Annotated in this window: 55 protein-coding genes (1 of these 55 running past the window's edge); 32 read left to right on the top strand and 23 right to left on the bottom strand. The window is 65.8% G+C overall.

Annotation, left to right across the window (positions count from 1 at the left end; translation table 11 throughout):
* The 5 genes from AC3WN8_RS21605 to trxB all read left to right on the top strand — a co-directional run.
* On the top strand, positions 1-47 hold the 3' portion of the coding sequence (locus AC3WN8_RS21605; RefSeq protein WP_492671554.1) for a ribonuclease R family protein. It extends 2,164 nt beyond the left edge of the window; the window shows 47 of its 2,211 coding nt (coding positions 2,165-2,211); its start codon lies beyond the left edge, outside the window; the stop codon is at positions 45-47.
* A 61-nt stretch (positions 48-108) separates the two neighbouring features.
* Positions 109-1,311, top strand: a complete 1,203-nt coding sequence (gene sorA / locus AC3WN8_RS21600) for a SorA family sulfite dehydrogenase catalytic subunit (RefSeq protein ID WP_492671553.1) — start codon at positions 109-111, stop codon at positions 1,309-1,311.
* On the top strand, positions 1,308-1,613 hold the full coding sequence (gene sorB, locus AC3WN8_RS21595; RefSeq protein ID WP_492671552.1) for a SorB family sulfite dehydrogenase c-type cytochrome subunit: 306 nt from the start codon (positions 1,308-1,310) through the stop codon (positions 1,611-1,613). The genes sorA and sorB overlap by 4 nt, the downstream gene beginning before the upstream one ends.
* 158 nt (positions 1,614-1,771) lie before the next feature.
* The gene (locus tag AC3WN8_RS21590; protein WP_492671551.1) at positions 1,772-3,841 is read left to right on the top strand and encodes a TonB-dependent receptor; all 2,070 of its coding nucleotides are present in this window, start codon (positions 1,772-1,774) and stop codon (positions 3,839-3,841) included.
* 257 nt (positions 3,842-4,098) lie between these two features.
* Positions 4,099-5,070 (top strand): thioredoxin-disulfide reductase, encoded by a 972-nt coding sequence (trxB, locus tag AC3WN8_RS21585; protein ID WP_492671550.1) that lies wholly within the window; start codon positions 4,099-4,101, stop codon positions 5,068-5,070.
* A gap of 91 nt (positions 5,071-5,161) precedes the next feature.
* Here the strand turns inward: trxB and AC3WN8_RS21580 are convergent, their stop codons facing one another.
* Genes AC3WN8_RS21580 through AC3WN8_RS21565 form a run of 4 tightly spaced genes read right to left on the bottom strand, consistent with a single transcriptional unit; the run spans position 5,162 to position 7,992 of the window.
* A complete protein-coding gene (locus AC3WN8_RS21580; protein ID WP_492671549.1) occupies positions 5,162-5,947 on the bottom strand; it encodes a hydrolase 1, exosortase A system-associated in 786 nt (261 codons plus the stop codon).
* Positions 5,932-6,651: an alpha/beta hydrolase family protein gene (locus AC3WN8_RS21575; RefSeq protein ID WP_492671548.1), complete on the bottom strand. Its 720-nt coding sequence runs from the start codon at positions 6,649-6,651 to the stop codon at positions 5,932-5,934. The genes AC3WN8_RS21580 and AC3WN8_RS21575 overlap by 16 nt, the downstream gene beginning before the upstream one ends.
* Positions 6,648-6,917 (bottom strand): acyl carrier protein, encoded by a 270-nt coding sequence (locus tag AC3WN8_RS21570; protein ID WP_492671547.1) that lies wholly within the window; start codon positions 6,915-6,917, stop codon positions 6,648-6,650. The genes AC3WN8_RS21575 and AC3WN8_RS21570 overlap by 4 nt, the downstream gene beginning before the upstream one ends.
* 34 nt (positions 6,918-6,951) lie before the next feature.
* Positions 6,952-7,992 (bottom strand): GNAT family N-acetyltransferase, encoded by a 1,041-nt coding sequence (locus AC3WN8_RS21565; RefSeq protein WP_492671546.1) that lies wholly within the window; start codon positions 7,990-7,992, stop codon positions 6,952-6,954.
* Between AC3WN8_RS21565 and AC3WN8_RS21560 the strand changes: the two genes are divergently transcribed.
* From AC3WN8_RS21560 to AC3WN8_RS21505, 12 genes are all read left to right on the top strand, one after another.
* Positions 7,992-9,536, top strand: coding sequence for an acyl-CoA ligase (AMP-forming), exosortase A system-associated (locus AC3WN8_RS21560; RefSeq protein WP_492671545.1), 1,545 nt, complete (start codon positions 7,992-7,994; stop codon positions 9,534-9,536). The genes AC3WN8_RS21565 and AC3WN8_RS21560 overlap by 1 nt on opposite strands.
* Positions 9,533-10,765, top strand: coding sequence for a pyridoxal-dependent decarboxylase, exosortase A system-associated (locus tag AC3WN8_RS21555; RefSeq protein WP_492671544.1), 1,233 nt, complete (start codon positions 9,533-9,535; stop codon positions 10,763-10,765). Before AC3WN8_RS21560 ends, AC3WN8_RS21555 begins: the two co-directional genes overlap by 4 nt.
* A 183-nt stretch (positions 10,766-10,948) precedes the next feature.
* Positions 10,949-11,554, top strand: a complete 606-nt coding sequence (locus AC3WN8_RS21550) for an XrtA/PEP-CTERM system exopolysaccharide export protein (protein WP_492671543.1) — start codon at positions 10,949-10,951, stop codon at positions 11,552-11,554.
* Between the two features lie 30 nt (positions 11,555-11,584).
* Positions 11,585-13,141, top strand: a complete 1,557-nt coding sequence (locus AC3WN8_RS21545) for an XrtA system polysaccharide chain length determinant (protein WP_492671542.1) — start codon at positions 11,585-11,587, stop codon at positions 13,139-13,141.
* Positions 13,142-13,148: 7 nt separating this feature from the next.
* Entirely contained in the window at positions 13,149-14,186 is a 1,038-nt protein-coding gene (locus AC3WN8_RS21540) for an AAA family ATPase (protein ID WP_492671541.1), read from the top strand.
* Positions 14,187-14,188: 2 nt separating this feature from the next.
* Positions 14,189-15,796: a porin family protein gene (locus AC3WN8_RS21535; protein WP_492671540.1), complete on the top strand. Its 1,608-nt coding sequence runs from the start codon at positions 14,189-14,191 to the stop codon at positions 15,794-15,796.
* Between the two features lie 19 nt (positions 15,797-15,815).
* Complete coding sequence (locus AC3WN8_RS21530) at positions 15,816-16,856, top strand: XrtA/PEP-CTERM system-associated ATPase (protein ID WP_492671539.1); 1,041 nt, start codon at positions 15,816-15,818, stop codon at positions 16,854-16,856.
* Between the two features lie 129 nt (positions 16,857-16,985).
* The gene (locus AC3WN8_RS21525) at positions 16,986-17,828 is read left to right on the top strand and encodes an XrtA system polysaccharide deacetylase (RefSeq protein ID WP_492671538.1); all 843 of its coding nucleotides are present in this window, start codon (positions 16,986-16,988) and stop codon (positions 17,826-17,828) included.
* The gene (locus AC3WN8_RS21520; protein WP_492671537.1) at positions 17,825-18,898 is read left to right on the top strand and encodes a FemAB family XrtA/PEP-CTERM system-associated protein; all 1,074 of its coding nucleotides are present in this window, start codon (positions 17,825-17,827) and stop codon (positions 18,896-18,898) included. The genes AC3WN8_RS21525 and AC3WN8_RS21520 overlap by 4 nt, the downstream gene beginning before the upstream one ends.
* The gene (locus AC3WN8_RS21515) at positions 18,895-20,118 is read left to right on the top strand and encodes a TIGR03087 family PEP-CTERM/XrtA system glycosyltransferase (RefSeq protein WP_492671536.1); all 1,224 of its coding nucleotides are present in this window, start codon (positions 18,895-18,897) and stop codon (positions 20,116-20,118) included. Before AC3WN8_RS21520 ends, AC3WN8_RS21515 begins: the two co-directional genes overlap by 4 nt.
* Positions 20,115-21,656, top strand: a complete 1,542-nt coding sequence (gene xrtA, locus AC3WN8_RS21510) for an exosortase A (protein ID WP_492671535.1) — start codon at positions 20,115-20,117, stop codon at positions 21,654-21,656. The genes AC3WN8_RS21515 and xrtA overlap by 4 nt, the downstream gene beginning before the upstream one ends.
* Before the next feature lie 11 nt (positions 21,657-21,667).
* A complete protein-coding gene (locus AC3WN8_RS21505) occupies positions 21,668-23,569 on the top strand; it encodes an XrtA/PEP-CTERM system amidotransferase (protein ID WP_492671534.1) in 1,902 nt (633 codons plus the stop codon).
* A 201-nt stretch (positions 23,570-23,770) separates the two neighbouring features.
* Here AC3WN8_RS21505 and truA read toward each other — a convergent pair whose 3' ends face one another.
* Positions 23,771-24,511 carry a tRNA pseudouridine(38-40) synthase TruA gene (gene truA / locus AC3WN8_RS21500; RefSeq protein WP_492671533.1) on the bottom strand — a complete coding sequence of 247 codons (741 nt, stop codon included), beginning with the start codon at positions 24,509-24,511 and terminating at the stop codon, positions 23,771-23,773.
* Positions 24,508-25,410, bottom strand: coding sequence for a methionyl-tRNA formyltransferase (gene fmt, locus AC3WN8_RS21495; protein WP_492671532.1), 903 nt, complete (start codon positions 25,408-25,410; stop codon positions 24,508-24,510). Before fmt ends, truA begins: the two co-directional genes overlap by 4 nt.
* 53 nt (positions 25,411-25,463) lie before the next feature.
* Here fmt and recR point away from each other — a divergent pair, with 53 nt between their 5' ends.
* Both recR and def read left to right on the top strand, forming a co-directional pair.
* A complete protein-coding gene (gene recR, locus AC3WN8_RS21490) occupies positions 25,464-26,060 on the top strand; it encodes a recombination mediator RecR (RefSeq protein ID WP_492671531.1) in 597 nt (198 codons plus the stop codon).
* 143 nt (positions 26,061-26,203) lie between these two features.
* Complete coding sequence (gene def / locus AC3WN8_RS21485) at positions 26,204-26,737, top strand: peptide deformylase (protein WP_492671530.1); 534 nt, start codon at positions 26,204-26,206, stop codon at positions 26,735-26,737.
* A gap of 143 nt (positions 26,738-26,880) precedes the next feature.
* Here the strand turns inward: def and AC3WN8_RS21480 are convergent, their stop codons facing one another.
* Complete coding sequence (locus tag AC3WN8_RS21480) at positions 26,881-27,345, bottom strand: hypothetical protein (RefSeq protein ID WP_492671529.1); 465 nt, start codon at positions 27,343-27,345, stop codon at positions 26,881-26,883.
* 134 nt (positions 27,346-27,479) lie between these two features.
* On the opposite strand from AC3WN8_RS21480, the gene AC3WN8_RS21475 reads away from it, so the two are divergent.
* Positions 27,480-28,859: a DNA recombination protein RmuC gene (locus tag AC3WN8_RS21475; protein ID WP_492671528.1), complete on the top strand. Its 1,380-nt coding sequence runs from the start codon at positions 27,480-27,482 to the stop codon at positions 28,857-28,859.
* 36 nt (positions 28,860-28,895) lie between these two features.
* Here AC3WN8_RS21475 and AC3WN8_RS21470 read toward each other — a convergent pair whose 3' ends face one another.
* From AC3WN8_RS21470 to AC3WN8_RS21435, 8 genes are read right to left on the bottom strand one after another with little or no spacing between them, the layout of a single operon-like run.
* Complete coding sequence (locus AC3WN8_RS21470; RefSeq protein ID WP_492671527.1) at positions 28,896-29,603, bottom strand: META domain-containing protein; 708 nt, start codon at positions 29,601-29,603, stop codon at positions 28,896-28,898.
* Between the two features lie 51 nt (positions 29,604-29,654).
* On the bottom strand, positions 29,655-30,458 hold the full coding sequence (locus tag AC3WN8_RS21465) for a TrmH family RNA methyltransferase (protein WP_492671526.1): 804 nt from the start codon (positions 30,456-30,458) through the stop codon (positions 29,655-29,657).
* Positions 30,459-30,469: 11 nt separating this feature from the next.
* Complete coding sequence (locus AC3WN8_RS21460) at positions 30,470-30,742, bottom strand: HPr family phosphocarrier protein (protein WP_492671525.1); 273 nt, start codon at positions 30,740-30,742, stop codon at positions 30,470-30,472.
* Positions 30,739-31,143, bottom strand: a complete 405-nt coding sequence (locus AC3WN8_RS21455; protein ID WP_492671524.1) for a PTS sugar transporter subunit IIA — start codon at positions 31,141-31,143, stop codon at positions 30,739-30,741. Before AC3WN8_RS21455 ends, AC3WN8_RS21460 begins: the two co-directional genes overlap by 4 nt.
* A 23-nt stretch (positions 31,144-31,166) precedes the next feature.
* Positions 31,167-32,093 (bottom strand): RNase adapter RapZ, encoded by a 927-nt coding sequence (gene rapZ, locus AC3WN8_RS21450; RefSeq protein ID WP_492671523.1) that lies wholly within the window; start codon positions 32,091-32,093, stop codon positions 31,167-31,169.
* A complete protein-coding gene (locus AC3WN8_RS21445) occupies positions 32,090-32,524 on the bottom strand; it encodes an HPr kinase/phosphorylase (RefSeq protein WP_492671522.1) in 435 nt (144 codons plus the stop codon). Before AC3WN8_RS21445 ends, rapZ begins: the two co-directional genes overlap by 4 nt.
* Positions 32,521-34,098: a sensor histidine kinase gene (locus tag AC3WN8_RS21440; RefSeq protein WP_492671521.1), complete on the bottom strand. Its 1,578-nt coding sequence runs from the start codon at positions 34,096-34,098 to the stop codon at positions 32,521-32,523. Before AC3WN8_RS21440 ends, AC3WN8_RS21445 begins: the two co-directional genes overlap by 4 nt.
* Positions 34,073-34,777 (bottom strand): response regulator transcription factor, encoded by a 705-nt coding sequence (locus AC3WN8_RS21435; RefSeq protein ID WP_492671520.1) that lies wholly within the window; start codon positions 34,775-34,777, stop codon positions 34,073-34,075. The genes AC3WN8_RS21440 and AC3WN8_RS21435 overlap by 26 nt, the downstream gene beginning before the upstream one ends.
* Before the next feature lie 204 nt (positions 34,778-34,981).
* Here AC3WN8_RS21435 and AC3WN8_RS21430 point away from each other — a divergent pair, with 204 nt between their 5' ends.
* The 5 genes from AC3WN8_RS21430 (at position 34,982) to AC3WN8_RS21410 (ending at position 39,134) form a co-directional block, all read left to right on the top strand.
* On the top strand, positions 34,982-36,592 hold the full coding sequence (locus tag AC3WN8_RS21430; protein ID WP_492671519.1) for a phosphoenolpyruvate carboxykinase: 1,611 nt from the start codon (positions 34,982-34,984) through the stop codon (positions 36,590-36,592).
* 44 nt (positions 36,593-36,636) lie between these two features.
* Positions 36,637-37,083, top strand: coding sequence for a hypothetical protein (locus tag AC3WN8_RS21425; protein WP_492671518.1), 447 nt, complete (start codon positions 36,637-36,639; stop codon positions 37,081-37,083).
* Between the two features lie 184 nt (positions 37,084-37,267).
* Complete coding sequence (locus tag AC3WN8_RS21420; protein WP_492671517.1) at positions 37,268-37,714, top strand: hypothetical protein; 447 nt, start codon at positions 37,268-37,270, stop codon at positions 37,712-37,714.
* Complete coding sequence (locus tag AC3WN8_RS21415; protein WP_492671516.1) at positions 37,711-38,520, top strand: ferredoxin--NADP reductase; 810 nt, start codon at positions 37,711-37,713, stop codon at positions 38,518-38,520. The genes AC3WN8_RS21420 and AC3WN8_RS21415 overlap by 4 nt, the downstream gene beginning before the upstream one ends.
* A gap of 260 nt (positions 38,521-38,780) precedes the next feature.
* Positions 38,781-39,134 carry a hypothetical protein gene (locus AC3WN8_RS21410; protein WP_492671515.1) on the top strand — a complete coding sequence of 118 codons (354 nt, stop codon included), beginning with the start codon at positions 38,781-38,783 and terminating at the stop codon, positions 39,132-39,134.
* A 16-nt stretch (positions 39,135-39,150) separates the two neighbouring features.
* Here AC3WN8_RS21410 and AC3WN8_RS21405 read toward each other — a convergent pair whose 3' ends face one another.
* From AC3WN8_RS21405 to AC3WN8_RS21390, 4 genes are all read right to left on the bottom strand, one after another.
* Positions 39,151-39,471 carry a hypothetical protein gene (locus AC3WN8_RS21405; RefSeq protein ID WP_492671514.1) on the bottom strand — a complete coding sequence of 107 codons (321 nt, stop codon included), beginning with the start codon at positions 39,469-39,471 and terminating at the stop codon, positions 39,151-39,153.
* Entirely contained in the window at positions 39,468-41,288 is a 1,821-nt protein-coding gene (locus AC3WN8_RS21400) for a DUF885 domain-containing protein (RefSeq protein ID WP_492671513.1), read from the bottom strand. Before AC3WN8_RS21400 ends, AC3WN8_RS21405 begins: the two co-directional genes overlap by 4 nt.
* 61 nt (positions 41,289-41,349) lie before the next feature.
* Positions 41,350-41,796, bottom strand: a complete 447-nt coding sequence (locus AC3WN8_RS21395) for an NfeD family protein (protein ID WP_492671512.1) — start codon at positions 41,794-41,796, stop codon at positions 41,350-41,352.
* A gap of 12 nt (positions 41,797-41,808) precedes the next feature.
* Entirely contained in the window at positions 41,809-42,795 is a 987-nt protein-coding gene (locus tag AC3WN8_RS21390) for an SPFH domain-containing protein (RefSeq protein WP_492671511.1), read from the bottom strand.
* 83 nt (positions 42,796-42,878) lie between these two features.
* Here AC3WN8_RS21390 and AC3WN8_RS21385 point away from each other — a divergent pair, with 83 nt between their 5' ends.
* The 4 genes from AC3WN8_RS21385 to AC3WN8_RS21370 all read left to right on the top strand — a co-directional run bounded on the left by AC3WN8_RS21385 (position 42,879) and on the right by AC3WN8_RS21370 (position 47,140).
* Positions 42,879-43,685 carry an HpcH/HpaI aldolase/citrate lyase family protein gene (locus tag AC3WN8_RS21385; RefSeq protein WP_492671510.1) on the top strand — a complete coding sequence of 269 codons (807 nt, stop codon included), beginning with the start codon at positions 42,879-42,881 and terminating at the stop codon, positions 43,683-43,685.
* Between the two features lie 231 nt (positions 43,686-43,916).
* The gene (gene guaB / locus AC3WN8_RS21380; protein ID WP_492671509.1) at positions 43,917-45,374 is read left to right on the top strand and encodes an IMP dehydrogenase; all 1,458 of its coding nucleotides are present in this window, start codon (positions 43,917-43,919) and stop codon (positions 45,372-45,374) included.
* A 48-nt stretch (positions 45,375-45,422) separates the two neighbouring features.
* Entirely contained in the window at positions 45,423-46,595 is a 1,173-nt protein-coding gene (locus AC3WN8_RS21375) for an RsmB/NOP family class I SAM-dependent RNA methyltransferase (protein WP_492671508.1), read from the top strand.
* 26 nt (positions 46,596-46,621) lie between these two features.
* A complete protein-coding gene (locus AC3WN8_RS21370) occupies positions 46,622-47,140 on the top strand; it encodes a tetratricopeptide repeat protein (protein WP_492671507.1) in 519 nt (172 codons plus the stop codon).
* A 333-nt stretch (positions 47,141-47,473) separates the two neighbouring features.
* Here AC3WN8_RS21370 and rsmA read toward each other — a convergent pair whose 3' ends face one another.
* From rsmA to AC3WN8_RS21350, 4 genes are all read right to left on the bottom strand, one after another.
* Positions 47,474-48,292: a 16S rRNA (adenine(1518)-N(6)/adenine(1519)-N(6))-dimethyltransferase RsmA gene (gene rsmA, locus AC3WN8_RS21365; RefSeq protein ID WP_492671506.1), complete on the bottom strand. Its 819-nt coding sequence runs from the start codon at positions 48,290-48,292 to the stop codon at positions 47,474-47,476.
* A gap of 10 nt (positions 48,293-48,302) precedes the next feature.
* On the bottom strand, positions 48,303-49,295 hold the full coding sequence (gene pdxA / locus AC3WN8_RS21360) for a 4-hydroxythreonine-4-phosphate dehydrogenase PdxA (RefSeq protein ID WP_492671505.1): 993 nt from the start codon (positions 49,293-49,295) through the stop codon (positions 48,303-48,305).
* Between the two features lie 13 nt (positions 49,296-49,308).
* Complete coding sequence (locus tag AC3WN8_RS21355; protein ID WP_492671504.1) at positions 49,309-50,670, bottom strand: peptidylprolyl isomerase; 1,362 nt, start codon at positions 50,668-50,670, stop codon at positions 49,309-49,311.
* A 61-nt stretch (positions 50,671-50,731) separates the two neighbouring features.
* Positions 50,732-52,972 (bottom strand): LPS-assembly protein LptD, encoded by a 2,241-nt coding sequence (locus tag AC3WN8_RS21350; protein ID WP_492671503.1) that lies wholly within the window; start codon positions 52,970-52,972, stop codon positions 50,732-50,734.
* A 167-nt stretch (positions 52,973-53,139) separates the two neighbouring features.
* Here AC3WN8_RS21350 and AC3WN8_RS21345 point away from each other — a divergent pair, with 167 nt between their 5' ends.
* The 3 genes from AC3WN8_RS21345 to ndk all read left to right on the top strand — a co-directional run bounded on the left by AC3WN8_RS21345 (position 53,140) and on the right by ndk (position 55,564).
* The gene (locus AC3WN8_RS21345) at positions 53,140-54,615 is read left to right on the top strand and encodes a leucyl aminopeptidase (RefSeq protein WP_492671502.1); all 1,476 of its coding nucleotides are present in this window, start codon (positions 53,140-53,142) and stop codon (positions 54,613-54,615) included.
* Entirely contained in the window at positions 54,615-55,055 is a 441-nt protein-coding gene (locus AC3WN8_RS21340; protein WP_492671501.1) for a DNA polymerase III subunit chi, read from the top strand. The genes AC3WN8_RS21345 and AC3WN8_RS21340 overlap by 1 nt, the downstream gene beginning before the upstream one ends.
* Before the next feature lie 86 nt (positions 55,056-55,141).
* On the top strand, positions 55,142-55,564 hold the full coding sequence (gene ndk / locus AC3WN8_RS21335) for a nucleoside-diphosphate kinase (protein ID WP_492671500.1): 423 nt from the start codon (positions 55,142-55,144) through the stop codon (positions 55,562-55,564).
* Positions 55,565-55,742 lie beyond the last annotated feature (178 nt).

Below are 55,742 nucleotides of genomic sequence, written 5' to 3'. Positions count from 1 at the left end.
GGCGCGGCCGGCCGGCGAATATCCGGCACCAGGGGAAGCGGCGCTGAAGCTAGCCCTGCCGGGCCGGGCGGGTTATTGATGCGCGCATGATCTCGACGGGAGCAATCCATGCAATTTGAGCGTCGACAACTGATATTGGGCGCAGCGGGCGCACTCGTCGCGGGATATGCGCGCAGCCCGTTATCGGCCGCCGATACGGTCGCATTGCCCTTCGCCAATGGCGAACGTCCGCTGGTCGCCTATCCCGGCAAGCGACCGCTGATCCGGCTGACCGCACGCCCGCCGCAGCTCGAAACGCCGTTCTCGGTGTTCGGCGAGGGTGCGATCACCCCCAACGACGCCTTTTTCGTGCGCTATCATCTCGCCGACATTCCACTCGAGATCGACGTCGATGCCTATCGGCTCGCCGTGGGCGGGCATGTCGAGCGCCCCTTGTCGCTGTCGCTGGCCGAGCTCAGGCGCATGGACACGGTCGAGCTCGTCGCGGTCAATCAATGTTCGGGCAACAGCCGCGGTTTCATGGAACCGCGCGTCGGCGGCGGCCAGCTCGGCAATGGCGCGATGGGGTGCGCGCGCTGGCGCGGCGTGCCGCTCAAGGCGGTGCTCGAACGGGCAGGGGTGAAGCCTGGCGCGCGCCAGGTGACGTTCAACGGGCTCGACAATCCGCTGACGCCCGAGACCGCCGATTTCGTCAAGGCGCTCGATGCCGATCACGCGCTCGATGGCGAAGTGATGCTTGCCTGGGCGATGAATGGCGCGGACCTGCCTTTCCTCAACGGGTTTCCGCTGCGGCTGGTCGTGCCGGGCCGCTTCGGCACCTATTGGGTCAAGCATCTCAGCGAGATCATGGTGCTCGATCAGCCGTTCGACGGCTATTGGATGAAGACCGCCTATCGCATCCCCGACAATGATTGCGCCTGCGTGCCGCCGGGCGGCAAGCCCGACGCGACCGTGCCGATCGGCCGCTTCAATGTCCGATCCTTCGTCACCAGCCATGCCGACGGTGCGGCGGTCGCGGCGGGGCGGTCCGTCGCGCTGAAGGGTATCGCGTTCGATGGCGGCAACGGGATCGCCGATGTCGCGATCTCCACCGATGGCGGACAGAGCTGGGCCGGGACGATGCTGGGCGAGGATCTCGGCCGCTATGCGTTTCGCGAATGGCGGGCGCGGGTGACGCTGGCTGCGGGCAGCCATATATTGATGGTGCGCGCGACCAGCCGGAGCGGGGAGGTCCAGCCGATGGAGCCACGATGGAATCCGCCCGGCTATATGCGCAACGTGGTCGAGCGTCTGACGGTGAAGGCGTCATGAGGCGAACCGTTCGGATCGCCGCGGCGCTCGCGCTGATGATCTCGGGCGCCGCCGCCGCAAAGGTCGTGACCTATGCGCTGCCCGACGAACCCGAAGTCGCGCTTCCGCCCGGTCCCGGCGCCGATCTGGTCGCGGCGCAATGCGCGGCGTGCCACTCGCTCGACTATATCCAGACCCAGCCCCGCGGAAAGGGCAAGCCGTTCTGGGACGCCGCGGTGACCAAGATGGTCAAGATCTACGGCGCGCCCGTCACGCCCGAGGATGGCGCCGCGATTTCCGCCTATCTCGCCGAGCATTATTGAGGGCGGGCCGCCGGTCGAGCCCGCCTGCGCCGGACCGCGGCCGAAACCGTTCGTCGATGGATGATGCCGTTTGGCCGAAACGCCCCCATATGCGCATTCTTTGCAGTTGACATGATATATAGTCACATTAGGAGGGCGGCGACTCCCCGGGAGACGTCATGAAAACCTCGCTTTCCTTCCTCGCCATCCTTCTCGCCACCACCTCGGTCTCGGCCCATGCCGCGGACGACGACCAGCAGCAGCATGGCGATCATAGTGACTCGCCCGACATCGTCATCACCGCGCTTCAGCGCAATCGCGACGACCTGCTTTCGGGCACCTCGGTGCTTTCCGGCAGCGATCTCGCCGCATCGCGCGCATCGAGCCTGGGTGAGACGCTCGCAAAGCTTCCCGGCGTCACCGCGACGTCGTTCGGCCCGGCGGCCTCGCGCCCGATCCTGCGCGGCCTTCAGGCCGATCGTATCCGCGTGCTCATCGACGGAATCGGCAGCTTCGATGCGTCGTCCTCGTCGGTCGACCATGCGGTCGCGATCAATCCGCTGACGGCGGAGCGGATCGAGGTGCTGCGCGGCCCCTCGGCACTGCTTTACGGATCTTCGGCGATCGGCGGCGTGGTGAGCGTCGTCGACAATCGCATCCCGCGCCGCGTGCCCGATGAAGCGATCCATCTCCATGTCGATGCCGATTATGCCAGCGCCGCCGAGGAGCGCCGCACGGCCGGGGCCGCCGATATTTCGCTGGGCGGCGGTTTCGTCGCGCATTTCGACGGAAGCTGGTCCAAGTCCGATGATCTGCGCACCGGCGGATATCTGCTGAGCCGCGCATTGCGTGAGGAGGCGGCTGCCTCGTCCAACGCGGAAATCCGCGAACTCGCCGATCTGAAGGGCAGGCTGCCCAACACCGCGACCAAATCGACCGAGGCCGCCGTCGGCATCGCCTATATCGGCAGCGGCGGCAATATCGGCATTTCGGCCTCGCGCCTCGACAATCGCTATGGCGTGCCGATCCGCTTCTCGCTCGATCCGGAGATCGAAGCCGAAGCACCGACGCTCGACGTTCGCCAATATCGCTTCGATCTGCGCGCAGAGATCACGCCGGCATCGGGTTTCCTCGACGCCATCCGCCTGCGCGCCGGTCATGGCGATTATCGCCATTTCGAAATCGAGGACACTGGCGAGATCGCCACCCGCTTCTTCAACAAGGGGATCGAGGGACGCCTGGAATTCTCGCAGCGGCGCCAGGGGGCCTGGAGCGGCGCGTTCGGCGCCCAGATCCTGACGCGCGATTTCCGCGTGGTTGGGGAGGAGGCATTCCTGCCGCCGACCAGCACCGAGCAGGGCGGCATCTTCACCGTGCAGAATTTCGATTTCGGCAAGTTCCGCGCCGAAATCGGCGGCCGCTACGAACATAGCAAGGTGCTGGCCAAGGCGAGCGATCAGCTCGGCACGCCCGAGGCGGAGCGCAGCTTCGACACCTTCACCGCATCGATCGGCGGCCTTTACGAGATCGTCGAGGGTGTCCGGCTGGGCGTCAACCTGACGCATAGCGAGCGCGCGCCGACCGCCGAGGAACTGTTCGCCAATGGTCCGCATCTGGCGACCCAGGCCTTCGAACTCGGCGATCCGAGCTTCGGAAAGGAGAAGAGCAACGGCGTCGAGGGCCTGATCCGTGCACGCTTCGGCGGCGCCAGCATCGAGATTTCGGCCTATTACAATGATTTCTCGAACTTCATCTACCAGACGCCGACCGGCGATGTGGAGGATGATCTTCCCGTCTATGCCTTCGCATCGGCGGGTGCGCGCCAATATGGCTTCGAGGCGGAAGCGAATGTGACGCTCGCGGATCTGGGCACGGGCAAGATCGTCGGCGATGCCGTGCTGGACTATGTCCGCGTCAAGATCGACGGGCAGGGGCCGGCCCCGTTCATTCCCCCATTCCGCGTGCTCGGCGGCCTCGAATATCAATCCGATCCGATCATTGGCCGGATCGAGGTCGAACGTGTCGCCAAGCAGGATCGCATCGCCGCGTTCGAGACGGTCACGCCGGGCTATACCATGACCAATGCGCGGATCGAATGGCGCCCCAAGGGGCCGGACGGTTTCCTGTCGCTGCGGCTGGCCGCCAACAACATCTTCGATGTCGAAGCGCGTCGCCACAGCTCGTTCCTGGCGGACTATGCGCCGCTGGCGGGCCGCGACATCCGCGTCGGCGCGAGCATCCGGTTCTGACCTTAGGCGGGCGCTTCCCTGGATGGTCTGATAATTTATAAATTACAGATACTTAGTTGTTGTCGTCATTCCGGCGAAAGCCGGAATCTCACTTCCTGTTCACCGTCCGCACAAAGAGAAGTGAGATCCCGGCTTTCGCCGGGATGACGGACAAGACAGAATGCGTGATTGCCCTCCCCTGGCTGGGGAGGGCTTATTGCGAGTCACCCTCTCAATCCCTATCTCCGGTCTCGTTCAATCGGGGATTCTCTGAAGATATGACCGCTACCCATTCCACCCGCATGCTGATCCTCGGCTCGGGACCCGCGGGGCTTTCCGCCGCGATCTACGGCGCGCGCGCCGGCCTTTCGCCGATCGTCGTGCAGGGCATGCAGCCGGGCGGCCAACTCACCATCACCACCGATGTCGAGAATTATCCGGGCTTCCGCGAGGTCATCCAGGGCCCGTGGCTGATGGATGAGATGCAGGCACAGGCCGAGCATGTCGGCACGCAGTTCGTCTACGACCAGATCGTCGATGTCGATCTGTCGGAACGGCCGTTCCGGCTCACCGGCGATGGCGGCAAGGTCTATATCGCCGATACTCTGGTGATCGCGACCGGCGCCCAGGCCAAATGGCTCGGCCTGGAAAGCGAGCATCTGCTCCAGGGCAAGGGCGTGTCCGCCTGCGCAACCTGTGACGGCTTCTTCTATCGCGGCAAGAAGGTCGTGGTGATCGGTGGCGGCAACACCGCGGTCGAGGAGGCTTTGTACCTGACCAATCACAGCCATGACGTAACGCTGATCCATCGCCGCGATTCATTGCGTGCGGAAAAGATCCTCCAGAAGCGACTGTTCGCGCACCCGAATATCAAGATCCTGTGGAACAAGGGTGTCGAGCGCTTCGTCGGCGGCGGCAACCCCGAAGGGTTGGTCGGCGTCGACCTGGTCGATACCGTCACCGGCGAGAAAAGCCATGTCGAGACCGACGGCGCGTTCGTCGCGATCGGCCACAGCCCGGCGACCGAGCTGTTCCAGGGCAAGCTGGAACTCGACGAGGGCTATCTGGTGGTCGAGAAAGGCACCAGCCGCACAGCGATTCCGGGGGTTTTCGCGGCCGGTGACGTCACCGACAAAATCTATCGCCAGGCGGTGACGGCCGCCGGCATGGGTTGCATGGCCGCGCTCGACGCCGAGAAATTCCTCGCCGAAGCCGATTTCGAAGTCGAGAGCGAAGTGGAAGTCGCCTAAGAGCATTTCCTAGTCAGGCGATCTCACCTGACGACTCGGGAAATGCGGAAAACAAAGAAAAATTAGATCGCTGAACGCTTCGGTCAGCGATCTAAGATGCCTTTTTAAGGATCGACAGCAATTCGGCGAGCAAGGCGTCGCTATCCGCTGGCTTGGCGAAGCTGTGCGAGTTGCTGTCGATCTCGGCAATGCCGACATGCGTCGCCTTGCGATTGCTCCAGGCATCGGCAAAGGCGAGCGCTGTCGCGTCGCGCCTGGCCAGAACGATGCGGACGGGAAGGGGGCAATTGGCGATTGCTCCCGTCATCCGCTCTGCCAGGCCGCCCGATGGCGCCTTGGCGGCAGCCGCGCGCAACCCCTTGAACAATTTGGCGATATCGACGCCGCCGCGCAGCAGTCGCAGCCATTCTCGGGGATCGAGCAGTTTCTGCCGATAGCGTGCCTTGATCGCCGCGGCGGGCGGCATCTCGCCGACCGTTTCGATCACCCAGGGATTGGCGAGAGCCAGCGCGTCGATACCAAGATCGCTGCCGAACAAAGCAAGCGTGCTCGCGCCATCGCAATTGCCGAAACCGACGATATGCGTCACCGCGGGCGCAGCCGCCCGGAATGCTGCCACTGCGGCGGCCAGATCGTCTCCGCCGGTTTCGAAACCGCCATTCTCGCCGGCCGCATCGCCGACGCCACGCCGATCGTAGCGGAAGACCGGATGGCCGGCTTCGGCCACGCGCGCGGCGAGCGCCGCCATATTGCCGTGCGATCCGCTCAGCGTCTCGTTTCCGCCCGAGACGATCAGCAATCCCGTGGTTCCCGGCGCCTCATCGAGCGCGGCGGCAAGCGCTGTACCCTGGCATGGAAAACTCAGCCATTGCCGCATGATGCGATCCAGTCTGCGATATCGGCTATAATGGATTGTGAAAGAATGGGATCATGCTCGGGTTCGCTGCGTCGCCAGAGCGGCTGTCCCGCGAATTTGACGTCGGCCGCCTGCGCATCGGTCTCCAGACGGACCGTGCGGGTCGGCGCGGCCTTTGCGGGTGAAGCGGCCTTGAGCGCGGCCACGAAACCGGGCGCGATCCGATAGCCGGCGACGTCGAAGGGCGCGGCCAGCGCCCTGGCTTCCACCTCCGCCGCGGTCGCGCCGGCGCCATCCTCGCGATCTGCGGCCATGCGGATCCGCACCAGGTCGCGCATCAGCGCCGATCCTTCCGTCGGGGCCAGCCGCCAGCGGCTTCGGACATTGTTCGGGCCGTCGAGCAATGCGCCCCCGCGCACTGCGACGCTATGCGCCGCGCCCGTGATATCGGCGACGGCCGCCGCCGCGCTGGTCCAATCGGCCCAGTCCAGCGAATCGAGCGGCGTCGTGCTTTCGAGCGTGCCGGGCATATCGGGCAGGACGCAGCGGAAACCACGTATGGCAAGACCGCGCATCGTCTCGATCAGGAAATGCCGCGTCCGGTTCGCTTCCTCGAAAAAAGGCGCGAGAAAGAGGATGACGGGCCCGTCGGACCCGATCGCCGCAATCCGTTCCCGCCCGCCGCGCCAGTCATAGGCGAGCCAGGCAGTCGCGACATCGCTCACCCAAGCGCCTTTGCGCGGGCGAAGGCGACGAGATTGCCGAAGCTCTCGAGCATTTCGCCGTCGACCTCGTCGTCGTCGATGATGATGCCCAGCCGGTCCTCGATCTCGGTGAGCAGCCCTGCGACCGCCATCGAATCAAGCTCCGGCAGCGCGCCGAACAACGGCGTGGCATCGGTGAAACCCGCCAGCCGTTCCTGGCTGATGCCCAGAATGTCGTGAAGGACGCCGCGCACCGCGACATCGATTTCGTCAGCTTCAGACCCCACGCGAAGACCCCATTTCCAACGTTCAGCCGCTGCCCTAATCGACCGGACGGCGGCGGACAAGCCGGACGAGCTTCGCGCGCGCCGCGCCGGCGATGCCGCTCACGGTGCGAAGATTGTAGAGATCGATCTGCTCCAGCGGCCGGGCGCGATCCATCCAGTCGGCCTTGTAGCGGTCATTGCCCGTGCCATAGTCGATCATGGTCACGCCTTCGCCGATGATGCGCTCGAACAGCGCGGCACTGAGCAGGGATCCCGGCGAATGCTCGGCGGCGTCCTCGGCATAAGCCAGCTTGTGGATGATCGCGGTGCCGTGCTCGACGGTCCAGAGCTGTGCCGCCACCGCACGGCCTTCGATGCGGGCCAGCCCGATCCGGAGCGCCCCTGCCGCGCCTTCGGCTTCGGCCATGGCGCGCAGGAATTCGGGCGATCCCTCGTCGCCTTTCCAGCTTTGCGCGTAGATCTCCTCATATGCCGCCCAGGCATCTTCGTCGAACCGGTCGATGATCTCGACCGAAACCACGCCCTTCTTGCCCTTGCGCTGGACGGTACTGCGCACCTGGCCTGGTCGCTCGGCCCAATAGGTCGCGAAATCCTTGTCGGTCAGGTCGGCGATCCAGTTGACCGTCGCCGGAGCGCGAAAGGCCGACCAGCCGCGCTTGGCAAAGGCGCGCACGATGAGCTCCGCCGTGCCGTCCTCGACCGGAACGGGGCGCAGGCTGATCCGGCTGACGCCAAGCCGCCTGGCCTTGAGGCGCGCGGCGATCGCGATCAGCAGCCGCAGCTTCACCGCGTCGCTCGGATTGCCGGTGAAGATCGGGCGGAAGGCGAGGGTGTACCAGCTGGCAAGTCCCGTCAGCGCGCCGGATTCGGTGCGGGCCAGGAACAGCCAGGCCTGTGCCTTCTCGCTCACCGCGCGGACGATCAACGGGCGAATCCCAGGCGGGCAATGCGCCCAGATCCGCCGGAACCATTCCAGCCGGTCGAACAGCGCGGACTGCGCCGTACGGTCGAGCGATCCCCGTGCCGCGGCTTCCACGGCATCGAAATCGTCGAAATACTCGCCCTTAACCCACAATGCGCTATGTCCCTCCGGAACATGACAGAAACCGCGGAGCAACAGTGCTGCAGCCCGATCCCGTTCCCCAGCCGCTAGACCATATTCTCGCCAAAGGCGATGCCAATGCGCCTGCGCTTGTGCTTCGTTCCGGGACGCTGGACTATCGCGCGCTCGATATATTGGTCGGCCGCGCCGCCGCCGGACTCCGCGCACGCGGCCTGATGACGGGCGATCGCGTCGCCGCCTGGCTGGCCAAGACGCGCCTGGCCTGCATCATGCCGCTCGCCGCGGCACGGGCGGGGCTGATCTATGTGCCGCTCAATCCGCTTCTGAAGCGTGCGCAGATCTCGCATATCATGACAGATTGTGGTGCAAAGCTTTTGATCACGAACGAAAGTCGTGCCGCAACCCTGATGCCCGGCGATATCGATTGCCCGATCGAGAGCGATGAGGATGCGCTTTATGCCGATGACGCGCTGCCGCCATCCTCGGCCGATCCGTCCGACCTTGTCGAAATCCTTTACACATCGGGTTCGACCGGACGGCCCAAGGGCGTGATGCTCAGCCATGCGAATCTCTGGCTCGGCGCCGTCAGCGTCGCCCATTATCTGAAATTGACGCCATCGGATCGTACGCTCAGCGTGCTGCCGTTCAGCTTCGATTATGGCCAGAATCAGCTGTTCAGCACCTGGATCGCCGGCGGATCGGTGATTCCGCTCGACTATCTGACGCCACGTGACGTCATCAAGGCCGTCGAGAAGCATGAAGTGACGACGCTTGCCGGGGTGCCGCCGCTCTGGGTGCAGCTCGCCGAAACGCCGTGGCCTGATGGCGTGCCGCAATTCCTCCGGCGCCTCACCAATTCGGGCGGCGCCGTGCCGATCCCCTTGGTGCGCAAGCTTCGCGCGCTGTTTTCCAATGCCGATCTCTATCTGATGTATGGCCTGACCGAAGCGTTCCGCTCGACCTATCTCGATCCCGCTCTGGTCGATTCGCATCCGGGATCGATGGGCAAGGCGATCCCGTTCGCCGAGATTCTCGTCGTTCGCCCCGATGGCAGCGTCACCGACGATGGCGAACCGGGGGAGCTCGTTCATGCCGGCCCATTGGTCGCACAGGGTTATTGGCGCGATTCGGAACGCACCGCCGAACGCTACAAGCCGGCGCCTGCGGCATCGCTTATGGGCGGGACCGCCGTATTCTCGGGCGATCGCGTCGTCCGTGACGCCAAGGGTCTGTTGAGCTTCGTCGCGCGCGCCGACGAGATGATCAAATCTGCGGGCAACCGGATCAGCCCGACCGAGCTGGAAGAAGCCGCGATCTCCAGCGGTGCCGCGATGGAGGCGGTCGCGCTCGGCGTTCCCGACGAACGGCTGGGGCAGGCGATCCTGCTCGTCGTCCGGCCGTTCGGCGAGGATGCGGAGGATCGCCTGCGATCCTGGCTGAAGGCCGAATTGCCCGGCTATATGCAACCGCGCGAAATCCTGCTGCGCGAGGAATTACCGCGCAATCCCAATGGCAAGCTCGATCGTGCCGCCATTCGCAAGGAGCATGGCGCATGAAGCCGATGGGACAGGTTCCGGCCGATTTCGCCGGCGATGACGGCGAGCTGCTGATCGCGGGCCGCCGCGTGACCGACATCGTCGCGGAGGCGGGCGAAACCCCCATGTTCGTTTACGATCTCGGCATCGTCCGCCGCCGTTTCGACGCCTTGCGGGCGGCGATGCCGCCGATGCTGTCGCTGCACTATGCGATGAAGGCCAATCCTCATCCGGGGCTGCTTGCCGCGATGACGTCGATCGCCGACGGCATCGACGTGGCGTCGGTGGGCGAGATGCGACTGGCGATCGGCGCTGGCGCCGCGCCCGAACATATGTCGTTCGCCGGCCCGGGCAAGCGCGACGCCGAGATCGAGGCCGCGATCGGCGCCGGCGTCACGCTCAACTGCGAGTCCGAAGGGGAGGCGGAGCGCGCCTTCGTCATCGGCGACAGGGTTGGCTTGCGGCCGCGGCTCGCCGTCCGGGTCAATCCCGATTTCGAGCTCAAGGGATCGGGCATGCGCATGGGTGGCCGTCCCACCGCGTTCGGCGTCGATGCCGCGCGCGTGCCCGCACTTGTGCGCCGCATCGTGGCGCAGGGCGCGGACTGGCGCGGATTCCATATCTATAGCGGGTCGCAGGCGCTCGATCCCGAGGCCTTGATCGAAACCCAGGCCGCCACGGTCGCACTGGCCGCGCGACTGGCCGACGAGGCGGGCATGACGCCACCGCACGTCAATCTCGGCGGCGGTTTCGGCATCCCCTATTTCCCCAACGAGGTACCGCTCGATATCGCGCGGATCGGCGCGGCGCTGGGCGAAACGCTGGCGCAACGGCCCGCCAGCCTTGCCGCCAGCGATTTTGCGATCGAGCTTGGCCGCTGGCTGGTCGGCGAATGCGGCGTCTATCTGGCACGCGTGATCGACCGCAAGCAGAGCCATGGCGAGACTTTCCTGATTACCGATGGCGGCCTGCATCATCAGCTCGCCGCCAGCGGCAATTTCGGCACGGTCGTGCGCCGCAACTATCCGCTGGCGGTCGCGACGCGTTTCGGCGCGGAGCCGCAGGAAAGCGCGACGGTGGTCGGTTGTCTGTGCACGCCGCTCGATGTCCTCGGCAACCAATTGGCCTTGCCGCGGGCGGATGTTGGTGACATCATCGCGGTGTTCATGGCGGGCGCCTATGGCGCCAGCGCGAGCCCCGCGGCCTTTCTCGGCCATGGTCCCGCACGGGAAATCCTGATCGGCAACTGACGTCATTCGGCCGATTAACCATCGATCCTAACACAATTTTCACCTTTTTCCGGCAGAAGCCACGGCATCTTCGGGGCTCTCCGCGTACGCCGTCCGGCACCGGGAGATCAGCTCGAAACGGGCAAAAAGGTGATGATGATGCGTGGTTCGGGCAGAATCTCAAAGCTGATGCTGGGCGCTGGCATGGCCGCGCTTTCGCTCTCGGGATGCGCGACGGGCCCCTCGGGTGGCGGTCAGCTTCCGCCGGCGGCGTTCGTCTCGATGCAGGAAGGGCCCGGTGAGGATTACATCATCGGCCCGCTCGATCAGCTCACCATCTTCGTCTGGCGCAACCCGGAACTCGGCGCCAAGGTCCAGGTCCGCCCCGATGGCCGCATCACCACCCCGTTGATCGCCGACATGCCCGCCGTCGGCAAAACGCCGGCGATGCTGGCGCAGGATCTGAAGATCCAGCTCGGCGAATATATCAAGGATCCGCTGGTCTCGGTCATCGTCGACAATTTCTCCGGCACCTATTCGCAGCAGATCCGTGTGGTCGGCGCGACCGAGAAGCCGGCATCCTTGCCCTATCGCGCGAACATGACTTTGCTCGATGCGATGATCGCGGTCGGCGGCCTGTCCGAATTCGCGGCGGGCAACCGCGCACGCCTCGTCCGTTTCGACAAGGCGACGGGCAAGCAGCGCGAATATCAGGTCAAGATCGGTCGCCTGCTCAAGCAGGGTGACGCGTCCGCCAACGTCCGCCTCGAACCCGGCGACGTCATCATCATTCCCGAAAGCGCGTTCTGACCGCGATCTCCTGGGGGACGATAGACACTCATGAACGGCCTTATCGAGGAATTGCGGATCCTGCTGCACGGCGTGTGGCACCGGCGCTGGCTGGCGCTTGTCGTTGCGTGGGGCATTTGCCTGGTCGGCTGGCTCGTCGTCGCGATGATCCCCAACAGCTATGAATCGCAGGCGCGCGTCTTCGTGCAGATGCGTTCGATCCTGCCCGACAGCGGCGGGCAGGAGGCTGTGCAGCGGCAAAAGGATATCGATCGCGTTCGCGGCACGCTGACCTCGACGATCAATCTCGAAAAGGTCGTGCGCGGCACCGACCTGAGCCTCAAGGCGACCAATGACGCCGCGATCACCGCACGCGCCGCCGGGCTGCAGAAAAGCATCAAGGTCGTCGCCGATCCGCTGCAGGAAGGCACGTTCCAGATCACCGCGACGGCCAAGCAGCCCGACATGTCCGATGCGCAGAATGCCAAGCTGGCGCGCGACATCGTCCAGAAGCTGATCGACATCTTCGTCGAGGAGAATCTGGCGGGCGACCGCGCCGTCAACAGCCAGTCGCTCAAATTCCTCGACGCCCAGCTCGCCGAGCGCGAGAAGCAGCTTCAGGACGCCGACCAGAAGCGTCTGGCCTTCGAACAGCAATTCATGGGGCTGCTGCCCGGCGCCGGCTCGATGGCCGAGCGTCTTCAGGCCTCGCGCGCCGAGATTTCGCGGATCGAGGCCGATCTGGTCTCCGCCCAGAGCGCGCTGACCACGGTCAACGCCCAGATCGCGGGGACCGCCGCGAGCACCGCCCTGCCGGGAATGGGCGCCGTTGCCGGCCCTGCCGTCACGCGCCTGGCCCAGATCGAGGGCCAATTGGCCGATGCGCGGGCACGCGGCTGGACCGACAGCTATCCTGACGTCATCGCATTGCAGAACCAGCTTGGCGCGGCGCGCGCCGCGGCGGCGGCTGAACGGCGCACCGGTGGCGGCGGTGGTGGTGGCGGCAATGCCGCCAATCCGCTCTATATCTCGCTGCGCGCGATGCAGGCCGAGAAACAGTCGACCGTGGCCGCGCTCACCGCGCGCAAGAACCAGATCCAGTCGGATACCAACCAGCTCCTCGCCCGGCAGGATGCCGATCCCGGCGTCGTCGCGGAACAGGCGCGGATCAATCGCGATTATGAAGTGCTCAAGCAGCAATATGACAAGATGCTGGCCGACCGCGAGCAGGTGAAGCTGCGCGGCCAGGTGCAGAGCGAGACCGATGCGGTCAGCTTCAAGGTCATCGATCCGCCCGCGCAACCGCGCGTGCCCGCCGCGCCCAACCGTGTGCTGTTGCTTGCATTGGTGCTGTTCGTCGGCCTTGCCGGCGGTGTCGGCGCCGCTTTCGCCCTGGGCCAGTTGAAGACGACCTATGCGACGGCGGATCGGCTTGCAAAGGCGAGCGGCCTGCCGGTGCTCGGGTCGATCACGGAAATGCTGACCGATGCGCAGCGCGCTGAGCGGCGCAAGCGCATGAAATGGTTCGCCGGCGGAACCGCCGGGCTGGCGGGGGCCTTCGTGCTGCTGCTGCTCGTCGAGTTCGTCCAGCGCGGCATGGTCGCCTGAGGAGGCTATGGTGAACGAACATACCCCGATCAGGACCCGCGGCTCGCTGCTGGAGCGTGCTTCCGAACAGTTCGATTTCCGCAAGGCGATCGAACAGGGTGCGCCCGTCCTGCCGAAAGCGCCCGAGCCGAAACCCGCGCCATCGCCCGAGCCCGTGCCGGTCATGGATGCCGCGCCCGTGCCCGTCATCGTGACCGAAGCGCCGGCGCCGGTTGCGGAGCCCGTGCCGCCGCTGCCGGTGAGCATTGCCGCGCCCGTCGAGGCGCCGAAGCCTCAAGCCGCTGCCGCATCGGCACCAAGGGCCTTTGCCGGCCGCTATGGCCGCGTCGACCGCGACCGGCTGCGCGAAGCAGGGCTGATCGTGCCCGATGCGCCGGCCAGCGAGCTCAGCGAGGAATTCCGCATCGTCAAGCGCCAGCTGCTGCTGGAAGCGTCGGGCGGGGAGGGCGGCAAGCCCCTGTCGCGCGGCCGGATGATCCTGGTCTGCTCGGCCCAGCCCAATGACGGCAAGACCTTCTGCGCGATCAATCTCGCGCTTTCGATGGCGGCGGAGAAGGATCTCGAAGTCCTGCTCGTCGATGGCGACTTCGCCAAGCCGGAGATCGTCGCGATGCTCGGGCTTGAACAGGGGGCCGGCCTGCTCGACGCCTTGGCGGACCCGTCATTGTCGATCGAAAGCTGCGTCATCCGCACCGATATCCCCGGGCTTTCGGTGCTGCCCGCCGGGCGGCATACCAATAGCGACACCGAATTGCTGGCGTCCGCACATACCCGGACGATCCTCAACGCGCTGCTTGACGCCAATCCGTCACGCATCGTGATCTTCGATTCACCGCCCGTGCTGGCTGCGTCGCCGGCCTCGGTGCTTGCGCTCAATGTGGGCCAGGCGCTGGTGGTGGTGAAAGCCGACAAGACCAGCGAAGCCGAACTGCGCGATGCGATCGGACTGCTTTCGGGCTGCGAGACCATCCAGCTGCTGCTCAATGCCACGACCTACGCGTCGGGCGGGCGGAATTTCGGATCCTATTATGGATATGGAGACTGACCATGCGGGCTCATCAGAAAGCCCTGATCGTCGCCTTTTGTCTCGGCTCGACGGCGCTTGCCGCGCCGGCGAATGCGGAGAAGCGGATCTCGCCCTATATCGAGATCGGCCAGGTGTTCGAGGCGGATCTCAACAATGGCGGCGATGTGCTGACCTATAGCGCGGTATCGGCGGGTATCGATGCGACGGTGCGCAATGCGCGGACCGAAGTGCAGATCAGCTACCGCTACGAGCGGCGTTTCGACTATGACAAGAGCATCGACGTCAACGACACCCATACCGGTCTGGCGCGCATTCATCAGCAGCTTGTTCCCAATCTGCTGTCGTTCGATGCCGGCGGCATCGCCACGCGGTCGCGCGTCGACATGCGCGGTGCGGCGCCACAGTCCGGCGGTTCCAGTTCGGACAATACGACGCAAGTCTATTCGGCCTATCTCGGCCCGACATTGGCGACCAATGTCGGCGGGCTCGATATCGGCGGCGCCTATCGCTTCGGCTACACCAAGGTCGAGGACGCGACGACGATCCGCCTGCCGACCGGCCAGCAGCGGCTGGACGGCTATGACGACGCCACCGCGCATCTCGTCAACGCCAGCATCGGCATGCGCCCGGGCGAATTGCCCGTCGGCTGGCAGATCAGCGGCGGCTTCGAGCGTGAGAATGTCGGGCAGCTCGCCCAGCGCTACGAAGGCAAATTCGTGCGCGGCGACTTGACCTTCCCGGTCACGCCCACGCTCGCCCTGGTCGGCGGCGTCGGTTACGAGGATATCGAGATCAGCCAGCGCGATGCGGTCCGCGACGCGAATGGCGTGCCCGTGGTGGGCAATGACGGTCGCTTCATCACCGATCCCGCATCGCCGCGGACGCTCGCTTATGATCAGGACGGTCTGATCTACGATGCCGGCGTGATGTGGCGGCCGAGCAGCCGCACCCAGCTCGAGGCGCGTGCCGGCCGACGCTATGGCGGCATGACCTATTTCGGATCCTTGAGCCATCAGCTTTCGCCCGCCTCGGGCGTGTCGGTGGTGGTCTATGACGGCGTGGAGAGCTTCGGCCGGCTGCTGCAGGACAATGTCTCGCGACTGCCGACCAGCTTCAACGTGGCGGGCAGCCGCGTCGGCGGCGGCATCAATGGTTGCGTGTTCGGATCCAGCGGCGGCGCCGGCGGATGCCTCGACGATGTGTTCCAGTCGATCAACACCGCCAATTTCCGCAATCGCGGTATCACGGCACTTTACTCCGCCTCGCGCGGGCCGATCTCGCTCGGTTTCGGCGGTGGATATGCGCAGCGCAAATATTTCGCGCCGCGCGTCGGCAATGCCTTCTCGCTCGATGGCGTGAAGGACGAGAGCTGGTTTGCCCAGGCCTATTTCGGCTATGGGTTCACCGACCATTCCGGCGTCGATTTCAATGCCTATCTCGATTATTACAAGAGCGGCATTCCGAACTCGACCAACGTGCTCGGCACCGGTGTGTCCGGCACCTACTACCACAATTTCGGCCGCAACCTGAGCGCGAGCGCGACGGGGCAGCTTTACTCGAGCGATCAAGGTGGTTTCGACGAATCGCTGATCGCGGCGGTGCTGCTGGCGATGCGGCTGCAATATTGACGGAAGGCGGATAGCGACGATGTACAGCGAATATTACGGCCTGAACGCCCGGCCTTTCCAGCTTACGCCGGACCCGCGTTTCTATTTCGACAGCGCCACCCACCGCAAGGCAATGGCCTATCTCGGCTATGGCCTGGCGCAGGGGGAGGGCTTCATCGCCATCACCGGCGAGATCGGCAGCGGCAAGACCACATTGGTCGGCCATCTGATGGCGACGATCGATGCCGCACGGCTGACCGCGATCAAGATCGTCTCGACCCAGATCGAGGGCGACGACATGCTGCGCATGACCGCGCAGGCGATGGGCCTTTCCAGCGACGGACTTGAAAAGGCGCAGATCCTCGACCGGATCGAGCGTTTCCTGATCGGCCAGGCGCAGGAGGGCAAGCGTACGCTGCTCATCGTCGACGAGGCACAGAATCTGCCGGTATCGGCGCTGGAGGAGCTGCGCATGCTCTCCAACTTCCAGGCCGACAATCAGGCGCTGCTGCAGATCTTCCTGCTCGGCCAGCCCGAATTCCGCGCGCGGCTCAACGGATCGGAGCGACTGGAGCAATTGCGCCAGCGCGTCATCGCCACCCATCATCTGGAACCGATGCAGGCCGACGAGATCGAACCCTATATCGTCCATCGCCTCTCGCTCGCGGGCTGGACGGGCAATCCGCAGTTCACGCCCGAGGCCTTTTCGGAAATGTATCGCCACAGCGAAGGCGTGCCGCGTCGGTTGAACGCGCTCGCCAGTCGTGTGATGCTGTTCGGCGCGGTCGAGCAGCTTGCGGTGATCGACGGTGCGGATGTCGCGGCGGTGATCACCGATATGGATGGCGACACGCCCGCCGAAACGCTCCGCAAGCCCGCCTTTGTGCCGCATATCGCGTCGGCGCAGATGCCGGTCCAGGCCGCGGTCGACGAATCGCTCGCGGCGCGCATCGCATTGCTCGAATCGCGGCTGGAGGAGCAGGAGACTGCGATCCGGCGCGTGCTGACATTGCTGATCGATTGGGCCGAAGCCGATCGTCAGGTGCCCGATCTGTCGCTGATCCGGGAAACCGCCGCCTGAGGCGTGTCACCCCCCGGAGCATCGTGCAGAAAAGTGGGAACCGGTTTTCTGCATAAGCGATGCGACCACGAATATTTGGAGCAGGCTGCGCGATCCGGATTTCCCGCAGCCTGCTCTGGGGAGCCGCTGATGTTTAATGCGCTTTCGGTCGATATCGAGGACTGGTTCCAGGTCGGCGCGTTCGAGACCACCATCTCGCGCGACGCCTGGGCCGGGCTGGAGCATCGTGTCGAGCGCAACAGCGACGCGGTGCTTGCCCTGTTCGCGCGCACCGGGGTGAAAGCGACCTTCTTCACGCTGGGCTGGGTTGCCGAGCGCTATCCCGCGTTGATCCGCCGTATCGCGGAGCAGGGGCATGAAGTGGCCAGCCATGGCTGGGATCATGCCCGCGTCTTCACGATGACGGCCGATCAGTTCCGCGCCGACATCGATCGCACGCGCAAGACGCTCGAGGATGCGAGCGGCCAGCCGGTAACTGGGTATCGCGCGCCGAGCTTTTCGATCGACAAGCGTACGCCCTGGGCGCATCCGATCCTGGCCGAGCAGGGCTATGCTTATTCGTCTAGCGTCGCACCCGTCCGTCACGACCATTATGGCTGGCCGGAAGCGCCGCGTTTCGCCTTTCGCCCGGTGGCGGGAAGCCCGCTGATCGAATTGCCGGTGACCACTGCCGAGATCGGCGCGCGCCGGCTGGCGCTGGGCGGGGGCTTTTTCCGCGTTCTGCCCTATGCCCTGTCGCGTTGGGCGATCCGGCGGGTGTCGGGCCGCGACGGCAGGCCGGCGATCTTCTATTTCCATCCCTGGGATATGGATCCCGGCCAGCCGCGCGTCGCCAATGCGCCGCTTCGCTCGAAGCTGCGCCATTATACGAAGCTCGATGTGATGGAGCGCAAGCTGGAACGGCTGATCGGCGAGTTTTCGTGGGGGCGCACCGATGCGGTGGCCGCCGCCGAAGCGAAGCGCGCGGCATGAACGCGCCATTCGCCCCCATGGCGATCGCCGTCCGTGCCGCCGATCTTGCCGATCCGCACGATGCCGCGGCGATCGACGCCTATGTCCGCGCGCATCGGGACGGCTCGCCCTTTCATCTGTCGGCCTGGAGCAGGGCGGTCGCGGCGGGATGTGGGCATCGTGCGCATTGCCTGGTTGCCGAGGCCGGCAGCGGCGGGCTTGCCGGCGTTCTGCCCTTGACCGAATTGCGATCTCGCCTGTTCGGCAGGGCTTTGATCTCGAACGGTTTCGCGGTGCGTGGTGGGCCGCTTGCCGATGACGAACGGACCGCGCGCGCATTGATGGATGCGGCATGGACGATGGCCGAAGCGCGTGACATGCCGAGCGTCGAATTGCGCGGGCCGATCCCGGACAGCCCGGACTGGCAGGTCAGTACCGACAAATATGTGAATTTCTCGCGCCCGCTGACCGACAGCGACGAAGCGGAACTGCTTGCCATTCCGAAGCGGCAACGCGCCGAAATCCGCCGGTCCTTCGGCTTCGATCTCGAAATCGCGGTGGAGAGCGGTGAGCGTGGTCGTGCCGCGCATTATGCCGTCTATGCGGAAAGCGTCCGCAATCTCGGCACGCCGGTCTTCCCGCGCGCATTGTTCGACGCGATGCTCGACGGCTTCGGCGACGATGCCGACATCATGGTCGTGCGGTACCAGGGGGAGCCGATCGCGGCGGTGCTGACGCTCTATCATGGCGGTGTCGCCATGCCCTATTGGGGCGGCGGCACGCATGCGGCGCGCACCTGGCGGGCCAATGACCGCATGTATTACGAGCTGATGAAGCATGCGCGCGCCAGGGGCTGCACGCATTTCGACTTTGGCCGATCGAAACCGGGTACCGGCGCATTTTCGTTCAAGAAGAATTGGGGATTTTCGCCCGAGCCGTTGAGCTATGCCGTCCGCACCGCCGACGGCGCCGCCCCGCGTGAGGTCAATCCGCTCAATCCCAAATATCGCCTGAAGATCGCCATGTGGCAGAAACTGCCCTTGTGGATCGCGAACCGGATCGGGCCGGTCATCGCACGAGGGCTTGGATGACCGCGGAGATCCTTTTCCTGTCGCATCGGCCGCCCTGGCCGCCCGATCGCGGCGACAAGATCCGATCCTGGCATTTGATCGAACGACTGGCGCGGATCGCGCCGGTCCATCTGGCATGCCTGGCCGACGACGCGGCGGAGGCTGCGATCCCGCCGCCCGCCGGCCTGCTGGCGTCATCCCGCATCGAACCGCGCCGGATCGGCAAGGCGCGCGCCGCGGTTTCGGGACTGGCCGGTGGCAGGCCATTGTTGCTGAGCCTGTTCGACAGTGCCGCGCTTCGCGCGCATGTCCGGCAATTGCTGGCCGATCGGCCGATCGGCTGCATCATGGCCTATTCTGTGCAGATGGCGCAGTTCGTCCCTGAAGATCACGGGCGCGCGCGTTTCGTCATGGATTTCGTCGATGTCGATTCGGCGAAGTTCGAAAGCTATGCGCGCACCGGCAATCCACTGATGCGGGCCGTCTATGCCCGAGAGGCGCGATTGCTGTCGGCCTATGAGAACGAGGTGGCGCGCCGTGCGGATGCCGGTCTGTTCGTGAGCGATGCGGAGGCGACATTGTTTCGCGCGCGCTCCGGGCTTGGCGCCGATCGCATCCGCCCGCTCTGCAATGGCGTCGATCTCGCCTATTTCGATCCCGTGCCGCGCCGCGAACGGCCGGATGCGCCGCATCCGTTGATCGTGTTCACCGGTCAGATGGATTATCGCCCCAATATCGAAGCGGTCTCTGGCTTCGCGCGCGACGTGCTGCCGTTGATCCGCACGGCACGGCCCGACGCGCATTTTGCGATCGTCGGCCGCAGACCCGATCCCGCCGTCCAGGCTTTGGCCGGCCTGCCCGGTGTGATCGTGACCGGCGAGGTGCCCGATGTGCGTGGCTGGCTCGATGCCGCCGATGTCGTGGTGGCACCGCTCGGCATTGCGCGCGGCGTGCAGAACAAGGTGCTCGAGGCGATGGCGATGGCACGCCCCGTCATGGCCTCTCCCGCCGCCTTTGAAGGGATCGAGGCCCGGCCCGGTGACGAATTGCTCGTGGCCGACGGTGCCGCGGCACAGGCGCGGGCCGTGCTCGACCTGCTCGGCGATCCGGCGCTTGCCTACAGGCTCGGCGTGGCTGCGCGCGCGCGGATCGAGGCGGATTATGGCTGGGCTGCGTGCCTTGCGGCATTGCCCGGCATTGTCGGTATCGCGCCGTCGGCGCTGATGGACGCCGCCGAATGACCGCCTATGCGCCGATCGAGGCCGCGCCCGACGGGACGCTGACGCCATGGCGTCGCCAGCTTGTCCTGCTTGGTCTGGCGACTGTCGCGATCCTGCTCGGCTTTGCGCGCGACGCCGCCGACATCGCCGATATCTGGTGGAGAAGCGACACGTTCGGCCATTGCCCGATCGTGCTGGCGCTGATCGGCTGGCTGGTGTGGCAGCGCCGCACCCTGCTCGTGCAATTGACGCCGCGCAACTGGGCGCCGGGACTGTTGTTGGTCGGCATGGGTGCGCTGGGCTGGCTGCTCGGCGACGCCGCCGGCGTCGCGCAGGCGCGCCATCTCGGGCTGTTGTTCATGCTCCAGGGGGCCGTCATATCGCTGCTCGGTCCCGCGGTTTCGCGCGGGCTGCTCTTCCCGCTGGCTTATGCCGTGTTCCTGGTGCCGTTCGGCGAGGAACTGGTGCCGCCGCTGCAAACGCTGACCGCAAAGATCTGCATGGCATTGCTCGGCCTGGTCGGGTTGCCGGCGCATATCGACGGCGTCTTCATCACCACGCCGACGGGTTATTTCGAGGTTGCCGAGGCCTGCTCGGGCGTCAATTTCCTGATCGCGATGCTCGCTTATTCGGTGCTTGCCGCGCATCTCTGCTTCAAGCGCACGACGCGGCGCGTCGCCTTCGTGCTGTTCGCGGTCACCGCGTCGATACTCGCCAATGGCGTCCGCGCTTGGGGCACCATCTATATTTCGCATCTCACCAGTATCGATTTCGCCGCGGGCTTCGACCATGTCTTCTATGGCTGGTTCTTCTTCGCGATCGCGCTGGCGCTGGTCATGGCCGCCGGCTGGCCCTTTTTCGATCGGGCGATCGACGATCCCGCCTTCGATCCGTCGGCGTTGATCGAACATCGTCCGGCGTCGGCCAGGCGCCTCGCGCTTCCCCTGGCGCTCGTCGCGATCCTGGCCGTACCGTTGATCTGGTCCGCGGCGATCGCGGCAACCGGCCGCGAGGCGCTGCCGAACCCTGTGCAAATGCCCGAAGTCGCGGGCTGGCAGCGGGCACCCTACACGCCGCTGACGCCATGGACGCCGCATTTCACGGGAGCCGACCATCGCCTGCTCGGCCGCTACGTCAATGCGCGCGGCGATGCCGTCGACCTTGCGATCATCCTGTACGGCCATCAGGAGGAAGGGCGCGAACTGGTCGGCTATGGCCAGGGCGCGGTCGGCCCCGAAAGTGGCTGGGCCTGGACGACCCGTGGCACAGATCCCGATGGCGGCATGGCGGAACGAATCACCGGCCCCGGTCCGGTCGTTCGCGAGGTCGTCAGCTTCTATCGCCTCGGTGGCGTCACCACCGGCAGCGTGATGCGGGTCAAGCTGGAGACACTGAAGACGCGCCTGCTCGGCGGATCGCAGGTCGCCGCGGCGGTGCTGGTTTCGGCCGAAGAACGCCAGGGCCGCAGTGCCCGGCCGGCAATCGATCGCTTCCTTGCCGATCTTGGACGCGTCGACCGGTTGACCGACAGCCTTGCTGACAGCGCCCGAGCCCGATAGGCCCCAACACCATGTGCGGGATCGCGGGCATCTTCCATCTCGATACGCCCAAGCCGGTCGATCCGGCGCGGGTGACGATGATGACCGACGTACTCGCGCATCGCGGGCCGGACGGCTCGGGGGTGTGGACTGCGCCCGGCGTCGGCCTCGGCCATCGGCGCCTGTCGATCATCGATCTGGGTGGCGGCGCCCAGCCCATGATCACCGAGGATGGCCGGATCGCCGTCACTTATAATGGCGAGATCTATAATTTCGCGGAATTGCGCCAGGAGCTTCAGGCGCTCGGCCATGTCTTCCGCACCGACAGCGATACCGAAGTGATCCTGCATGGCTGGCGGCAATGGGGTGTCCAGTGCCTTCAGCGCTTCCACGGCATGTTCGCTTTCGCGCTGTTCGACGCCGGGCGGCAATGCCTGCTGCTCGCGCGCGACCGGCTGGGGGTGAAGCCGCTCCACCATGCGCGCCTGTCGGACGGCAGCCTGATCTTCGCGTCGGAGCTGAAGGGGATATTGGCGCATCCGCTGCTGCGTCGCGCACCCGATGTCCGCGCGGTCGAGGATTTTCTCGGGCTGGGCTATGTGCCCGACGATGCCTGCCTCGTCGCGGGTGTCGAGAAACTGCCCGCGGGCCATTATCTGCTGATCGAGCGGGGCAGGGGCATGCCCGCACCGACTGGCTGGTGGGATGTCGATTTCAGCCGCCGCGCGGGCGGATCGACGCGCGCATTGGAAGAAGAGCTGGTCGAACGCATGCGCCAGGCGGTGACGTCACGCATGGTCGCGGACGTGCCGCTCGGCGCCTTTCTTTCGGGCGGGGTCGACAGCTCGTCGGTGGTCGCGTTGATGGCGGAGGCGAGCGCGCAGGCGGTCAAGACCTGCTCGATCGGTTTCGACCAGGCCGATCTCGACGAGACCCGCCATGCCGAACTGATCGCGGCGCGTTTTGCGACCGACCATCGCAAGCGTATCGTCGCCGCCGACGATTTCGCGCTGGCGGATGTTCTGGTGAATGCGTTCGACGAACCCTTTGCCGATGCCTCCGCGCTGCCGACCTATCGTGTCTGCGAACTGGCGCGCGAAAGCGTGACGGTCGCCTTGTCGGGCGACGGCGCGGACGAGGCCTTTGCCGGCTATCGCCGCCATCGGTTCCAGCACGCCGAAGAGCGTATTCGGGCTTTCATTCCGAAATCGCTGAGAAAGCGCGTTTTTGGCGGATTGGGTGTTGCCTATCCCAAAGCGGACTGGGCGCCGCGGCCATTGCGGGCCAAGACGACTTTGCTTGGCCTCGCGCGCTCGGGGGAAGAGGCCTATGCGCTGGCCGTCGGCGTGACGACACCGGCGCAACGCCATCGCCTCTACACCGACGAGACCCGGCGTCTGCTCGGCGGCCACCGTGCGGAAGCGCGGATCGAGGCGGCGATGCGCGACGCCCCGGCGCACGACCCGCTCGATCGTGCGCAATATGCCGATCTCAAGATCTGGCTGCCCGGCGATATCCTCACCAAGGTCGATCGGACGAGCATGGCAGTGAGCCTGGAGGCGCGCGAACCGCTGCTCGACCATCGCCTGATCGAATTCGCGGCAACCTTGCCTGTGTCGATGCGGCTGCACGGCGGCGAAGGCAAATGGCTGATGAAGCGCGCGATGCGCCGCTATCTGCCCGACGACATATTGTATCGCCGCAAGATGGGCTTCGTGACGCCGATCAGCGCCTGGTTCCGCGGGCCGCTGGCGGGCGAGGCCGAACGCATCGCGCGCGGCGCCGCCTTGGCGGAAACCGGCTGGTTCGATGCCGCAGCGCTCGAAAACGTCGTGCGCGCGCATCTGAGCGGGCGGAGCGACCATGGCCGGCTGCTATGGCAGCTCATGATGCTCGACAAGTCGCTGACCCGGCTCTTCGGGATGGGGCGGTAATAGCTCGTCACTAAGGCGTGCTTCCGCCGGGTCTCTGCGTAAAGGGTGTTACGCTGTTCTTACGATGTCATCCCCGCGAAAGCGGGGATCCGCTTCTTCTTCTTCTTCTTCTTCTTTCTGATGTTTCACGGAAAAGCTGGATCCCCGCTTTCGCGGGGATGACAAGCTGGAGGCATTATCGTCACCCAGCCCATGCTCGCGTCACGGATAGACCGCCTCGGCGAAATACAGCCCGTCGGCCGGCGCGTTGAGGCCCAGCGCCCCTCGATCCCTGGCCTCCAGTGCGTCGCGCAGATCCTGCGCGCTCCATTTGCCCTGGCCGACCAATGCGAGGCATCCGACCATCGAGCGCACCTGATGATGCAGGAAGGATCGCGCGGCGGCGTGGATATCGATGCGGTCGCCGTCGCGCACCACGTCGAGGCGATCGAGTGTCTTGACCGGGCTGTCCGACTGGCAATGGACCGAACGGAAGGTGGTGAAGTCATGCAGGCCGACCAGCGCCTGTGCCGCCTCGTGCATCGCCGCGGCATCGAGCGGTGGCGAGATCCGCCAGGCGCGGCCGGCATCGAGCGCAAGCTGCGCCCGCCGCGTGACGATCCGATAGACATAGCGGCGGCCGATGCAGGAGAAGCGGGCATGCCAGTCGTCGGCGACCGCTTCGCAGGCCAGGATCGCGATCGGGTGTGGCCGCACCCGGGCATTGAGCGCTTCCATCAGGCGAAAGGGCGTGAACGGCTTGGCGATGTCGAGATGCGCGCGCATCGCCAGGCCATGGACACCGGCATCGGTGCGTCCGGCGGCATGGACCGCGACGGTCTCGCCCGTCACGGCCTTTGCCGCTTCCTCGATCGCCTGCTGCACGCTTGGCCCATGCGCCTGGCGCTGCCAGCCCATGAAGGGGCGGCCGTCATATTCCACGGTGAGCGCGAAGCGCGTCATCCGAGCAGCGTGCCGACGGGAATGCGATAGCCGCGCAGAAATTCGGCAGGCGTCATCGCGCCCTTGCCCGCGCGCTGGACGAGCAACGGCCGCAGCACGCCCGAGCCGCAGGCAATGCCGAGCGCGTCGTCGATCACCGTGCCGGCCGGGCCCGATCCCGGCTCGACATGGGCGGCGAGGATCCGGACGCGTTCGCCCATCAGTTCGAAAAAGGCTCCCGGCGCCGGATTGAAAGCGCGGACCTGCCGCTCGGCGATGACGGCATCGGCAAAGTCGAGCCGTGCTTCGGCCTTTTCGATCTTGCGCGCATAGGTCACGCCATCTTCGGGCTGGGGGACGGGGGGATATGCGGCCGCGTCGGCCAGCACGCGGACCATCAGCGCGGCGCCCTTGGCGGCCAGCTCATCGGTCAGCATCCCTGCCGTCTTGCCATCCATATCGATCTCGACGGTGGCGCGCATGGGGCCGGTGTCGAGTCCCGCTTCCATGTCCATGATCGTCACGCCGGTGCGTTCGTCTCCGGCCAGGATCGCCCGCTGGACGGGCGCCGCACCGCGCCAGCGCGGCAGCAGCGATCCGTGGACGTTGAGGCAGCCGTGGCGCGGCGCGCGCAATATGGCGCCGGGCAGGATCAGCCCATAGGCTGCGACAACCGCCGCATCGAGATCCAGCGCTGCGAATTTCTCCTGCTCTTCCGGCAGTTTGAGTGACAATGGCGTCATGACGGCAATGCCCAACGCTTCGGCGCGACGGTGTACGGGGGAAGGTTGCAATGCCTTGCCGCGGCCGGCGGGGCGGGGTGGCTGGCTGTAGACCGCGACGATCTGATGCCCGGCGGCGGCCAGCGCATCGAGCGTCGGCACGGCGAAGTCGGGGGTTCCCATGAAAGCGATACGCATGCCGTCCTCTCAACCGCTTGGCAGGTGGCAGCGCAAGCCCTTATGTGAAGCATATGGCATCGCAGGAAATCGAAGCGCTCGCGCAGGCCCTGGCACGGCTTCCCGGACTCGGGCCGCGTTCGGCGCGGCGCGCGGTCCTGCATCTGATGAAGAAACGCGAAGGTGCGATGCTGCCGCTGCTGCGTGCATTGGAGGCGGTCAGCGAACGGCTGTCGACCTGCGAAATCTGCGGCAATGTCGATACCGGCAATCCATGCAGCGTGTGTGTCGATCCGCGACGCGATGCGCGGGCGCTGTGCGTGGTCGAGGAAGTGTCCGATCTCTGGGCGCTCGACCGTTCTAGGCTATTTCCCGGTAAATTTCATGTGCTTGGCGGGCGTCTTTCCGCGCTCGAGGGAATCCGTCCGGAGGATCTGTCGATCGACAAATTGCTCCGCCGGGTCGAGGCTGGCGGTATAGACGAAGTGGTGCTGGCGATGAATGCCACGCTGGAGGGGCAGACCACGGCCCATTATATCGCCGAGCGGCTCGAACGCTTTCCCGTGCGCCTTACCCAGTTGGCGCACGGCCTGCCGGTGGGCGGCGAACTCGACTATCTCGACGAGGGGACGCTGGCCCAGGCCTTGCGGGCCCGGCGGCCGGTCAGCTGACCATTTCTTCCATATCATGGTAGTATCTTGTCTTATCGAACTGATAATAAAGAAATTATATTCGAATTGATGTCGATTTGACGCGGGCCGCGCCCTGCGAGACGGCAATTGAAAATGCCGGGATCGCGTTCTACATCAGCAAAATGGCTATTCTTCCCATCCTAGAGACGCCCGATCCACGGCTGCGCATCATCTCCAAGCCGGTCGAGACCGTCGACGATGAACTGCGCGCGCTGATCGACGACATGTTCGAGACGATGTACGACGCGCCGGGTATCGGCCTGGCCGCGATCCAGGTCGGCGTGCCCAAGCGCGTGCTGGTCATCGACCTGCAGGAACCCGAGGAAGAGGATGGGCCGCCCGTGCGCCGGCCGATGGTTTTCATCAATCCCGAACTGGTCGACCCCAGCGAGGATCTGTCGGTCTATACCGAGGGCTGCCTGTCGGTTCCCGATCAATATGCCGATGTCGAACGCCCGGCGACGGTGACGGCACGCTGGCTGGACTATGACGGCAAGCCGCATGAGGAACGGCTGGAGGGCCTGCTTGCGACTTGCCTCCAGCATGAGATGGACCACCTCGAAGGCGTACTCTTCATCGACCATCTTTCGCGGCTCAAGAAGGACATGATCCTCAAGAAGCTCGCCAAGGCGCGCAAGGAGCGGCGGGCCGCCTGAGGTCGCAGCTGGATCAATTATCCCGTGTCATCCCCGCGAACGCGGGGATCCAGCTTTTCCGTGAAGCATCAGAAAGAAGAAGCGGGATTCCCGCTTTCGCGGGAATGACGGTGCGAGGACTTTCGATCCGTACGGATCGGACGCTAGCTGTCGCAGCGCATCAGATCGATCGGTTTATAGGTCTGGTCGCTCGAAACCGTCATGCGGTTGCCCGCGTCCTTGAGGCGTAATCGCATCGTTTCCGACACTTCATCGCCCGCGGCTGAACAGAGTGTCGCGATGTCATAGCCTCCTGCTACGGGCTCCACGCGCTTGAAGCTGCAATAGACCTCACCCTTGGTCGTCAGGTCGCGCACCGTGAAGTTCCAGGGCGGAGATTTGCAGCTGGCCGCATCCACTGCCCATAGGCCCGCGAAGTGCGGCCGCGCCTCCGGTGCCGCTTCCGGCTGTGGTGCTTGCGTCTGCCTCCGCGCGTCGATCGGCGGCGCTGGCGTCGACGGCTCGGTGATCTGCACGGTGACCGCACCATTTGACGGGGTCCGTTGCGGGCCATCCTGCCCGCACGCGGCGAGCGTCGGCAGGATCAGGGCGAAGACGATCGGTTTCATGCGCTTTCAACGGCCCAGCCGCATCTTGTTTCCACCGCATGGTCGTGGCGATCATCGACCGGGGCGCGCCGACGGGCATTGCAAAAGCGCGAGCGAGCGGGCAAAGTTCTCTGAATGTTCTTTTTGAGGCACTCATGAGCGAAGCCGTGGCGCTGATTGCGATCGTCGGGGCGATCCTGGTCGGCTGGTGGCTGGGCAGCCGCGGCGGCGCTGCCGCGCGTGCGGAGCGCGACCGGTATCTCGAGGATTTCCGCCGTGCGGTCGCCGATCTCGCGGCGATGGAGGAACGCGCGCGTGACGTGCCTCAGCTGCGCGAATCGCTCGCCGTCGCGCAGGGTGAGGCGGCCGGGCTCCGCGCCGAGCGCGATGCCCGGGAAGGTGCGCTGCAGGACCAGATCAAGGCGCTGATCGAGGCGAAGGAAGCGCTGTCGGCGCAGTTCAGCGAGGTTGGCGCCCGTCTGCTTCAGGAAGCGCAGCGCGTCTTTCTCGAGCGTGCCGACCAGCGCTTCAACCAGGCCGGCGAGAAAAGCGAAGAGCGGCTCAAGCAGCTTCTCCAACCCGTCCAGACCACGCTCAAGCGATATGAGGACGGTCTGGCGCAGGTCGAGAAGGAGCGGGTGGGCAGTTATCGCGAGTTGCGCGAGGCGGTCGAACAGGTCCGTCTCGGCCAGGGGCAGGTGAAGGACGAGGCTGCGCGGCTGGTCAATGCGCTGCGTTCGAGCCCCAAGGCGCGCGGGCGCTGGGGCGAACAGTCGCTGCGCAACGTGCTCGAACAGGCGGGACTGTCGCCGCATGCCGATTTCCGGTCGGAGGTTTCGGTCGATACCGATGATGGCCGGCTCCGGCCCGATGTCGTCGTCAGCCTGCCGGGTGGGCGCGAACTCGTGATCGATGCGAAATGCTCGCTCAATGCCTATCTCGATGCGAGCGACGAGGTCGATGAGGCGGCGCGCGTCCATCACCTCAAGCTCCACGCTGCGTCGATCCGCAATCACGCCCGGCAACTCGGCGAGAAAAGCTATTGGGAGCGTTTCGGCAAGGCTGCCGATTATGTCGTGATGTACATCCCCGGCGAGCATTTCCTGTCCGCCGCGCTGGAGCAGGACGACGGGCTGTGGGACTGGGCGTTCGACCGGCGCGTCCTGCTCGCGACGCCGACCAATCTCGTCGCGATCGCGCGCACCGTCGCCAGCGTCTGGCGCCAGGAGAAGCTGGCCGAGGAAGCGCAGCAGATCGCGACGCTCGGCAAGGAGATGTTCGAGCGGCTTTCGGTCGCGGCCGGACATCTCAAGCGCGTCGGCGGCGGCCTCAACAGCGCGGTCGACAATTACAACAAGTTCGTCGCGAGCTTCGAAGGGCGCGTGCTGGTGACCGGGCGCAAGTTCAAGGAATTGAACGTCGAGACCGGGTCGCGCGAGATCGAGGCGATCGAGAGCGTCGATACGCTGGCGCGCGCACCGATGGACCTGCTGCCGATGCCGGAGGATGACGAGCGGCCGGAGGCGGCGGAGTAGGCATGCACAGGCTCCGGCTTTCGCTGGAGCGACAGGTCAGTTTTTGCGCTGAAGCACCACCGTCCGCCCGTTCGTGCCGGTCAGGATCAGCGTCTCGCCGTTGCGGAACGTCATGCCCAGCGTGCCCTTGAGGATCGCGAGCAGCTTGGTCTCCTGTTCCATCGCGGTGCCCGGGCAGGCCATTCTGGTCGCGGCGATGGCGCCGAGCGTCAGCGCGGTGGTGTTGACGTCATAGGGGCCGGAGAAGCGGTTGCAGCCGGTGGTGCCGGATATGCGGCCGTCGGCAAAGGCGATGTTGGCCGGCCGGTCGGCAAGCGCGTCCATCTCGCCCACCCGCAGGATCGTCCAGTTGGTTCCCTCCAGCGTCTGCGGCGACAGGATCGCGCCGCCACAGCCCTTCACCGTCTTTCCGTCCGCCGTCACGGTCACGCTGTCCTCATAGAGCCGGTCGCTCATGCCGTCGCTGCACTGGCTGTGCGTCACGTCCACCGTCAGTCGTGCGGTTTCGTAGCGATGGCCGTTGAACGTGGTGCGCGGTTCCGGTCGGGGCGTGTCGATCTTCGTCGCGCCATAGTCGCCCTCATAATAAAGGCGCCCGGGCGTGACCTTCAGTGTCCAGCCCGGTTCGGTGCCGAGCGCCCTGTATGTCGCCGCGGGCTGTGATAGCTCGGTTGGCGCATCACCCTTGGGAATGACGGTGCAGCCCGCAAGCAGGGCAAGAGTCAGCGGAAGCAGGCGTTTCATATCGGTTGAACAACGAGCTTCGATCGAAGTTCCCTCCCGCTGTCGGGATAATCACCCCTTGCGATGCTGGTTCAGCACTTCATAGGCCATCACCGCCGTCGCGACCGCGGCGTTGAGGCTGTCGGCCTTGCCGAGCATCGGCATTTTCACCAGCAGATCGCATTCGGCCTCATAGTCGGCGGGCAGGCCGCGCGCTTCGTTGCCGGTGAGGATGAAGGTCGGCCGTTCGTAGCGCGGCGCCTGATAATCATGGCTGGCATTGAGGCTGGTGCCGACGAGCAATCCCGGCCCGGTCCGCAGCCAGGCGATGAAATCCGCCCAGCGCGCCGTGGCGATTTGCTGCGTGAACAATGCGCCCATGCTCGCGCGCACCGCCTCGACCGAGAAGGGATCGACACAATCGTCGATCAGGATCAGTCCGCCGGCGCCGACCGCGTCGCCGGTGCGCAGCATCGTGCCGAGATTGCCGGGATCGCGCAGCGCCTGCGCCACCAGCCAGATATTCGCGCTGGTCCGGTCGATGGCATCAAGCGGGGTCGGGCGTTCGCGATAGACGCCGATCACGGCCTGCGGATTCTCCTTGCCCGACAGCTTGTGGAGAATGTCCGGGATCGTCTCGATCACGTCGCCGCCCGCTGCCTCGATGGTCGCGATCAGCCGGCGCACGATCGGGTGATCGGCCGAATCGCGCGCGTAGAACAGCATTTCGGGCAGAAATCCGGCCTCTTCGGCTTCAGCCAGGATGCGCAGGCCCTCGGCCAGGAACAGCCCTTCCTGCCGGCGATGCTTCTTGTCGCGCAGCGAACGGACGCGCTTGACGGTCTCGTTCGAGAATCCGGTAATCTCGCGCGGCATCGATCAAAGGCTCATTCTTCGCCGAATTTCGCTTCGACGAGTTCCGCCAGCAATTGCACCGCCTTTTCGGCGCCGTCGCCCTTGGCGCGGATGGTGACGCTGTCGCCCATCGCCGCGCCCAGCATCATCAGGCCCATGATCGACGTGCCGGTGACCGCCGATCCGTCCTTCTCGACTTCGACGGCCGCGCTCTGCTGGCTGGCGAGCGTGACGAACTTGGCGCTGGCGCGCGCATGCAGCCCGCGCCTGTTCGTGATCAGGACGGTGCGCGCGATCGGGGTCAAACCGATTCGCCCAGCACTTCGGAGGCGACACTGATATATTTGCGCCCCGCTTCGCGCGCGGCGGCCACGGCATCCTTCACCTTCATCGTTCGTCTTGCCCCTTCAAGCCGAATCAGCATCGGCAGGTTCACGCCCGCGATCACTTCGGTATGGCCGGTCTTCATCAGCGAGATCGCCAGATTCGACGGCGTGCCGCCGAACAGATCGGTCAGCAGGATGACGCCATCGCCGCGATCGACTTCGGCGATCGCGCGCGCGATATCCTTGCGGCGCACGTCCATGTCATCGTCCGGGCCGATGCAGATCGGCTGAATAGCCTCCTGCGGGCCAACGACATGCTCCATGGCGACCACGAACTCCTTCGCCAGAAGGCCATGGGTAACCAACACCAATCCGATCATCTATCCAGACCTGCTTTTGAAACTCATGAGCCAGCTTTCGGCGCTCCCTCCATCGCGTCCAGCGGCTTGGAGGCTAGATCGCGGTGGGCGACCGTGAGGGAAAAACCCGCATAGCGCAACCTTGCGGCCACGCGTTCGGTGACATGGACCGAGCGATGGCGCCCGCCGGTGCAGCCGAACGCGATGGTAAGATAGGATTTTCCCTCCTGCGCATAGCGCGGGAGGAGGAGCAGCAGCAGCGATTCGATCTGCCGCAACGCCTGATCATAAGCGGGATCCTTGGCGACATAGGCGCCCACCGCCTCGTCGAGCCCGGTCTTGGGGCGCAGCGTCAGGTTCCAGTGCGGATTGCGCAGGAATCGCATGTCGAACACCAGATCGGCGCTACGCGGAACGCCGCGCGAATAGCCGAAGGACATGACGGTGATCGTCGGTTCCTCCGGGCGTGCGCCGCCGAATCGCGCGCGAATCTGTTGCTGCAGTTCGTTGGACTGGGTCTCGGTCGTGTCGATGACATGCTCGGCCCAGTGGCGCAGCGGCCCCATCAGCTCGCGCTCGCGCGCGATTCCGTCCGAGACAGGACGATCCTGCGCCATCGGGTGGCGCCGCCGTGTCTCGGAAAAGCGGCGCTCGAGTTCGGCGCCGGTGCAATCGAGGAACAATGTCTCGACGTCATGGCCATGAAGCTCGCGCAACTGCTTGATGCGCATGATGATCCGGTCGGGGTCGAAGCCGCGCGTGCGGCTGTCGATGCCGAGCGCGAGCGGACGATCGTCGCCCTGGGCATCCAGGGCCTGGGGCGCTGCGAGCAGCCGGTCGAGCAGGCCGAGCGGCAGATTCTCGACCGCTTCCCAGCCCATGTCCTCCAGGCAGTTCATCACCGTCGACTTGCCCGCACCGGACATGCCGGTGACGAGCAGGATCCGTTTGGGGCGCGGCGCTTCGGTCATCGCCCGGCGCCGAGCTGGCCGAGCGCGAACTCGACCTTGAGCGGCGCCGATGCCTCGAGTCCCGCAAGGATGATGCAGGGCACCTCGATTCCCATGATCGATCGGCTGCGCCCGGGCTCGGGCAACCGCTCGGGCGGCGCGCTCAGCGTGACGAGCAGCGCGACCGGCACATTCTCGCGATAGGGCAGTTCGACGATGCCGATCCCGCGGACCTCGATCTTGCCGGCGATATTGGGCGCCGCGGCGGCGGTGAGCCCCTGGGGAAGGCGCTGCACCAGCGTATAATCGTCGCTCACCAGTTCCGCCCCGCGATCGATCAGCCGCAGCGCGAGATCCGACTTGCCCGATCCGGACACGCCCTCGATCAGCACGGCGCGGCCGCCAATCGCGACGGTCGAGGCATGCAGCAATTCGGTCGAAAGCGGGGTCAAGCCGGTGTCTCCACGGCGGGCAGGGTCACGACGAAGCGGGCGCCGGGGCCGGAATCGGAGCGATCCTGCACGACGATGGTGCCATTATGCCCGTCCACGATCGTGTTGGCTATCGAGAGTCCCAGGCCGGAATGGCGGCCGAACCCGTCATTCTCCGGCCGATCGCTGTGGAAACGGCGAAAGATCGTTTCGCGCGCGCTCTCGGGCACGCCGGGCCCCTCATCCTCGACCGAGATCAGGATCTGCTCGCCCGAATGCGTGGCGTCGATCCGCACCAGCCCGCCGGGTGGCGAGAAGGAGACCGCATTGTCGAGCAGATTCTCGACGACGCGCGCCAGTTTCGATGCGTCGCCGCGCGCCACCGCGCTGCCCTTGCGCGGGCGGGCAAAGGCGATCGGAACCGCGCCGTCGGTGCCGCGCGCCTCGCGGCTCTTCAAGATGGTCTCGATCAATATGCCGAGATCGACGGGCTCGAACGGCGCGCGCGACAATTGCGCGTCGAGCCGCGACGCCTCGGCGACGTCGGTGATCAGCCGGTCGAGCCGGAGGACATCGTCCTGGACGATCGCGAGGAGCTGCGCCTGAAGCCCCGGATCCTTGACCGTCTGCAGGCCTTCGACCGCCGAGCGCAGCGATGCGAGCGGGTTTTTGAGCTCATGCGTCACATCGGCGGCGAACGCCTCGATCGCGTCGATCCGCATGTTGAGCGCATGGCTCATATCGGCGAGCGCGCGCGCCAGCATGCCGATCTCGTCGCGGCGCTCGGGCAGGCGAGGCACTTCGACATCGCGCGCGCGGCCCAGCCGGACACGCACCGCCGCCCAGGCCAGCCGCCGGAGCGGCCGGACGATCGTGCGCGCGAGGAACAGCGAGAGCAGGACGGAGAGCAGGGCGACGACGGCGATCACCACGCCCAGTCGAAAACGTTCGGCGCGGACGATGCGCGTGATGTCGCGCGCATTCTCGACATAGAAGAGCGTGCCGCGCTCGGCATGGGGCAGCGGGATCGCCGCGGATATCATCAGCGTTCGATCGGGCGCCAGCCGCACCGCGGTGCTTGCGCCGCGACTGGCATTGGCGGCCGTGACCTCGCGCCAGGACTGGCCGTGATCGGGGGTCGGCTCGACATAGGGGGCGGGGCGATCCGCGCCCGCCACGGCGTCGATCGCGCGATCGAGGAAGCGTGCCGCATGCCGTTCCCATGGCTCCGCGTCGGGATCGCGCAGCGTGTAATTGGGGCCGCCAAGCACCCAGCTGTCGACGGCCAGCGTACCGTCGGTCGCATAGAGCCGCAGCCGGCCATTGCCCTCGCGTGCGAGCGAGAGGAGCAGGCCGTCGCGATCCGCCGGACGGGCGATGTCGAGCGCGCGCGCCATCAGCTCGATCTCGCGCGCCACCTGTTCGCGGCGGCTGTCGACCAGGCGCGCGCGATAGCTGTCGAGGTAGAAGAACCCCCCGGCAAGCAGCGCCAGCGCAAAGATGTTGACCGCAAGGATCCTGCGGGTCAGCGACAGCCGACCCGACCAGGCGAGCGAAAGATCGCCCTCGTTATTCTTCGGTAAATCGGTAGCCACGGCCGTAGAGCGTATCGATGGCGTCGAAGGCGTCGTCCACCTGGCGGAATTTGCGGCGCAGGCGCTTGATATGGCTGTCGATGGTGCGGTCGTCGACGTACATGTCTTCCTGATAGGCCGCATCCATCAACTGGTCGCGCGACTTCACCACGCCGGGGCGGCGCGCCAGTGATTCGAGGATCATGAATTCGGTGACGGTCAGCGTGACTTCGGCGCCGGCCCAGACGACGCGATGGCGCGCGGGATCCATTTCGAGCCGGCCGCGCACGAGCAGTTCCACCGGCTCTTCCTCGCCGCCCTGGGGCTGTGCCGCCAGCTCGGTCCGGCGCAGGATCGCGCGGATTCGCGCGATCAGCAGGCGCTGGGAAAAGGGTTTGGCGATATAATCGTCGGCGCCCATGGCGAGGCCGAGCGCTTCGTCGAGCTCGTCGTCCTTCGACGTGAGGAAGATGACGGGCACATTGCTCTTCTCGCGCAGCCGCCGCAGCAGCTCGAGCCCGTCCATCTTCGGCATCTTGATGTCGAAAACGCACAGGTCGGGCGGATTCTCGGTCAGCGCCTTCAGCGCATTCTCGCCATCGGTATAGAGTCGCGTGATGAAACCCTCGGCTTGGAGGGCGATCGACACCGAGGTCAGGATATTCCGGTCGTCATCGACGAGCGCGATCGTGGCGGACATTCGAGAACAGCTCCCTGGCCCCTGATCCGTCAGGATTCAGCTCGTCGGGGTGTAGAGCAAGCCGCGTCGTCCCGCAAATCGCACATGACTGCGCTGTCAGGCCGGACGGAGGTTTGACCATGCCATCCGCAGCCGATATGCGCGGGGCATCGGACGCCGGCACCCGACGAAAGGGCGCGGCTTTATTGTATCAGGAGACACGCGTTGACCGACCGCACCCCCGATTTCACGCTCGACGCACAGGGGATCAGGACGGGCGCCCAACTCCACTGGAATCTGGGCACCGCGCCGCTGGTCGAACTGGCGGTCCGCCGCGGCGAGGGTGTCCTCGCCAAGGATGGCCCGCTGGTCGTCGAGACGGGCAAACATACCGGCCGCTCGGCCAAGGACAAGTTCATTGTCAGGGATGCCGAGACCGAAGCGAGCGTGTGGTGGGGCGACACCAATCGCGGCATGACGCCCGAGCAGTTCGCGGCGCTCAAGGCCGATTTTCTGGCGGCGGTCGCCGACAAGGAGACCTTGTTCGTCCAGGATCTGTTCGGCGGATCGCAGCCCGAACATCGCGTCAATGTGCGCGTCGTCACCGAATTCGCGTGGCACAGCCTGTTCATCCGGACGCTGCTCGTGCGCCCGGAAGCTGAGGTGCTGCGTGGCTTCGTTCCCGAATTCACGATCATCGATCTGCCCAGCTTCCGCGCCGACCCCGCGCGCCATGGCTGCCGCTCGGAAACGGTGATCGCGGTCAACTTCACCGAGAAGCTGATCCTGATCGGCGGCACCGCCTATGCCGGCGAAATGAAGAAATCGGTGTTCGGCATCCTCAACTACAAGCTGCCCGTCGACGGCATCATGCCGATGCATTGCTCGGCCAATATCGGCCCCAAGGGCGATACGGCGGTGTTCTTCGGCCTGTCGGGCACGGGCAAGACGACGCTTTCGGCCGACGCGTCGCGCACGTTGATCGGCGACGACGAACATGGCTGGTCGGACACCGCGGTCTTCAATTTCGAGGGCGGCTGCTACGCCAAGATGATTCGCCTCTCGCCCGAGGCTGAGCCCGAGATCTTCGCGACGACCAAGCGCTTCGGCACCGTGCTCGAAAATGTCGTGATCGATCCTGTCTCGCGAGAGATCGATCTGGACGATGACAGCCTGGCTGAGAACAGCCGCGGTTCCTATCCGATCGAATTCATCCCCAATGCGTCCGAGCAGAATATGGGGCCGGTGCCGCGCAACATCGTCATGCTGACCGCCGACGCCTATGGCGTGCTGCCGCCGATCGCGAAGCTGACGCCGGACCAGGCGATGTACCACTTCCTCTCGGGCTATACCGCGCGCGTCGCCGGCACCGAGATCGGCGTGGTCGAGCCGACCGCGACTTTCTCCACATGTTTCGGCGCGCCCTTCATGCCGCGTCACCCTTCGGTCTACGGCAATCTGCTCAAGGAACGGATCGCCAAGGGCAATGTCGATTGCTGGCTGGTCAATACCGGCTGGACCGGCGGATCCTATGGCACCGGCAACCGCATGCCGATCAAGGCGACCCGCGCACTGCTCAACGCCGCGCTCGACGGCAGCCTGAACGATGCCGAATTCCGCACCGATCCGAATTTCGGTTTCGAGGTTCCGGTGGCGGTGGCGGGCGTCGACAGCGCGATCCTCGATCCGCGGTCGACCTGGGCGGACAAGGACGCCTACGACGCCACCGCGCAAAAGCTGGTCCGGCAATTCATCGACAATTTCGCGCAATTCGAAAGCCATGTCGATGAAGGGGTGAGGCAAGCCGCCCCATCGGCGCTCGAAACCGCCGCCTGATCCGGCCCGGTCGCTTCCGGGCCATTCCGAAAGGAAGCCCGGAAATGACCGACCACGACGTCCGATTGTTCGAAGATGATGCGGCCGTCGCCCATGTGGGCGACGGCTTGATCCTGTGCACTCTGCCGCGCGCCGAATGGACGCACGAGGCGCATCTCGCCGCCTGCCTGTACATCGTCCGCGATCGGCGGGAAATCGTGCCGGAACGCGATCTGCCCGGCATCATCCGGCGCTATAATGAAAGCGTCGGCGGGGTGAATGACGATCATCAGGGGTATCACGAAACGATCACCCAGGCCTTTCTCGCCGCGGTGCGCGCGCATCTCGCCGAACGTCCGGCGGGTGAGGGGCTCGTCCGGTCGGTCAACGCGCTGCTGCTCTCGCCGCGCGGCCGGCGCGATTGGCCGCTCGGCCATTATTCGCACGCCTTGCTCTTCTCCGTCGCGGCGCGCCGTCGTTTCGTCGCGCCCGACATCGCGCCGCTGCCATAGAGTGCCAGCTCTTGATGAGTTTGACTCATCGAGACCTGGCATCAGCCCGCGCGGCGCATGAGCGAACCGATCGAGGATGCGTCAGCATCTTCGAGATCGCGTATGAGAAGGGTGGTTGACGCGCCGCATCCGCCTGAGTAATTCCTGCTATTGATAGTCAGTCGCAATTAATCGGCAGGTGGATATGTATGATTTCGTCGACCAGCGCGTGACGTCGCTCGACCGCGGCGGCCGCTTCCTGATCTGGTCGATGCGCTCGTGGCTGGCGAGCTATGGCGAGGGGCGCTGCCCGGCGGCGGCGCTCGGGCCGGCCTTCGTCAAATGGGGGATGATGGAGGGGCTGCCGCATTTCGCGATGGCGATGACCTTGCTTGCCCGCCATGCGCACCAACCGATCGCGTTCGCACCATTGCCCTGCGGGCGCGTGCGCGAGGACGAAGCCGTGATGCTCGGCCTGTTCCGCGCGATGCGAGACGATACGCCCGATCGCGTCGTCGAAACGCTCGGCCTGATCGTCGAGGGGGACAGCGTCGCGCCGCTGCTCACCGCCATGACCGCGCTTGCCATGCGGCTGGCCGACGCCGGACTGATTCCCGAAGCCCCCCATCCCACGACGAGTGAAGCACGATGAGCGACCGTAACAAGGAAATGCTGGCCCCCTCGACCGCGCTGACCGTGGAAGAGGTCCGTTCGGTGCGTCACTGGAACGCCCATCTGTTCAGCTTCACCATCACCCGCCCGCCCAGCTTCCGTTTCCGTTCGGGCGAGTTCGTGATGATCGGGCTGCCGGGGGAGGGGCGCCCGTTGCTGCGCGCCTATTCGATCGCGAGCCCGGCCTATGCCGACGAGCTCGAATTCCTGTCGATCAAGGTGCCCGACGGGCCGCTGACCTCGCGCCTGCAACAGATCCAGCCCGGCGACCGGATCTTTCTCGGGCGCAAGCCGACGGGGACATTGGTCGCGGATGCGCTGCTTCCCGGCAACCGCCTGTTCCTGCTGTCGACGGGCACCGGCCTGGCGCCTTTTCTCAGCCTCATCCGCGATCCGGATCTTTACGATCGCTTCGGTCAGATCGTGCTGGTCCATTCGGTGCGCAACGTCAGCGACCTCGCTTTCCGCCAGGAACTGGAAAGCCAGCTCGCCGGCGACCCGCTGGTCCAGGATCAGGCGCTGCTCCAGCTCGAATATGTGCCGACGGTAACGCGGGAGGATTTTCACACCATGCGCCGGATCGATGCGCTGATCGACGATGGCGGCCTGTTCGGCGGCCGCTGCACCGGCCCGCGCCTGCTGGATCCGCAGACCGACCGGATCATGATGTGCGGATCGATGGCGATGATCCGCGATCTCGCCGCGCGTTTCGATGGCCTCGGATTCTCCGAAGGCTCCAATGCGGCGCCCGGCCACTATGTGATCGAACGCGCCTTTGTCGGCTAGAAAGCGGACAACCCACATCGTCACCCTGAACTTGTTTCAGGGTCCATGTCGAAACGGCCGCGACGGTGCGGATTGCTGCACGGATGCTGAAACGAGTTCAGCATGACGATGAAGTGTCCTTGGCTCGGCGGGATAGGGGCAGCAAACAGGGCCTCCGCCATCGCCCGAATGCCCTCCGAACCGGATCGACTGCAGCTTTTGCAGGTGACGCCCCGGGCAATCGATCCTAACCTCGATCAACCCGAACAAGGAGGTGATCGATGAGCGGTATATTGGACGGATTGGGCGGCAATCTCGAAGATCTCGGTGCGCGCTTCGGCGTCTCGCCCGATCAGATCCGATCGGTCACCGAAACCCTCGGCGCCAGACTGCAGGGTGGCGCGGGCCAGAGCCAGGCGATCGCCGATGCGGCGGGCGAACATGGGCTGTCGCTGGAAAAGCTTCAGGGCGTCCTGGCGGGCCTTGGCGGCACCGGCGCGCTGGAGAAGATCGGGCTCGATCCCAATGGCGACCTGCTGGGCCAGGTCACCGGCTTTTTCGACAAGGATGGCGACGGCAGCGCCATCGACGACCTGACCGACATGGCAAAGGGCTTTTTCGGCGGGAAAAGCTGATCAGGGGAAAAGCTGATCAGGACAGGGGCAGGCTGCTCGCCACCACCTCGTGATGCTCGACATGCAGCGGGCGATCGAGCAGGTAGCGATCATCCTCGGGATAATAGCGGGCGATGGCGATGTCTTCGCCCGCAAAGCCCCTGATATCGTCAAGCGAGCGCCACCAGCTCAATGTCGTCACTTCGCTGGTGCTGTCGCCCAGGTCGCGGAACAGCATCTGGAACCCCAGATTGCCGGGGGTCGAGGTATAGTCGGTCCCGCCCGTGCCCTCGATATAGATGCGATATTCTTCGCGTTCCGCCGTGCGGATCAGGCCTTTCCAGCGGCGCAGGATCATGATCTGGCTCCGGCGATATAGGCGTCGACATTGGCGGCCAGCACGTCGAGCGGCACATTGCCGCCCAGCACCACCGTGTCGTTGAACGCCTTGTAGTCATAGCGTTTGCCGAGCGCCGTTTCGGCGCGGCGGCGCTGGCGGTTGATCTCGCTATGGCCGACCTTGTAGCCGCAGGCCTGGCCCGGCCATGAACAATAGCGATCGACTTCGCTCGAAACCTCGTCGATCGACGAGCCGTTGGTCTCCGAGAACCATTTGATCGCCTGATCGCGCGTCCAGCGTTTGGCGTGAAGCCCGGTATCGACGACCAGCCGGCAGGCGCGGAACGCGATCGACTGGAGATAGCCGAGCCTGCCCACCGGATCACCGGCATAGACGCCGAGTTCGCCCGCCATCTGCTCGGCATAAAGCGCCCAGCCTTCCGAATAGGCGTTGAAGGCGAGGATCGAGCGGATCAGCGGCAGTTTATAGGCATATTCGCCCTGCCAGACATGTCCGGGAATCGCCTCGTGATGGGTCAGCGTCGGCAGGCTGTAGCGATTGTGCAGCCCGGTCGTGTGCAGGTTGATCCAGAATTTGCCGGGCACCGTCCCGTCGATCGATCCGGGGCCGCCATAGGCGCCGGGCGCGCCGGGCTCTTCCTCGGGGGGCAGGCGCCGGACCTCGACATTGCCGCGGACCAGCGTGTTGAACGCCTGGGGCATCTTGGCGCGGATGGTGGCCAGGCGTTGCTGGATGAAGGCCATGATCTCGGCACGGCCGGGGTCGCCTTCGGGAAACAGGAAACGGGGATCCTTGCCGAGCGCCGTCATCCGTTCGCCGACGCTGCCCTTGCTGTATCCCAGGCCGCGCAGGATGACGTCCATCTCGCCCTGCAATGTCCTGAGCTCGTCCAGGCCCATCTTGTGGACTTCGTCCGGCGTCATCCGCGTCGTCGTCGCGGCGCGCAGCGACCAGGCATAGAATGCGTCGCCGTGCGGCCGCGCCCACATGCCCGCATCGGGGGTTGCACGCGTCCGTTGCGCGGTCAGCTCGGCGATCTGCCGGTCGAGCGCGGGGGCGACTTTTTCCGTCGCGATGCGCCGCGCGCGCGCCGCCCAGTCGCCCGGTATCGCCTGGGTGCGCCGCTCGATCGAGGTGACCAGGCCGCCGCCCTCGCGCGCGCCCTTGGCCGCCAGCCCAAGCTGGCCGAGCGCCTTGTCGATCAGGAAGGATGGCGCGATCAGCCCCTGTCCGCCCGCGGCCTTGAGCCGGCCCAGTTCGCCGTCGAGCTGGGTGGGATAGCTTTCCAGCCGCGCGAGATAGGCCTCGGCATCCTCGGCATTCGCGATCTGATGCTCGCTGTCGAGGAAGCGGGGCGTGTCGAGATAGGCGCCGACATTCTGGATGACGACATAGGGTGTGTTGCGCCAGCCGCCGACCGCGACATCGCCATAGGGCTGGGCGAAGCCGTCGAGCGCAAGGGTCAGGGCGCTGCGGACGACGTTCAGGCTGGTGCGCGTGATGTGGGAGAGTGCTGCCGCGTCGATCGTGCCGAGCCGGGCCAGATCGGCGCGGGCCTGGTCGGCGATCCGGCGCTGGCCGGCCTGCGACCGGTCGGCAAGCTGCGCGTGCAGCGCCGCGCGCGCGCCCTTGTCGACCCCGAGCGACGTCGCCGACTCCGGATTGAGCCGCAGCAGGTTCTCCGCGATCGAATCGAGCAGCGCATTGGCCGCGGCATCGCCGGACTGGGCCGATGCGGCGCCGGGCAGCAGGGCAAGCGCGCCGGCGGCGGTCGTGCCGATCAGTAGGTCGCGGCGGGAAAGGTCGGTCGTCATGTCACGCGACTCCGTCATCATATTTGCAATATCCTGGCAGGGTTCGGCCTTTGGCGGGATCTCAGGCGATGGGTTCGACCAGCAGCGCACCGCGATCCACCCCGGTCACGCGCAGCCGCGCCCCGAGCGCGAAATCCCCGCCCTTGGCGTTCCAGACGCCGTCGCCCACTTTCACGCGGCCGATTCCCGATTCGAACGGCTCGACCACCGTGACGATCTCGCCCACCAGCCGCGCGGCGCGGTCGTTGAGCAGGGGATCGGTGGTTTCGATCGGATTGAGCGCGAACCAGCGGCGCCCCGCAAACACCGCGACGATCGCGAGCACCGCGAACGCCGCGAATTGCGCGGGTTCGTTCAGATCGAACAACAGGGTGGCGACGCCGGTGACCAGGGCTGCCCCGCCGATCCAGAGCAGGAAGAAACCGGGCATGATGATCTCGGCGGTGCCGAGCACCGCCGCCAGGATCAGCCAGACCCATTGCGGTTCCAGCGGAAAGATATCCATCATCGCGCCGTCTCCTCAGCCTTGCTGCTCGAACGGCCCCGGACGTTTGGGGCGGGGCGGCGGCGGGGGCGAGCCCGGGTTTGAGGGCGTCGATCCGCTGCCCAATATGGCATCCTTCGCCAGCTCGCCGATTCCGCCTAGCGTGCCGATGAGCGCGGTCGCCTCCACCGGGAAGAGGATGGTCTTGGCATTGGGCGAGGTCGCGAACTGGCTCACCGCCTCGACATATTTCTGCGCGATGAAATAGTTGAGGGCCTTCGAATTGCCGCTCGCGATCGCGTCGGACACCATCTGCGTCGCCTTGGCTTCGGCCTCTGCTTCGCGTTCGCGCGCTTCGGCGTCGCGGAAAGCCGCCTCGCGACGGCCCTCGGCCTGCAGGATCTGGGCCTGCTTCTCGCCTTCGGCGCGCAGGATCTCGGAAGCGCGCATGCCCTCGGACTCGAGGATCGAGGCGCGTTTCTCGCGCTCGGCCTTCATCTGCCGCGCCATCGCGTTCGAGATATCCTGTGGCGGGCGGATATCCTTCACTTCGACGCGCGTGATCTTGACGCCCCAGGGGCCGGTCGCATGGTCGACCACGTTGAGCAGCCGCGCATTGATCTCGTCGCGGCGGGACAGCAATTCGTCTAGGTCCATCGATCCCATCACCGTACGCAGGTTGGTCGTGGTGAGCTGCATGATGGCGATATAGAGTTCGGAGACCTCATAGGCGGCCTTGGCGGGTTCGAGCACCTGGAAGAACACGACGCCGTCGACGGCGACCATCGCATTGTCCTTGGTGATGATCTCCTGGCCGGGGATATCGAGCACCTGCTCCATCATGTTGACCTTGCGGCCGACGCGATCGACGAAGGGCACGATCAGGTTGAAGCCCGGATGCGCGACATGGGTGAAGCGGCCGAAACGCTCGATCGTATATTGATAGCCCTGTCGGACCACGGTGACGCCGGCGACGACGAACGCGACCACCATGATCACGAGAAAAAGCAGGAAATATTCCATGGCAAACCCCTCCGACCGCCTGTGCAACGATACTGCCCCGCCAGCCCTTGCCCGCCAAGCATAATCGGGCGAAGAGCGGGACCATGAGCAACCCGGCCTTCTCCCCGCGCACCGCACTCTATCTGCCCGCCTCCAACGCCCGCGCGATCGAAAAGGCGCGTGGGCTCTACGCGGACATGATCATGCTCGACCTCGAGGATGCGGTGCCGCCCGATCGCAAGACCGAGGCGCGCGCCGCCGCGGTCGCTGCGGTCGAGACTGGTTTCGGCTGTCCGGTGGCGATCCGGATCAACGCGATCGGCAGCGAATGGCACGCCGCCGACCTCGATGCGGTGGCGCATTCGCGCGCCGATTACATGGTGTTGCCCAAGGTCGAATCGCCGAAGGCGCTGGCCGCGTCGGGCAAACCGCTGCTGGCGATGATCGAAACCCCGGACGGTGTGCAGGCCGCCGCGACGATCGCGCGCCAGCCCGGCGTCGCAGGCCTGATCGCGGGAACCAACGATCTCAAGGCGGAACTGCGCATCCCGTCGGGCGCGGGGCGCGAAGGACTCGTGCTCGCGCTGCAGACGATCGTGCTTGCGGCGCGCGGCGCCGGCATCATCGCGCTTGACGGCGTCTGGAACCGGCTCGACGATCCCGCCGGGCTTGAGGACGAATGCCGCCAGGGCAGGGCGTTCGGCTTCGACGGCAAGACCGTGATCCATCCGGCGCAGATCGAGATCGCCAATCGCGTGTTCGGCCCTGATGCGGCCGAGCTGGAGGATGCCCGCGCATTGATCGCCGCATTCGACGGCGGCGCCGTCCGATTCCGCGATCGGATGATCGAATCGATGCATGTCGATGCGGCGAGGCGGCTGATTGGGCAGGCCGATACCAGGGTTCGATGAGGGTTGCTCATCGAACCCTGGTATCGCCCCGCGCGGCGCCTGAGCGTTCTAGGGTGCGGATGCGTTAGCATCCCTGCACCCTGGTATTAGGGTTTACGCCGGACCGATTAGCTGCCACTGGCTCTCCATGAGAGCCCCGCTCGATTCCTTCATCGCCAGCCGCTGCCGCGTTTCGCGCGGGCTGGTGAGGTGTATTCCGGGCGGCGCCAGCAACGGAGCCTGCCGCTGACCATGGATATCGCCCTCGGCCTCACCTTCGACGACGTTCTGCTGCGCCCCGGCGAATCCGAGGTCCTGCCCAGCCAGGCGGACACCCGGACCCGGATCACGCGCGATATCGGGCTCAACATCCCGATCCTGTCCTCGGCGATGGATACGGTGACCGAGGCTGACATGGCGATCGTCATGGCGCAATTGGGCGGCATCGGCGTGCTCCACCGGAATCTGAGCGTCGAGGAACAGGCGGATGCGGTGCGCGCCGTGAAGCGCTTCGAATCGGGCATGGTGGTCAATCCGATCACGATCGCGCCCGATCGGCCGCTTGCCGAGGCGCAGGCGCTGATGGCGCGGCACCGGATTTCCGGCATTCCCGTGGTGGAGGCGAGCGGCCGGCTGGTCGGCATCCTGACCAATCGCGACGTCCGTTTCGCCGAAAATCCGAATCAGCCGGTTTCCGAGCTGATGACTCACGAGAATCTGGCGACCGTGAAGCTCGGCGTGAACCAGGAAGAGGCGCGCCGGCTGCTCCATCAGCGGCGGATCGAGAAGCTGCTGGTGGTCGACGATTCCTATCATTGCGTCGGGCTGATCACGGTCAAGGATATCGAAAAGGCGGTGAATTATCCCAACGCCACCAAGGACGGCTCGGGCCGCCTGCGCGTGGCGGCGGCGACCACCGTCGGCGACAAGGGTTTCGAGCGCACCGAGGCGCTGATCGATGCCGAATGCGACCTGATCGTGGTCGATACCGCGCACGGCCATTCGAAGATGGTCTCGGCCGCGGTCGAGCGAATCAAGCGCCTGTCCAATTCGGTCCAGATCGTCGCGGGCAATGTCGCGACGGCGGAAGCGACGCGCGCGCTGATCGGCGCGGGCGCCGACGGCATCAAGGTCGGCATCGGCCCGGGCTCGATCTGCACCACCCGCGTCGTCGCCGGCGTCGGCGTGCCGCAGCTCACCGCGGTGATGGAATCGGCCGAGGAGGCCGCGAAATCGGGCGTCCCGGTGATCGCCGATGGCGGCCTGCGTACCTCGGGCGATATCGCCAAGGCCTTGGCCGGCGGCGCGTCGAGCGTGATGGTCGGATCCTTGCTCGCGGGCACGGAAGAAGCGCCGGGTGAAACCTTCCTCTATCAGGGCCGCGTCTATAAATCCTATCGCGGCATGGGCTCGGTCGGCGCGATGGCGCGCGGATCGGCCGATCGGTATTTCCAGCAGGATATCAAGGATCAGCTCAAGCTGGTTCCCGAGGGGATCGAGGGACAGGTGCCGTTCAAGGGCCCGGCCAAGGACGTGATCCACCAGCTCGTCGGCGGCGTGAAGGCCGCGATGGGCTATACCGGCTCGAAGACGATCGAGGATCTGCAGAGCCGTGCGCGCTTCGTCCGCATCACCAATGCGGGGCTGCGCGAAAGCCATGTCCATGATGTGAGCATCACACGCGAAGCACCCAATTATCCGACGCGTTAGAACGGTTTGCGTTGAGATATTAGCGCGTGGAATGAGCGGGGCCGAGAAATGACACCGCAGGCGCGAGTCCAGGCAGCGATCGACCTGCTCGACGAGATCATCGTCGCGGCGCGTGAGGGTGGTGCGGCGGCCGACACGCTGATCGCGCGCTATTTCAAGACCCGGCGCTATGCCGGCTCGAAGGATCGCCGGGCCGTCCGCGATCTCGTCTACGCGGCCATCCGTCGCTCGGGCGAGCGGCCCGAAACCGGCCGTGTCGCGATGCTGGAGGTCGCGGACCCGGCATTGTTCGATGGGTTTCCCCATGCACCGGCGCCGATCGGGGATGGTGAGCGCGCCACGCCGGCAACCCCGGTGCCGGCCTGGCTCACGCAGCGGCTCGCCGTTTCCGAGCCCGAGGAACTGATTGCGCTGCTCCAACGTGCGCCGCTCGACCTGCGGGTCAACCGGCTGAAATCGACGCGTGCGGCGGTGCTGGCCGATTTGCCCGAAGCCGTCCCGACCGCGCATGCCCCCGATGGCCTGCGCCTGCCCGAGGGGTTCGCGATCGAGACACACCCGCTCTGGACGTCGGGCGCGGTCGAGATACAGGACGAGGGCAGCCAGCTTATCACCCAAGCCTGCCGGGCGGGACCGGATATGACTGTCGTCGATCTCTGTGCGGGCGCGGGCGGCAAGACGCTGGCGCTGGCCGCCGATATGGCGGGGCGCGGCCGCCTGATCGCCTGCGATACGGTGAAGGCACGGCTGGACCGCTTGCCGCCGCGCGCCGAGCGCGCCGGCGCGGCGGGGATCGAACCCCGGTTGCTCGATGGCGGCCGCGAAGCTGCCGCCCTGGCCGATCTGGCCGGGCAGGCCGATATCGTGCTGGTCGATGCGCCCTGTTCGGGCAGTGGTACCTGGCGGCGCAATCCGGAGGCGCGCTGGCGGCTCACCCCGCAGCGGCTGGAGGCGCTCACGGCGCTCCAGGCACGGATCATCGATTTTGCGGTGCCGCTGCTCCGGCCGGGCGGATCTCTGGTCTATGCAGTGTGTTCGTTGATTGATGCCGAAGGATGCGATCAGGTCGCAGCCGCGCTTTCGCGCCATTCCTCCTTGACGGCGGAAACCCCGATACCCCATGTTGGGCGGATGAGGGGCGATGGGGTCATGCTTACCCCTGCAAGGGATCGCACCGACGGATTTTTCGTCGCGAGACTGACGCGGGCGTTGCAGCCATGACCCGATCGCCCATGTTGGAGACGATCATGCGTTACACGCCCGCCACGTGCGCCCTTGCCCTCGCATTCGCCTGTGTTTCGAGTGCGGTGAGCGGGCAGCGCCCCGACGCCGAAATCTCGCCGCAGTCGCTTGCGCTGCTCGAGGAAGGCAAGGCCATGGCCGCCGCGGGCAATTTCCAGGGCGCGAACGACATATTGGAAAGCGCGCTCGTCGCCGATCCGCGCAATCGCCAGGCCTATGTCGCGCTGGCACAGGTCGCCAAGAAACAGGATCTGAACGGCAAGGCGATCCGCTTCTACCGCGAGGCGCTCAAGATCGACCCCAATGACCTGAACGCGCTGGCCGGCCAGGGCGAAGCGATGGTCGCCAAGGGCGCCGTCGAAAAGGCGCGCGAGAATCTGGCACGGATCGAGAAACTCTGCGTCGCGCGCTGCGCCGAACAGAACCAGCTCGCCGCCGCGATCGAAAAGGGGCCGTCGCCGACGATGCTGACCGTCAAATCGGTAACGCCAAAGCCGGTCGTGACGCAGAAGGAATCGAACTGAGGGTCTGATCCTCGGCTCTACTTGCTACCCCGTCCTCACCGTCATTCCGGCGAAAACCGGAGACGTAGTCGACCGCAGGTCAATCTCACTTTTCTGTCTACCGACGCACGAAGAGAAGCAGGCTTCCGGCTAAGCAACCTCTCTCTCCTCCGCGTCTCCGCGCCTCCGCGTGAACCTGTCAGTCCGGAAGCGCTGCCCAGACGAGGATGGTTCACGCGGAGGCGCGGAGACGCGGAGGATCTTTCTCAAGCGGCATGCCTTTTTCACCGCTTCTTCTCTTCGCGCTTTCGCGGCTTCGCGTGAATCCGATGACCTTGGGCAGCCGCCGAAGCCTCAGCGCTGCATCGCCCGCGCAACGGCGACGAATTCGTCCACGCTCAGCGTCTCGGCACGCCGCGTCGCTTCGATGCTGACGGCTTCGAGCGCGTCGAGTGCACCGGGCAGCCCTTTGACGCTCTGGCGCAGCATCTTGCGGCGCTGGCCGAACGCCGCGGCGGTCAACGCCTCCAGCGTGCGGACCGAAACCCCGGCGGGCGCCTCGCGCGGCGTCAGATGGACGACGGCGGACATCACCTTGGGCGGCGGGGTGAAGGCGGAGCGGTGGACGGTCATCGCCAGCCGCGCATCGCAACGCCATTGGCTGAGGACGGCCAGCCGCCCGTAAGCGCCGGTATCGGGCTTGGCGACGACGCGTTCCGCCACCTCTTTCTGGAACATCAGCGTGAGCGATTTCCACCACGGCACCCATGTCGGCGCGGTCAGCCAGCGCACCAGCAGCGCGGTGCCGACATTATAGGGCAGATTGGCGACGACATGCGCGCTGGGCACGATCCGCGGCTCGTCGATATCGAGCGCGTCGCCCTCGATTACCGTCAACTGCCCGGGTTTCCAGGCGTCGAGCTCGGCAAGTGCGGGAATGCAGCGCCGATCGCGTTCGACCGCAACCACGCGGGCGCCGGCGCGCAGCAGCGCGCGCGTCAATCCGCCCGGGCCAGGGCCGACTTCATAGGCGGTTTCGCCGTCGATCGGGCCGGGGATACGCGCGATCCGATCGAGTAATTGCTCGTCGAGCAGGAAATTCTGGCCCAGCGCCTTGCTCGCGTCGAGGCCGTACCGCGCGATCACCGCGCGGAGCGGCGGCAGCTCCGTCACGCCGGATATGTCATTGCGGCACGGCTTCGCGGCATCGCATCGCGTCCGCGGCCATCCTGATCGCCGCGATCATCGCGCCGGGCTCCGCCTTGTCCTGTCCGGCGAGCGCGAAGGCGGTGCCGTGATCGGGCGAGGTCCGGACAAAGGGCAGGCCGAGCGTCATGTTGACGCCTTCGTCGAAATGCAGCGTCTTGAGCGGGATCAGTGCCTGATCGTGATAGAGGCACATCGCCACGTCATATTCGGCGCGCGCGCGTGGATGGAACATCGCATCGGCCGCGAACGGCCCCAGCGCGTCTATCCCCATTTCGCGCAACTGCTCGATCGCGGGGATCAGCATGTCGATCTCCTCACGCCCCAGTGCGCCATTTTCTCCGGCATGGGGATTGAAACCGGCAAAGGCGAGCCGGGGATTGGCGATACCGAAATTGCGCGTCAGTCCCTTGGCGGTGGCCAGCGATCGCGTCACGATCAGATCGATCGACAGCGCGTCCGAAACCGCGCGGAGCGGCAGATGCGTGGTGATGGGCACGACTTTCAGAGTCGGGCCCGCGAGCAGCATCACCGCATTCTCCTTGGAGATGCCGCAGCGCTCGGCGACGAACTCGGTCTGGCCGGGATGGGTGAAGCCGATCGCATAGAGCTGCGATTTCGAGACCGGCCCGGTCACCAGCGCGCCCGCGGCGCCCGAACGCGCCAGGCCAGAGGCCAGTTCGAGCGAATCGAGCGAACAGCGCGCACCCTCGACATCGGGAACGCCGGGCACGATCGTCCCGCCATCCTCGATGTTGAGCAGGGGAAGGCCCTGGTCGAATGCGGCCATGGTTTCGGCGGGATCGCTGATCCGCGCGACCGGGCCGTCCCAGACCGCATTCACCGAACGGGCGTCGCCCACGACGAAAAACGGAAACAGCCCATGTCTATGCCGTTCGGCCCAGGCCTTGGCGGCGACTTCCGGGCCGATGCCTGCGGGGTCGCCGAGCGAGATTGCGAGCGGGGTCACGCGCCGGCGCCCCTCACTGATAGTCGACGACCGCGTCGCGCCTCAGATCGCGCAGATAGCGTCGCGCACGGCGGTTGATCCGCTCTTCCTCGAGCTGCGCCATGATCGCGTCGAACGACGGGCCGCCGGCAACCTGGGGATCGTCGCGGCCGCACAGCACGAGCACGCGGACGCCTTCCTCGAGCGAGCCGAAGGGCGGTGTCGCCTGGCCGATCTGCAGCTTGAGCAGCACGTCCTGAAGCTGGGGCGGCAGGTCGCGGATCTTGACCTGGTCATTGTCGACCACTTCGGCGCCGAACTGCGTCGCGGTGGCCTGAACCGTGCCGCAGCCGCTGATCCCGCGCGTCGCGGTGGCGAATTTCTCGACCTGCGGCGTTGCTTGTGCCTGCGTCATGCCCTTGGGAAAGCTGATCGCGACCTGTTTCAGGCTCATCACCGCGTCGCGCGGATCGGCGGTCAGTACCTGGCGCTGGTCGATCTTCACCAGAATGGAGACGCCGCCGGGCACGGCGATCGGCCCCGCGACCTGTCCGACGGTCATGCGCTGCGATGCTTCGGCAAGCGCTGCGGGAAGCTGCTCGGCGCGGATCCAGCCGAGATCGCCGCCGACCGCCGCGGTCGACGCTTCGGAGAATTGCCGGGCATAGGCCGCGAAGGAGCCACCCTGCTGGACCTGCTCCATGATCCGCTTTGCGTTCGCCATGGTCTCGTTCATCGTCTCGGGCGAACCGGAAAGATAAATCTCGCCCATGCGATATTCGGCCGTGCCCTTGGTGGCGTTCAGCCGGTCGATGATCGACTGGACCTCTTCCTGCGCGACATTGACGAAGGGCGTGATCTTACGGCCGAGCACGCGATTCCACGCCAGCTCGCCTTCGATCTGCCGTTTGATCGAGCGTTCCGAAGATCCGTTCGCCTTCAGGAATTCGGTCATCTGCTGCGGGGTGCGTTTGAAGTTCTGCGCGACCATCGCATAGCGCTGGTTGACCTCTTCGCTCTTCACTGCGACCTCGGCGGCTTTCGCCTCCTGGATCTGCAATGTCTCGTCGATCAGGTTGCGCAGCACCTGGACGCGCAGCCGCTGCTTTTCCTCGTCCGGAACATTGGATCCCTGATTGGCGAGCATCACCAGCGCCAGGCGCTGGTCGACGTCGGTCGCGGTGATCACCTCGCCGTTGACGCGTGCTGTCGCCTTGTAGACGTTCGGCTCCATCTTGCCGAAGAATTGCGGATTGGTCGGCACGTTGAGCGGTGCGCTGGGCACGCTCGCATCGTCACGCACGGTCTGCGCGACCGCGACGCCCGCCGCGATCGTCCCCGAAAGTAAAAGGCCGGCCCGCGCAATGCGCCGGACGCCGGAAAAACCTGCCATCATCCTGTGGCTATCTCCAAAGAATCCCACTGACACCCATAAAGACGAGCGCATGAACTAGGGCTTACAGGCCCAATTGCTTGAAAGCTACCCGCAACAGATATGTGTTGCCGCGCCGGGCATCGCCGGTGTTCGCATAATCGCGGCGCCACGTCACGCCAAGCTCGAGACATTCATCCTCATAGGACAGGCCCAGCCGGTGGCGGACGGGCTCATATCCGTCTGCGGTGGTCAGCGGATCCTCGCGCGCGCCGGTCAGGTCGATCGTCGTCGATCCGAACACCGACCAGTATTTCGCGACCTGGACACGGCCGCCCAGCCGGATCTCCTCGCGATCGCGCAGATCCTCGAGCTGCGGACCGATATTCCGGTCGAGCCGGAGATAACCGATCATCGCATAGGTGTTGCGGCCGCCGATCGTGGCGTCGATCTCGTTGCGGCGGATCGCCAGGCTATCCTTGTCGAGCCGGTAACGATGGGTCAGGCTGACGAAGCGCTTGAAGCGGACGGTGGTGCGGCCGACGATGTCCGATGTGCGGTTGGTCAGGCCGGTGCCGTCGGGGAACAGCCCCGGCCGTGCCGACAGGCGATAGCTTTGCCCGACGATCGTGTTGATCGACAGCCCCGGCCGGTCGAGCGACCATTCCACGCCATAGGTGACGCGCGTGCCGTCCTCATAGCGGTCATAGCCGGCGAAGCGGTTGATCGCGAACAGGTTGCTGTCCTCCAGATCGACGGCGCGCGCATCCTCGTTGGGAATGTTCAGATTGCCTTCGACCGGGGACGCGACGAACTGGACGCGCGGCGTCAGCCGCTGCGTGCCGCCGAACGCCTCGCCGACGAACGGCCATTTGACGTCCACCGCGAACGACGCGACCGAGCGGAAGGACCAGCCGGGATCGCCGCGATAGGCGGGGTTCACCGTCTTGAGTATTTCGTCGGTATGATAGGCGTCGCTGCGCGCATAGGCGGTGAAGGTCACTTCCTGGCCCAGCGGCGTCAGCTTGCGCAGGTCCCAGCGCACGCCGGCAAAGGCGCGCTGCGTGTCCTGGCCCGCGGTGCGCGTCAGGAACAGCGTATTGCCCTGGATCTCGAACGTGCCGCCGAGAAACCCCTCGCGGATACGCTGGCGATAATCGATCACCGGCAGCGCGATCGGTTGCTGCCCCTGCACGCCGCCCGCGCGCAGCGTCTGCGTCGCCCAGCCCGCGATCGAGAAATAGCTGTCGGTGTCGATCCGCTCGAGATTGATCGTCGAACGCAGCCGGTCTTCGCGCGTGATATCGTAGCGGCGCAGGAACGTCCGGTCGCTCGCCAGTCGCGCCGAACCGGTCAGGCTCCAATTGGGATCGAACTGCAGCTTGCCGCTGGCATCGAGATAGCCGCGAAAATCCTTCGTCCCATCGGTGCCCGGCGCGATCGATGTGATGGGCTGGCGGCGTCCATAGGTGCCGAACCCGGTGACCTGGAACGCACCGAGGTCGGTCAACGCGCGGAATTGCGTCTCGATCATCGGCAGCGCGTTGCTGTAGAGATGCGGCGTAATCGTCAGGTCCCGGTCGGACGCCAGGCGCAGATAATAGGGCAGCGCGATTTCGAACCCGTTGACCCGGTCATAGCGGACGTCGGGCACCAATATGCCCGATGCGGCCTGATCGCCGACGCTATGGGTGAGGCCGGGCAACGGAATCAGCGGCATGCCGAACAGTTCGAGCCGCGCGCCCTTGTAACGCACGCGCTTGCGCCCGGCATCGTACACCACGTTGACCGCGGTGATCTTCCAGGTCGGCTCGCGCGGGCACCCTGCCGAATCGGTGATCGGGCAGGGGGAATAGGCGGCCCGGTCCAGCGTGTAGATATCGCCGGCGCGCGATCCCTTGATCGCCGCCAGGCGCCCGCCTTCGTCGAGCACGACCAGCAGATTCTCCACCATGCCGTCGCGCAGCGTATCGGTCAGGTCGACCTTGTCGCCATAGGCGGTATCGCCGCCCGGATTGACCACCGCGACATTGCCTTCGGCGACGACCTTGCCGGTGCTGCGGTCCCAGATCACCTTGTCGGCGCGCAGGCGGTTGCCTTCGCGGAACATGCGGACGTCGCCGCTGGCGGTGACGACCTGGCTGTTGGAATCATATTCCAGATTGCCGGCGGTGAAGGTGATTTCCTCATCGGTCGCGGGCGTCTGCCCCGCCGCGGGCGGCGGCGGGGGGGATACCGGGCGCGGCTTCAGATCCTGCGCGGTCGCCGGCGAGGCCAGAAGCGCGCACGGCAGCGCCGCCGAGAGCAGGAAGGTCTTACGCGTCACTTGGGCTCCACATTCCGGCGACAGGGTGCCGCATATCGCACCGGACGGAGCCGGCTGCAACCTGAGCCGCATCCGGCTCGCGCTTCGCCTTTTGCCAGCGGCGGCGGACTGGCTTAACAGGCGCCTCACCCTATATCACCGCCATTCAGCGAAAGGCCCATACGTCCATGCGCATCCGTTTTGCCGCCGCCCAGCCCGAAGGTGATCACGCGCTGGCCCTTCCTATCCGCAAGGGCGCCGATTTTCCGGCGACGCTGGCGGGGCTCGATGCGGCGGGCACCGCGCTTGCCAAGGCCGCGGCAGCGGCTGCGCGCTTCGATGGCGAGGCCGGCACGACGGTGGAACTGGTCGTGGCCGAAGGGCAGGGCGCCCGCCGCGTCGTGCTGTTCGGCCTGGGCGATCGCGACGAATCGGTCGCCTGGGAACGTGCCGGCGGCGCGCTCGCCGCCCGGCTGCTGACCTCGGGCGAGACTCGGCTGGTGGTCGATCTGTCGGGCAGCGTCTCGCGCGCGTCCGATGCCGCCGGACTCGCGCTCGGCGCGGTGCTCCGGGGCTGGCGCCACGACGTGTATCGCACCCGTCTGCCCGAAAAATCGAAGCCGACGCTCGATGAAGTGGTGATCGTCGGCGCCGCCGACGGCGCCGAGGCCGCCTGGGCCGGGCCGAATGCGGTGGCCGAAGGCGTGATGCTCACGCGCACCCTCGTCTCCGAGCCCGCGAACATCATCTACCCCGAAAGCTTCGTCGAACGCTGCCGGCATCTCGCCGAGCTCGGCGTCGAGATCGAGGTTCTCGATCGCGCGGCGATGCAACAGCTCGGCATGGGCGCATTGCTCGGCGTTTCGCTGGGATCCGAGCGCGAACCGCGCTTGCTCGTGATGCGCTGGGACGGCACTGACGGGGCTGAAAAGACCCCGCTCGCGTTCGTCGGCAAGGGCGTCACCTTCGACACCGGCGGTATCTCGATCAAGCCGGCGGCGGGCATGGAGGACATGAAGTGGGACATGGGCGGGGCCGGCGCCGTCGCGGGCGCGATCAAGGCGCTGGCGCTGCGCAAGGCCAAGGCCCATGTCGTCGGCGTCTGCGGCCTCGTCGAGAATATGCCCGACGGCAAGGCGCAGCGTCCCGGTGACGTGGTGACCTCGATGTCGGGACAGACCATCGAAGTCATCAACACCGATGCCGAGGGGCGGCTGGTGCTGTGCGACGCGATCACCTGGGTCCAGCGCAAATATGCGCCCAGGACGATCGTCGACCTGGCGACGCTGACCGGCGCGATGATCATTGCGCTGGGCAACGAGCATGGCGGCATCTTCGCCAACGACGACGGTCTCGCCGACCAGTTGATCGCGGCCGGCAAGGCGGCGGGCGACCCGCTGTGGCGCTTCCCGCTCGGCGATGCCTACAACAAGCTCATCGACTCGCCGATCGCCGACATGAAGAATGTCGGCCCGCGCGGCGCCGGATCGATCACCGCGGCGCAGTTCATCCAGCGCTTCGTCGACGACGGCGTCAAATGGGCGCATCTCGACATTGCCGGCATGGTCTGGGCCGACAAGGCGGGTCCGACCTGGGAGAAGGGCGCGACCGGCTATGGCGTGCGCCTGCTCGACCGGTTCGTCGCGGACACGCTTGAAGGCTGATGCAGGTCGATTTCTACCAGCTCGGCGGTCTGCCGGTCGAACAGGTGCTGCCCGCGATCGCGCAGCGCCTGCTCGACTCGGACGCACGCCTGCTGGTGGTGACCGGCGACGAAGCGCAGCAGGTCCGGATCGATGCCGCGCTATGGTCGGCGCGACCCGATTCTTTCCTGCCGCATGCGCGTGCCGGCACGGACGATGATGCGGTACAGCCGATCCTGATCTCCGCGACGGCGGACGCGGCCAATGCGGCACGCAACGTCGCGCTGGCCGACGGCGCATGGCGCGACGAGGCGCTTGGCTTCGATCGCGTTTTCCACTTTTTCGATGCCGAGTCGGTCGATGTGGCGCGGGCGGCGTGGCGCGGCCTCAACAGCCGCGAGGATGTCGAGCGGCGCTACTGGGTTCAGGACGAGGCCGGCAAATGGAGCCGGATGGCCTGAGCATGTGGCGCGTGCTTGCGGTTATGCGCGCCCGCCGCTAAGGGGCGCGCATCCCCATCATCCAGAACATTGGAGCTGTGACGGCCATGGCCGCAAATCGCACCTTTTCGATCATCAAGCCCGACGCCACCCGCCGCAACCTGACCGGTGCGGTCACCAAGATGCTCGAGGAGGCCGGCCTGCGCGTCGTCGCTTCCAAGCGCATCCAGATGACCAAGGAGCAGGCCGAGGGCTTCTATGCGGTCCATAGCGAGCGCCCCTTCTTCAACGACCTGGTCAGCTTCATGATCTCGGGTCCGGTCGTGGTCCAAGTGCTCGAGGGCGAGAACGCCGTGCAGCGCAACCGCGACATCATGGGCGCGACCAACCCGGAGAATGCCGAGCCCGGCACGATCCGCAAGGAACTGGCCGAGTCGATCGAAGCCAATTCGGTCCATGGTTCGGACAGCGACGAGAATGCGGCGATCGAAATCGCCTATTTCTTCAAGCCGGAAGAACTGGTCGGCTGATCGATCGATCCCGACTCGAAAAAAGGGGCCGCCGGACATTCCGGCGGCCCTTTTTCGTTTGGGATCGTTGGAGTTTGATCCATCTGCCTTGAAGTCCCCACCGTCATCAACTCAGATGCTGGCGAGCTGATCACGAAGCTTAGCGTTAGCGATGATGATGAGTTTGCGCATGGTTGCG

The organism is Sphingobium sp. FW305-3-2-15-F-TSA7 (assembly GCF_058787155.1).
This window is presented reverse-complemented; position numbering and strand designations above follow the sequence as displayed.

Excerpts from the sequence above, each read along its gene's own strand:
- sorA (WP_492671553.1), top strand. The coding sequence starts at position 109 with ATGCAATTTGAGCGTCGACAACTGATATTGGGCGCAGCGGGCGCACTC.
- sorB (WP_492671552.1), top strand. The coding sequence starts at position 1,308 with ATGAGGCGAACCGTTCGGATCGCCGCGGCGCTCGCGCTGATGATCTCG.
- AC3WN8_RS21590 (WP_492671551.1), top strand. The coding sequence starts at position 1,772 with ATGAAAACCTCGCTTTCCTTCCTCGCCATCCTTCTCGCCACCACCTCG.
- trxB (WP_492671550.1), top strand. The coding sequence starts at position 4,099 with ATGACCGCTACCCATTCCACCCGCATGCTGATCCTCGGCTCGGGACCC.
- AC3WN8_RS21580 (WP_492671549.1), bottom strand. The coding sequence starts at position 5,947 with ATGCGGCAATGGCTGAGTTTTCCATGCCAGGGTACAGCGCTTGCCGCC.
- AC3WN8_RS21560 (WP_492671545.1), top strand. The coding sequence starts at position 7,992 with ATGCGCTATGTCCCTCCGGAACATGACAGAAACCGCGGAGCAACAGTG.
- AC3WN8_RS21555 (WP_492671544.1), top strand. The coding sequence starts at position 9,533 with ATGAAGCCGATGGGACAGGTTCCGGCCGATTTCGCCGGCGATGACGGC.
- AC3WN8_RS21550 (WP_492671543.1), top strand. The coding sequence starts at position 10,949 with ATGGCCGCGCTTTCGCTCTCGGGATGCGCGACGGGCCCCTCGGGTGGC.
- AC3WN8_RS21545 (WP_492671542.1), top strand. The coding sequence starts at position 11,585 with ATGAACGGCCTTATCGAGGAATTGCGGATCCTGCTGCACGGCGTGTGG.
- AC3WN8_RS21540 (WP_492671541.1), top strand. The coding sequence starts at position 13,149 with ATGGTGAACGAACATACCCCGATCAGGACCCGCGGCTCGCTGCTGGAG.
- AC3WN8_RS21535 (WP_492671540.1), top strand. The coding sequence starts at position 14,189 with ATGCGGGCTCATCAGAAAGCCCTGATCGTCGCCTTTTGTCTCGGCTCG.
- AC3WN8_RS21530 (WP_492671539.1), top strand. The coding sequence starts at position 15,816 with ATGTACAGCGAATATTACGGCCTGAACGCCCGGCCTTTCCAGCTTACG.
- AC3WN8_RS21525 (WP_492671538.1), top strand. The coding sequence starts at position 16,986 with ATGTTTAATGCGCTTTCGGTCGATATCGAGGACTGGTTCCAGGTCGGC.
- AC3WN8_RS21520 (WP_492671537.1), top strand. The coding sequence starts at position 17,825 with ATGAACGCGCCATTCGCCCCCATGGCGATCGCCGTCCGTGCCGCCGAT.
- AC3WN8_RS21515 (WP_492671536.1), top strand. The coding sequence starts at position 18,895 with ATGACCGCGGAGATCCTTTTCCTGTCGCATCGGCCGCCCTGGCCGCCC.
- xrtA (WP_492671535.1), top strand. The coding sequence starts at position 20,115 with ATGACCGCCTATGCGCCGATCGAGGCCGCGCCCGACGGGACGCTGACG.
- AC3WN8_RS21505 (WP_492671534.1), top strand. The coding sequence starts at position 21,668 with ATGTGCGGGATCGCGGGCATCTTCCATCTCGATACGCCCAAGCCGGTC.
- truA (WP_492671533.1), bottom strand. The coding sequence starts at position 24,511 with ATGACGCGCTTCGCGCTCACCGTGGAATATGACGGCCGCCCCTTCATG.
- fmt (WP_492671532.1), bottom strand. The coding sequence starts at position 25,410 with ATGCGTATCGCTTTCATGGGAACCCCCGACTTCGCCGTGCCGACGCTC.
- recR (WP_492671531.1), top strand. The coding sequence starts at position 25,464 with ATGGCATCGCAGGAAATCGAAGCGCTCGCGCAGGCCCTGGCACGGCTT.
- def (WP_492671530.1), top strand. The coding sequence starts at position 26,204 with ATGGCTATTCTTCCCATCCTAGAGACGCCCGATCCACGGCTGCGCATC.
- AC3WN8_RS21480 (WP_492671529.1), bottom strand. The coding sequence starts at position 27,345 with ATGAAACCGATCGTCTTCGCCCTGATCCTGCCGACGCTCGCCGCGTGC.
- AC3WN8_RS21475 (WP_492671528.1), top strand. The coding sequence starts at position 27,480 with ATGAGCGAAGCCGTGGCGCTGATTGCGATCGTCGGGGCGATCCTGGTC.
- AC3WN8_RS21470 (WP_492671527.1), bottom strand. The coding sequence starts at position 29,603 with ATGAAACGCCTGCTTCCGCTGACTCTTGCCCTGCTTGCGGGCTGCACC.
- AC3WN8_RS21465 (WP_492671526.1), bottom strand. The coding sequence starts at position 30,458 with ATGCCGCGCGAGATTACCGGATTCTCGAACGAGACCGTCAAGCGCGTC.
- AC3WN8_RS21455 (WP_492671524.1), bottom strand. The coding sequence starts at position 31,143 with ATGATCGGATTGGTGTTGGTTACCCATGGCCTTCTGGCGAAGGAGTTC.
- rapZ (WP_492671523.1), bottom strand. The coding sequence starts at position 32,093 with ATGACCGAAGCGCCGCGCCCCAAACGGATCCTGCTCGTCACCGGCATG.
- AC3WN8_RS21435 (WP_492671520.1), bottom strand. The coding sequence starts at position 34,777 with ATGTCCGCCACGATCGCGCTCGTCGATGACGACCGGAATATCCTGACC.
- AC3WN8_RS21425 (WP_492671518.1), top strand. The coding sequence starts at position 36,637 with ATGACCGACCACGACGTCCGATTGTTCGAAGATGATGCGGCCGTCGCC.
- AC3WN8_RS21420 (WP_492671517.1), top strand. The coding sequence starts at position 37,268 with ATGTATGATTTCGTCGACCAGCGCGTGACGTCGCTCGACCGCGGCGGC.
- AC3WN8_RS21415 (WP_492671516.1), top strand. The coding sequence starts at position 37,711 with ATGAGCGACCGTAACAAGGAAATGCTGGCCCCCTCGACCGCGCTGACC.
- AC3WN8_RS21410 (WP_492671515.1), top strand. The coding sequence starts at position 38,781 with ATGAGCGGTATATTGGACGGATTGGGCGGCAATCTCGAAGATCTCGGT.
- AC3WN8_RS21405 (WP_492671514.1), bottom strand. The coding sequence starts at position 39,471 with ATGATCCTGCGCCGCTGGAAAGGCCTGATCCGCACGGCGGAACGCGAA.
- AC3WN8_RS21400 (WP_492671513.1), bottom strand. The coding sequence starts at position 41,288 with ATGACGACCGACCTTTCCCGCCGCGACCTACTGATCGGCACGACCGCC.
- AC3WN8_RS21395 (WP_492671512.1), bottom strand. The coding sequence starts at position 41,796 with ATGATGGATATCTTTCCGCTGGAACCGCAATGGGTCTGGCTGATCCTG.
- AC3WN8_RS21390 (WP_492671511.1), bottom strand. The coding sequence starts at position 42,795 with ATGGAATATTTCCTGCTTTTTCTCGTGATCATGGTGGTCGCGTTCGTC.
- AC3WN8_RS21385 (WP_492671510.1), top strand. The coding sequence starts at position 42,879 with ATGAGCAACCCGGCCTTCTCCCCGCGCACCGCACTCTATCTGCCCGCC.
- guaB (WP_492671509.1), top strand. The coding sequence starts at position 43,917 with ATGGATATCGCCCTCGGCCTCACCTTCGACGACGTTCTGCTGCGCCCC.
- AC3WN8_RS21375 (WP_492671508.1), top strand. The coding sequence starts at position 45,423 with ATGACACCGCAGGCGCGAGTCCAGGCAGCGATCGACCTGCTCGACGAG.
- AC3WN8_RS21370 (WP_492671507.1), top strand. The coding sequence starts at position 46,622 with ATGCGTTACACGCCCGCCACGTGCGCCCTTGCCCTCGCATTCGCCTGT.
- AC3WN8_RS21355 (WP_492671504.1), bottom strand. The coding sequence starts at position 50,670 with ATGATGGCAGGTTTTTCCGGCGTCCGGCGCATTGCGCGGGCCGGCCTT.
- AC3WN8_RS21345 (WP_492671502.1), top strand. The coding sequence starts at position 53,140 with ATGCGCATCCGTTTTGCCGCCGCCCAGCCCGAAGGTGATCACGCGCTG.
- AC3WN8_RS21340 (WP_492671501.1), top strand. The coding sequence starts at position 54,615 with ATGCAGGTCGATTTCTACCAGCTCGGCGGTCTGCCGGTCGAACAGGTG.
- ndk (WP_492671500.1), top strand. The coding sequence starts at position 55,142 with ATGGCCGCAAATCGCACCTTTTCGATCATCAAGCCCGACGCCACCCGC.